Annotated in this window: 60 protein-coding genes, 1 tRNA gene and 3 pseudogenes (1 of these 64 running past the window's edge); 53 read left to right on the forward strand and 11 right to left on the reverse strand. The window is 68.6% G+C overall.

The window, feature by feature from the left end:
- The 3 genes and pseudogenes from OO54_RS24795 to OO54_RS45150 form a co-directional block, all read left to right on the forward strand.
- Nucleotides 1-1,553: RICIN domain-containing protein (locus OO54_RS24795; protein WP_033206706.1), on the forward strand; the 1,553-nt coding region annotated here is incomplete at its 5' end.
- 149 nt (nt 1,554-1,702) lie between these two features.
- A pseudogene (locus OO54_RS45145) lies at nt 1,703-1,882 on the forward strand (IS1380 family transposase); the annotation flags it as partial.
- Nucleotides 1,883-1,887: 5 nt separating this feature from the next.
- Nucleotides 1,888-2,100: a hypothetical protein gene (locus OO54_RS45150; RefSeq protein ID WP_033206707.1), complete on the forward strand. Its 213-nt coding sequence runs from the start codon at nt 1,888-1,890 to the stop codon at nt 2,098-2,100.
- On the opposite strand, the pseudogene OO54_RS43805 reads toward OO54_RS45150, so the two are convergent.
- Nucleotides 2,010-2,344, reverse strand: a pseudogene (locus OO54_RS43805) (IS3 family transposase); the annotation flags it as partial. The gene OO54_RS45150 and the pseudogene OO54_RS43805 overlap by 91 nt on opposite strands.
- On the opposite strand from OO54_RS43805, the pseudogene OO54_RS24805 reads away from it, so the two are divergent.
- Nucleotides 2,345-2,713, forward strand: a pseudogene (locus OO54_RS24805) (tyrosine-type recombinase/integrase); the annotation flags it as partial.
- Nucleotides 2,714-3,252: 539 nt separating this feature from the next.
- Here OO54_RS24805 and OO54_RS43810 read toward each other — a convergent pair.
- The 4 genes from OO54_RS43810 to OO54_RS24815 form a co-directional block, all read right to left on the reverse strand.
- Entirely contained in the window at nt 3,253-3,990 is a 738-nt protein-coding gene (locus tag OO54_RS43810) for an HNH endonuclease (RefSeq protein ID WP_106970093.1), read from the reverse strand.
- The gene (locus OO54_RS43815) at nt 3,987-5,489 is read right to left on the reverse strand and encodes an AAA family ATPase (RefSeq protein WP_078905330.1); all 1,503 of its coding nucleotides are present in this window, start codon (nt 5,487-5,489) and stop codon (nt 3,987-3,989) included. Before OO54_RS43815 ends, OO54_RS43810 begins: the two co-directional genes overlap by 4 nt.
- Before the next feature lie 580 nt (nt 5,490-6,069).
- Nucleotides 6,070-6,762: an HAD family hydrolase gene (locus OO54_RS24810; RefSeq protein ID WP_078905331.1), complete on the reverse strand. Its 693-nt coding sequence runs from the start codon at nt 6,760-6,762 to the stop codon at nt 6,070-6,072.
- Nucleotides 6,749-7,615, reverse strand: coding sequence for a GntR family transcriptional regulator (locus tag OO54_RS24815; protein WP_033206709.1), 867 nt, complete (start codon nt 7,613-7,615; stop codon nt 6,749-6,751). Before OO54_RS24815 ends, OO54_RS24810 begins: the two co-directional genes overlap by 14 nt.
- Nucleotides 7,616-7,767: 152 nt before the next feature.
- Here OO54_RS24815 and OO54_RS24820 point away from each other — a divergent pair, with 152 nt between their 5' ends.
- The 13 genes from OO54_RS24820 (at nt 7,768) to OO54_RS24870 (ending at nt 15,883) form a co-directional block, all read left to right on the forward strand.
- A complete protein-coding gene (locus tag OO54_RS24820; RefSeq protein WP_033206710.1) occupies nt 7,768-8,100 on the forward strand; it encodes an SCO3933 family regulatory protein in 333 nt (110 codons plus the stop codon).
- Between the two features lie 2 nt (nt 8,101-8,102).
- Nucleotides 8,103-9,455 (forward strand): FtsK/SpoIIIE domain-containing protein, encoded by a 1,353-nt coding sequence (locus OO54_RS24825; protein ID WP_033206712.1) that lies wholly within the window; start codon nt 8,103-8,105, stop codon nt 9,453-9,455.
- Between the two features lie 82 nt (nt 9,456-9,537).
- Complete coding sequence (locus OO54_RS24830; protein WP_033206714.1) at nt 9,538-10,227, forward strand: DUF2637 domain-containing protein; 690 nt, start codon at nt 9,538-9,540, stop codon at nt 10,225-10,227.
- A 19-nt stretch (nt 10,228-10,246) separates the two neighbouring features.
- A complete protein-coding gene (locus tag OO54_RS46465) occupies nt 10,247-10,423 on the forward strand; it encodes a hypothetical protein (RefSeq protein WP_167348151.1) in 177 nt (58 codons plus the stop codon).
- Between the two features lie 6 nt (nt 10,424-10,429).
- The gene (locus tag OO54_RS24835) at nt 10,430-10,618 is read left to right on the forward strand and encodes a mobile element transfer protein (RefSeq protein ID WP_033206716.1); all 189 of its coding nucleotides are present in this window, start codon (nt 10,430-10,432) and stop codon (nt 10,616-10,618) included.
- Between the two features lie 19 nt (nt 10,619-10,637).
- Nucleotides 10,638-10,796, forward strand: coding sequence for a hypothetical protein (locus OO54_RS45155; RefSeq protein WP_106970094.1), 159 nt, complete (start codon nt 10,638-10,640; stop codon nt 10,794-10,796).
- A gap of 12 nt (nt 10,797-10,808) precedes the next feature.
- On the forward strand, nt 10,809-11,126 hold the full coding sequence (locus tag OO54_RS24840; RefSeq protein ID WP_033206718.1) for a hypothetical protein: 318 nt from the start codon (nt 10,809-10,811) through the stop codon (nt 11,124-11,126).
- Nucleotides 11,127-11,131: 5 nt separating this feature from the next.
- Nucleotides 11,132-11,683 (forward strand): GGDEF domain-containing protein, encoded by a 552-nt coding sequence (locus OO54_RS24845; RefSeq protein WP_033206838.1) that lies wholly within the window; start codon nt 11,132-11,134, stop codon nt 11,681-11,683.
- A 95-nt stretch (nt 11,684-11,778) separates the two neighbouring features.
- Nucleotides 11,779-11,961 carry a hypothetical protein gene (locus tag OO54_RS24850; RefSeq protein WP_033206720.1) on the forward strand — a complete coding sequence of 61 codons (183 nt, stop codon included), beginning with the start codon at nt 11,779-11,781 and terminating at the stop codon, nt 11,959-11,961.
- Between the two features lie 5 nt (nt 11,962-11,966).
- Nucleotides 11,967-13,370 (forward strand): replication initiator protein RepSA, encoded by a 1,404-nt coding sequence (repSA, locus tag OO54_RS24855; protein WP_033206840.1) that lies wholly within the window; start codon nt 11,967-11,969, stop codon nt 13,368-13,370.
- An 11-nt stretch (nt 13,371-13,381) separates the two neighbouring features.
- Nucleotides 13,382-13,552, forward strand: coding sequence for a helix-turn-helix transcriptional regulator (locus tag OO54_RS24860; RefSeq protein ID WP_033206841.1), 171 nt, complete (start codon nt 13,382-13,384; stop codon nt 13,550-13,552).
- Nucleotides 13,549-14,922, forward strand: a complete 1,374-nt coding sequence (locus OO54_RS24865; protein ID WP_033206722.1) for a tyrosine-type recombinase/integrase — start codon at nt 13,549-13,551, stop codon at nt 14,920-14,922. Before OO54_RS24860 ends, OO54_RS24865 begins: the two co-directional genes overlap by 4 nt.
- A gap of 73 nt (nt 14,923-14,995) precedes the next feature.
- Entirely contained in the window at nt 14,996-15,883 is an 888-nt protein-coding gene (locus tag OO54_RS24870; protein WP_033206725.1) for a nuclease-related domain-containing protein, read from the forward strand.
- Nucleotides 15,884-16,530: 647 nt separating this feature from the next.
- Here the strand turns inward: OO54_RS24870 and OO54_RS43820 are convergent.
- Nucleotides 16,531-17,277: an HNH endonuclease gene (locus OO54_RS43820; protein WP_078905332.1), complete on the reverse strand. Its 747-nt coding sequence runs from the start codon at nt 17,275-17,277 to the stop codon at nt 16,531-16,533.
- 9 nt (nt 17,278-17,286) lie between these two features.
- Entirely contained in the window at nt 17,287-18,564 is a 1,278-nt protein-coding gene (locus OO54_RS43060; RefSeq protein WP_033206727.1) for an AAA family ATPase, read from the reverse strand.
- 470 nt (nt 18,565-19,034) lie between these two features.
- Here OO54_RS43060 and OO54_RS24880 point away from each other — a divergent pair, with 470 nt between their 5' ends.
- Entirely contained in the window at nt 19,035-19,481 is a 447-nt protein-coding gene (locus OO54_RS24880; protein ID WP_033206730.1) for a GntR family transcriptional regulator, read from the forward strand.
- 11 nt (nt 19,482-19,492) lie between these two features.
- A complete protein-coding gene (locus OO54_RS24885; protein ID WP_200146663.1) occupies nt 19,493-20,062 on the forward strand; it encodes an HD domain-containing protein in 570 nt (189 codons plus the stop codon).
- Here the strand turns inward: OO54_RS24885 and OO54_RS24890 are convergent.
- The gene (locus OO54_RS24890; RefSeq protein ID WP_033206734.1) at nt 20,050-20,523 is read right to left on the reverse strand and encodes an NUDIX hydrolase; all 474 of its coding nucleotides are present in this window, start codon (nt 20,521-20,523) and stop codon (nt 20,050-20,052) included. The two genes, OO54_RS24885 and OO54_RS24890, sit on opposite strands and share 13 nt — an antisense overlap.
- On the reverse strand, nt 20,520-21,290 hold the full coding sequence (locus tag OO54_RS24895) for a helix-turn-helix domain-containing protein (RefSeq protein WP_033206737.1): 771 nt from the start codon (nt 21,288-21,290) through the stop codon (nt 20,520-20,522). Before OO54_RS24895 ends, OO54_RS24890 begins: the two co-directional genes overlap by 4 nt.
- A gap of 713 nt (nt 21,291-22,003) precedes the next feature.
- Between OO54_RS24895 and OO54_RS24900 the strand changes: the two genes are divergently transcribed.
- The 13 genes from OO54_RS24900 to OO54_RS24960 all read left to right on the forward strand — a co-directional run bounded on the left by OO54_RS24900 (nt 22,004) and on the right by OO54_RS24960 (nt 32,537).
- The gene (locus OO54_RS24900) at nt 22,004-22,297 is read left to right on the forward strand and encodes a hypothetical protein (protein WP_033206739.1); all 294 of its coding nucleotides are present in this window, start codon (nt 22,004-22,006) and stop codon (nt 22,295-22,297) included.
- On the forward strand, nt 22,294-22,485 hold the full coding sequence (locus tag OO54_RS24905; protein ID WP_033206741.1) for a hypothetical protein: 192 nt from the start codon (nt 22,294-22,296) through the stop codon (nt 22,483-22,485). Before OO54_RS24900 ends, OO54_RS24905 begins: the two co-directional genes overlap by 4 nt.
- Nucleotides 22,482-23,507: a DUF2637 domain-containing protein gene (locus tag OO54_RS24910; RefSeq protein WP_033206743.1), complete on the forward strand. Its 1,026-nt coding sequence runs from the start codon at nt 22,482-22,484 to the stop codon at nt 23,505-23,507. Before OO54_RS24905 ends, OO54_RS24910 begins: the two co-directional genes overlap by 4 nt.
- On the forward strand, nt 23,504-24,154 hold the full coding sequence (locus OO54_RS24915; protein WP_033206746.1) for a GGDEF domain-containing protein: 651 nt from the start codon (nt 23,504-23,506) through the stop codon (nt 24,152-24,154). Before OO54_RS24910 ends, OO54_RS24915 begins: the two co-directional genes overlap by 4 nt.
- Nucleotides 24,154-24,486: a hypothetical protein gene (locus tag OO54_RS24920; protein WP_033206843.1), complete on the forward strand. Its 333-nt coding sequence runs from the start codon at nt 24,154-24,156 to the stop codon at nt 24,484-24,486. Before OO54_RS24915 ends, OO54_RS24920 begins: the two co-directional genes overlap by 1 nt.
- A 76-nt stretch (nt 24,487-24,562) precedes the next feature.
- Nucleotides 24,563-26,788, forward strand: coding sequence for a cell division protein FtsK (locus OO54_RS24925; RefSeq protein WP_033206748.1), 2,226 nt, complete (start codon nt 24,563-24,565; stop codon nt 26,786-26,788).
- A gap of 139 nt (nt 26,789-26,927) precedes the next feature.
- Nucleotides 26,928-27,179, forward strand: a complete 252-nt coding sequence (locus tag OO54_RS24930; RefSeq protein ID WP_033206751.1) for a hypothetical protein — start codon at nt 26,928-26,930, stop codon at nt 27,177-27,179.
- Nucleotides 27,180-27,202: 23 nt separating this feature from the next.
- On the forward strand, nt 27,203-27,397 hold the full coding sequence (locus tag OO54_RS24935) for a hypothetical protein (protein WP_033206753.1): 195 nt from the start codon (nt 27,203-27,205) through the stop codon (nt 27,395-27,397).
- A gap of 15 nt (nt 27,398-27,412) precedes the next feature.
- Entirely contained in the window at nt 27,413-28,021 is a 609-nt protein-coding gene (locus OO54_RS24940) for a hypothetical protein (protein ID WP_033206755.1), read from the forward strand.
- A gap of 3 nt (nt 28,022-28,024) precedes the next feature.
- A complete protein-coding gene (locus tag OO54_RS24945) occupies nt 28,025-28,483 on the forward strand; it encodes a hypothetical protein (protein WP_033206757.1) in 459 nt (152 codons plus the stop codon).
- A gap of 86 nt (nt 28,484-28,569) precedes the next feature.
- Nucleotides 28,570-30,549 carry a DUF3987 domain-containing protein gene (locus OO54_RS24950; RefSeq protein ID WP_033206759.1) on the forward strand — a complete coding sequence of 660 codons (1,980 nt, stop codon included), beginning with the start codon at nt 28,570-28,572 and terminating at the stop codon, nt 30,547-30,549.
- 330 nt (nt 30,550-30,879) lie between these two features.
- Nucleotides 30,880-31,071 carry a helix-turn-helix transcriptional regulator gene (locus OO54_RS24955; RefSeq protein WP_033206761.1) on the forward strand — a complete coding sequence of 64 codons (192 nt, stop codon included), beginning with the start codon at nt 30,880-30,882 and terminating at the stop codon, nt 31,069-31,071.
- Between the two features lie 65 nt (nt 31,072-31,136).
- Nucleotides 31,137-32,537, forward strand: a complete 1,401-nt coding sequence (locus tag OO54_RS24960) for a tyrosine-type recombinase/integrase (protein ID WP_106970099.1) — start codon at nt 31,137-31,139, stop codon at nt 32,535-32,537.
- An 81-nt stretch (nt 32,538-32,618) separates the two neighbouring features.
- Here OO54_RS24960 and OO54_RS43825 read toward each other — a convergent pair whose 3' ends face one another.
- On the reverse strand, nt 32,619-33,407 hold the full coding sequence (locus tag OO54_RS43825) for a DUF4231 domain-containing protein (protein WP_200146662.1): 789 nt from the start codon (nt 33,405-33,407) through the stop codon (nt 32,619-32,621).
- Nucleotides 33,408-33,705: 298 nt separating this feature from the next.
- Nucleotides 33,706-33,777 (reverse strand) — tRNA-Arg (locus OO54_RS24970).
- 160 nt (nt 33,778-33,937) lie between these two features.
- Between OO54_RS24970 and OO54_RS24975 the strand changes: the two genes are divergently transcribed.
- The 21 genes from OO54_RS24975 to atpA all read left to right on the forward strand — a co-directional run.
- Nucleotides 33,938-34,450, forward strand: a complete 513-nt coding sequence (locus OO54_RS24975) for a response regulator (protein WP_051787166.1) — start codon at nt 33,938-33,940, stop codon at nt 34,448-34,450.
- Nucleotides 34,451-34,774: 324 nt separating this feature from the next.
- Entirely contained in the window at nt 34,775-35,797 is a 1,023-nt protein-coding gene (gene nrtL / locus OO54_RS24980; RefSeq protein WP_033206765.1) for an ArgS-related anticodon-binding protein NrtL, read from the forward strand.
- Between the two features lie 10 nt (nt 35,798-35,807).
- The gene (gene lysA / locus OO54_RS24985; protein ID WP_033206767.1) at nt 35,808-37,199 is read left to right on the forward strand and encodes a diaminopimelate decarboxylase; all 1,392 of its coding nucleotides are present in this window, start codon (nt 35,808-35,810) and stop codon (nt 37,197-37,199) included.
- 140 nt (nt 37,200-37,339) lie between these two features.
- Nucleotides 37,340-38,632, forward strand: a complete 1,293-nt coding sequence (locus OO54_RS24990) for a homoserine dehydrogenase (RefSeq protein ID WP_033206770.1) — start codon at nt 37,340-37,342, stop codon at nt 38,630-38,632.
- A 6-nt stretch (nt 38,633-38,638) separates the two neighbouring features.
- On the forward strand, nt 38,639-39,709 hold the full coding sequence (thrC, locus tag OO54_RS24995; RefSeq protein WP_033206772.1) for a threonine synthase: 1,071 nt from the start codon (nt 38,639-38,641) through the stop codon (nt 39,707-39,709).
- 299 nt (nt 39,710-40,008) lie between these two features.
- A complete protein-coding gene (thrB, locus tag OO54_RS25000) occupies nt 40,009-40,926 on the forward strand; it encodes a homoserine kinase (protein ID WP_033206775.1) in 918 nt (305 codons plus the stop codon).
- Nucleotides 40,927-41,339: 413 nt separating this feature from the next.
- Nucleotides 41,340-43,379, forward strand: a complete 2,040-nt coding sequence (gene rho, locus OO54_RS25005) for a transcription termination factor Rho (protein WP_033206848.1) — start codon at nt 41,340-41,342, stop codon at nt 43,377-43,379.
- A 195-nt stretch (nt 43,380-43,574) separates the two neighbouring features.
- Nucleotides 43,575-44,666 carry an LCP family protein gene (locus OO54_RS25010; protein WP_033206777.1) on the forward strand — a complete coding sequence of 364 codons (1,092 nt, stop codon included), beginning with the start codon at nt 43,575-43,577 and terminating at the stop codon, nt 44,664-44,666.
- A 134-nt stretch (nt 44,667-44,800) separates the two neighbouring features.
- Complete coding sequence (gene rpmE, locus OO54_RS25015) at nt 44,801-45,022, forward strand: 50S ribosomal protein L31 (RefSeq protein ID WP_015036196.1); 222 nt, start codon at nt 44,801-44,803, stop codon at nt 45,020-45,022.
- Between the two features lie 93 nt (nt 45,023-45,115).
- Nucleotides 45,116-46,192 carry a peptide chain release factor 1 gene (gene prfA, locus OO54_RS25020; RefSeq protein WP_033206779.1) on the forward strand — a complete coding sequence of 359 codons (1,077 nt, stop codon included), beginning with the start codon at nt 45,116-45,118 and terminating at the stop codon, nt 46,190-46,192.
- A gap of 38 nt (nt 46,193-46,230) precedes the next feature.
- Entirely contained in the window at nt 46,231-47,076 is an 846-nt protein-coding gene (gene prmC / locus OO54_RS25025) for a peptide chain release factor N(5)-glutamine methyltransferase (protein ID WP_017236142.1), read from the forward strand.
- Between the two features lie 34 nt (nt 47,077-47,110).
- Nucleotides 47,111-47,758 carry an L-threonylcarbamoyladenylate synthase gene (locus tag OO54_RS25030; protein ID WP_017236141.1) on the forward strand — a complete coding sequence of 216 codons (648 nt, stop codon included), beginning with the start codon at nt 47,111-47,113 and terminating at the stop codon, nt 47,756-47,758.
- Nucleotides 47,755-48,402 carry an arsenate reductase/protein-tyrosine-phosphatase family protein gene (locus OO54_RS25035; RefSeq protein WP_017236140.1) on the forward strand — a complete coding sequence of 216 codons (648 nt, stop codon included), beginning with the start codon at nt 47,755-47,757 and terminating at the stop codon, nt 48,400-48,402. The genes OO54_RS25030 and OO54_RS25035 overlap by 4 nt, the downstream gene beginning before the upstream one ends.
- 79 nt (nt 48,403-48,481) lie before the next feature.
- Complete coding sequence (locus OO54_RS25040; protein ID WP_033206782.1) at nt 48,482-49,729, forward strand: serine hydroxymethyltransferase; 1,248 nt, start codon at nt 48,482-48,484, stop codon at nt 49,727-49,729.
- A 107-nt stretch (nt 49,730-49,836) separates the two neighbouring features.
- Entirely contained in the window at nt 49,837-51,150 is a 1,314-nt protein-coding gene (locus OO54_RS25045) for an MraY family glycosyltransferase (RefSeq protein WP_033206784.1), read from the forward strand.
- 264 nt (nt 51,151-51,414) lie between these two features.
- On the forward strand, nt 51,415-51,828 hold the full coding sequence (locus OO54_RS25050) for a Cg1360 family ATP-synthase-associated protein (RefSeq protein ID WP_033206785.1): 414 nt from the start codon (nt 51,415-51,417) through the stop codon (nt 51,826-51,828).
- 222 nt (nt 51,829-52,050) lie between these two features.
- The gene (gene atpB, locus OO54_RS25055) at nt 52,051-52,860 is read left to right on the forward strand and encodes a F0F1 ATP synthase subunit A (protein WP_033206787.1); all 810 of its coding nucleotides are present in this window, start codon (nt 52,051-52,053) and stop codon (nt 52,858-52,860) included.
- Between the two features lie 92 nt (nt 52,861-52,952).
- The gene (gene atpE, locus OO54_RS25060) at nt 52,953-53,186 is read left to right on the forward strand and encodes an ATP synthase F0 subunit C (RefSeq protein ID WP_010474382.1); all 234 of its coding nucleotides are present in this window, start codon (nt 52,953-52,955) and stop codon (nt 53,184-53,186) included.
- 38 nt (nt 53,187-53,224) lie between these two features.
- Nucleotides 53,225-53,770, forward strand: coding sequence for a F0F1 ATP synthase subunit B (locus OO54_RS25065; protein ID WP_017236137.1), 546 nt, complete (start codon nt 53,225-53,227; stop codon nt 53,768-53,770).
- Complete coding sequence (locus OO54_RS25070) at nt 53,767-54,582, forward strand: F0F1 ATP synthase subunit delta (protein WP_017236136.1); 816 nt, start codon at nt 53,767-53,769, stop codon at nt 54,580-54,582. Before OO54_RS25065 ends, OO54_RS25070 begins: the two co-directional genes overlap by 4 nt.
- 140 nt (nt 54,583-54,722) lie before the next feature.
- Nucleotides 54,723-55,985, forward strand: partial view of a F0F1 ATP synthase subunit alpha gene (atpA, locus tag OO54_RS25075; RefSeq protein WP_033206791.1) — the 5' portion only. The gene runs 336 nt beyond the window's last position; only the first 1,263 of its 1,599 coding nucleotides appear in the window; it begins with the start codon at nt 54,723-54,725; its stop codon lies off the right edge, out of view.

The raw sequence follows: 55,985 nt of genomic DNA on the forward strand, positions 1-55,985 counted from the left end.
ACCCCTTCGTCGCCGAGCTCGGCCTGCGCTCGCCGATCGACATGAAGTTCGGCCCGGACGGCGCGATGTACGTCGCCGAATGGGGCATCGGCTACTCGCCCTCCAACACCGACGACGGCATCTACCGGATCGACTACGTCGCCGGCAACCGCACTCCGCTGGTCAAGGCGAGCGCCACCCCCGACACCGGACAGGCCCCGCTGCAGGTCACCTTCTCCTCCGACGGCACCGCCGACCCGGACGCCGGCGACGTGCTCACCTACGCGTGGGACTTCGGTGACGGATCCACCGGAACCGGACCGAACCCCACGCACACCTACACCGCCAACGGCACCTACACCGCCCGCCTGACGGTCACCGACAGCGGCGGCAAGTCGGCCGGCGTGAACGTACCGATCATCGTCGGCAACACCCGCCCCACGGTCACCTTCACCACCCCGGTCAACGGCCGTGTCTTCTCCTTCGGCGACACCATCACCTACCAGATCAGCGTGACCGACCCCGAGGACGGGACCGTCGACTGCTCCAGGGTCGCGGTGACCGTCGCACTCGGCCACGACAGCCACGCCCACGACACCGGCCAGTACACCGGCTGCAGCGGGTCCATCCCCACCGGCAGCTCCGGCCACGACGCCACCGCCAACACCTATCTCGTGCTGTCGGCCGCCTACACCGACGACGACGGTCTGCAGGGCACCACGACCGTGGTCCTCCAGCCGCGCCTCAAGCAGGCCGAGTACTTCACCGCCCAGTCCGGCATCCGGGTCGTCGAGCAGAGCGGTGCCCAGAACGGCAAGCGCGTCGGTGACATCTCGGACGGCGACTGGATCTCCTTCAAGCCGCTGAACCTGACCGGCGTCGAGTCGGCCACCTTCCGGGTATCGGCCCCCTCCGACACCGGCGGCTCGATCGAACTCCGGTCCGGCTCGCCGACCGGCGCGCTGATCGCCACGAGCCCCGTCCCGTCCACCGGCGGCTGGGACAACTACGTCGACCTGACCCCCGTCGCGGTCACCGACACCGCCACAACCCAGACCGTGTACGTGGTCTTCCGGGCACCGTCGGCGGACTCCTTCGACCTGGACGCGATCACCTTCAACGCGCCCGGGACCGGGTGGACCGCCCCGGTGAGCGGCAACACCTACACCGTGACCAGCGAGCACAGCGGCAAGCGGATGGACGTGCGGAGCGGATCGACCGCCGACGGAGCGGCCGTCATCCAGTGGACGGCGAACGGCGGCACCAACCAGCAGTGGCAGCTGACCGACGCGGGCAGCGGCGCCTTCACCCTCACCGCGCAGCACAGCAACAAGTGCCTGGACCTGCTCTCCACGAACGACGCCAACGTCCAGCAGTGGACGTGCGTGGCCGGTGCGTCGGACCAGAAGTGGGAACTCCAGCCGGCCGGGCTCGGCGCCTACCGGATCGTCTCGGTCCTCAGCGGAAAATGCCTGACCATTCCCCAGGCCTCCACCGCTGGCGACATCCAGCTGACCCACGAGACCTGCAGCACCACCGCGGCCCACCAGAAGTGGAGGTTCGGCCAGGTCTAACCCCAACGCCGTTCAGTTGACCTCGCCGTTTCACCTGGCGTGAGACCGGTTGCTGGCCGGGAACGCGAAAGTGCCTTCTGAACTGGGACGATGAACCTTGCTGAGGGGTTCTGTCGGTCCAGGCGGAAGGCACTTTCCGCGTGCGGGGTATGGTTCGCGTCCCAAGCGCCATGTCTCCGCTGACGGCACGGGGAGGGGTCGGTCATGCCGGGGCACGGCTACTGGCCGATCTCGCCGATGCCACCGGGCTGACCAGCCCGTACTCCACCGCGTTGGGACCGCTTCGGCCACGCGGCACTGGCCATGACCCGGGCCGGATCGCCATCGACGGGACTTGACCCTCGTCGGCGAAGGCCTGACTGCGGCACTGGGCCCCGTGATCGCTGTGGAAAACGACGCCGGCGAGGCTGCCGCGGGTCCGTTCGGCCGTATGCAGGGCATCGATGACGAGGCCGGCCCGATCGTCTTCATGACCCGGGCGCCGCGCTTGTGGTTCACCACCTCGCCGTTCTCCCGGAGCTCGACGGTGATCCTGGGAACGCCGTAGGTGCCGTCCGAGGCCCGGTGAACCGTGCGTATCCGGGCAGCGAGCTGCGCGTCGGCGACCTGGCGGGCCGCCCTCACGGCCGCTGTTCCACGCCAGTAGGAGAAGCTGGAGCGGGCGATGCCGAGGGTGGTGCACAGCCGCTTCACGCCGTAGCGGCGCTGGTGACCGGCGACGAACTGGAAGCGGTTCACCAGCGCGTCTCCCCGGCGAAATACTTCGCCGCCTTGCGCAGGATCTCGCGTTCCTCCCGCCCGAGCTCGTCAGCCTGTGGCGAGAGAGCATCGACACCTTCGGCACCGCGGACGGTGGCCGCCTGTTCTTCAACGAGAAGGGCGGCATCGTGGGCTCCAGCAGGTACGACCGCGCCTGGCACGAGGCTCGCGAACTCGCCCTCCCGCCGGACCTGGTGGCGTCACCTTTTGCCGCCCGCCGCTACGACCTGCGGCACTCGGCTCTGTCCACCTGGCTGAACGCCGGTGTCGATCCCGCCGAGGTCGCCGAACGGGCGGGCAACAGCGTCGAGGTCCTCATGACCCGGTACGCGAAGTGTCTCCATGGGCGTCAGGCCCTCGCGAACAGGCGCATCGACGCACTTCCGGACGAATACGGCTGAGGGGCCGTCACGCTCTCAGTGAGCGTCCCGCAGATGTCCCGCCCGGGCCGGTTTCGAGGTGTCTGAAACGTCTCACCTGGTAGGCGGGTTGAGGTAAAAGTGCAGGTCACAGGCGTTTGGGCAAACGGAAGCCGGGAAGTGCAACGGCCACATGGGCCGTGTGCGTTCCGGCATCGACAAAGAAGCCCCTGACCTGCATAAATGCAGTTCAGGGGCTTCTTTGGCACTTCTCGCGAAGTGCCCCCGGCAGGATTCGAACCTGCGCACACGGCTCCGGAGGGCGCGTGTGATCCAGGCATCGCCGCTGCTCAGGGTGCTGTAAGGGCATCGGTATGGGCCCGCAGTCCACGGATAGGCCGCGTCTGGGTACCTATACCAGCAGGACCCCCGGGCCAGATCCATCCCGCTGGTGAATGTGATTGCGTAGTGATTTCCTATCATTTCAGCCTTCGTGGCACGACGTGGCTCATGGTTTTACGCGTGCATCGATCTACGCATGTCGAACCCTGGCGACAGGGCGAGAGATTTGGCCGGGAAAGTCAATTAGCCCATTTGCTCCCGAATGGAGCCCCTTCCTGCATCTCCTTGAGGGCGCTTAGCACCTCATTCTCGAAGATTATCGGAGCGCCAGGGCTATCGACCCTTCTGATCATGACGTAAAGAACATCAGCGAAAGGCTGGACCAGCAAGGACTCAAGAACCTCGCGGGCGTCATCCGTATGTCCATTCTTTATCTGTGCGGACCAGTCTCTGAGCATAGACTTACACCTTACGTATGCCTTGGCTCGCCCGCGCTCAAGAGTGGGCCGCCAGAGCCCAAATACGCGGATAGTCTCCCCGCCCTTTGGCGTTAGGCCGGTGTACTCACCCGTGGGTAGGGTCAGCGATATGTGATCGTATGGATCCTCTTTGGTGGGGTTCACAAGGAGGCACGATCCGTCAGTGCCGCAAGGGTACTGATCTCTTTTTTCATTACTATTGCAGTGCGAGCAGGCGAGGAGGTGATTTTCCCAAAGAAATGCCGAGAGTGGGTCCTTTGCTATTGGTTTGAAGTGATCAATATCCGTTCCCTGATTTTCTCCGCAATACATGCACCGTTCATATCCGGCAGCCATCGAAGAGAGCTGCCCCTTAAGATCCCTGCGAATAGTCTTGGCTGTTTTCCATGCCTTTCTTGTGATTGTCGAGTCGGCCGCACTGTTTGACAGGAGAGTCGACTTAGCGTCGAGTCTCTTCTTCAGTGAGGCCGAGATTTCTGGACGCTCAAGTGGAATCAAATTCTCCTCCCGAGGCGCCCGGCAACCTCATCCACGCGTGCTTCCAATGAGCTCGTGAGGGTTCCGCTTAGTTCCTTATATTGCCGGATCTCTGACTGGCTGGCGGTGCCGGAGAAGACTTTTCCTTCAAGGTCAACTAGCCGGATTCGCATATTTTCCGCCTCGCTCGAATAGGGAGTGTCGAGGCCGAAAAGCTCCGAAAGGATGGCATCGTCACCGCTTCCGTAAACGATCCGCTTATAGAGTCCCTCGCTGACGACTTCTGGAGCGGACTCCTCTCGCAACCCTGGCAGGCGGATCAAGCCGCCCGGATCAGCGGATTGGCAGATATAAGGGCTGTGTGTCGTGACGATGAATTGGATCTTGGGGAAATGGGACTTGAGCCATTCGCCGATTCTTTGCTGCCAGCTCACGTGTAGATGGGCATCGATCTCATCGATCAAAATTACGCCCGGAACATGCATTGCAAGACCGTTCTTGGAACGCCTTGGCCTTAGAGTCCCGTAGAATCCGTGCAACTGCCGCACGATGTCTAGGACTAGTGCGGTCACTGTCCTATAGCCATCGCTCATTTCGCGTAGCGGGAAAGCTCTTCCTGAACTCTTAACCCAAAGCCCAGAGGATCGCACTCGTGCGATGCTGTAATCGTCTGGAAGGAGTCCATCGGAAAGGAGGTCTAGGACCGTCTTGAGTAGTCGATCGACACCTTTTTCATTTTCCAGACTTCTCAGATAAAGGCCGACGAGCCATGAGACGCCTTCCCCTAGGGATGCGTCCTCATGGAAGAGCGTGGAGAATCGATCTGCGACTGAAGCGGGGTCTGTTGGGCTGATTACTCCAGATGCAGTAGTTCTAGGGTCCGGGATCTCGGATGAGAGCCTGCGGAATGGCCCGTACCCCGCCGCAAACCAGTTCTTCGTCGGGAAAACTCCCCTTTCTAGATCCTCTTCTGATTCGTCGGATCGCAACTCTTGGGCCCACTCTGCTGAAAACTTAACCATTCGCTGTCGCCCGGATCCCACGGTAACTTGGGGGGGAGGGATGGAAATGGTGACGTTTCCATGTGTGCCAGGTTTCTCGGGAAGCCCTCTCAGGTTGATATCGTCGAGGTCTCCGCGGTCAAGAAAAAGATCTGCTGAAATCCTTCCGATGGCTTCCTCGTCGAAGGAAGACCTCCACGCCGAATACCTAGGTGTGATTGCATTTGCGGTATTCGGATCTGCGGTCAGGGCCAAGGCGATACAGCGCAGAAGCGATGTCTTTCCCGATCCGTTACGGCCAGCTATTACAGTCCAGCCTGCGTGCCTTCCGCCCGGTCGCATAAAGTCCAGGTCGACGCTTCTGGTGCCTGCGAAGCCTCGAATGTTGTCGACTTTTATCCTTGAGACGTAAATCTTGACCTCCGACTCTGCTGAGTGCCTTAGAGGTGCCTCGGCGACTGTGCACTCAGCCCCATGTTGTTGCAGTGAGCGTACTGCGTAGGCGTCTTCCACGTGCATGACGACTCTCTTGGTCTAGCTAGTGTTGACCTGTGACATAGATGCCCGGTGTCCGCCGGCCAAGGTGATGGAGATGGGTGTCAGGGCAGGAGGTCCGTGGGGATGCTGCCCCGCAGATGCTGCACTTCACCCATCCCCCAACTCCCATCCCGTCTGCCGTCGACCCACACACCGTGGAGCAGGCGCGGTGCCGGGCGTCCAGGTGGAGCGCCCAACTGGACGAACGACCTGGACGCCCGGTGCCGTGTCTGCTCGGCTCTGCCTGGGTCGACGGCAGACGGGATGGGAGCCCCCACCGCCACACCCCACCGGCCGGCACACGCCCACGGACCTCCTCCATCCCGGAGCCTGAGCGCCCCCGCCGGAGGCATCGTCTTGAGCCGCACTCGCATACCGCCTCGGCCGCCCCGGGGTTCGTCACCCATCAACCCAAGCCGTCAGGCGTGCGGACGGCGGCCGGGCTGGAGCGGGGCGTAGACAGGAGCGCAGGCCCGGGCGACGGGCCGCGCGCGCCGCGCCGTGCGCGGCGGGTGCCTTGATGAGGTAGAGAAATCTGTAACAGCTCCCTCTCTGCCCTCGGTTACGCCATGGTGAGTGCGTCTGCGATGGCCTGCATGTCCTCGGTGATCACGTCAGCCTGCGCTTCGGCGAACTGGTCCGCCTTGTGTGGCTTGTTGGCGTAGCCGATCACGGTTGCTCCGGCTGCATGGGCCGCCTGGATGTCGGTGAGCGAATCGCCAATCAGCGTGCAGCTCGTAACGTCGATGTTCATCTGCTCGGCTGCCGTGATGAGCGGGAACGGGTTCGGCTTCATCAGGTGCGGCTGCTCGGAGGGGCGACCCACGATCTTCGTGACGTACTCGTCCAGGCCGTGGAGCTCCAGGAAGACCCGCACGCATTCGGCAGAGTTGTTACTCACCACGGCGACGCCCCGGCCGGCCGAACGCGCCGCCTGAAGTGCTTCCGCTGCTCCTCGCGTCGGCTGACCTGCCACCGCGACGGCCCGGACCTCGGCGGCCGTGAGAGCCTGCTCGATCTTCTGCCCCAGTTCGGTGTCTGCCTCGTGTGCGACGCGCAGGACCTCGATCGGGTCGTCCGTCTCGGCGGCCTTCGCGCCCGCAGCTTCATCCTGCCGGGAGAGAAGAGCGGTCAGCTCCTGTGCAACCTCGGGTGCCGGCAGTCCCGCGAACACGTCGCACACTGGCCCGTCGAAGTCGAAGAGGATGACGCGGGCGTTCGCCAGGGTCTCGGTGAGCAGATCAGCGTGCGTCAAGGTCGAAGTCCCTTCCGATGGTCTCCCAGACACTGTCGAACCACATCCGGGCTTGTTGGACTTGCTGGGCTCCGCCGGAGGACTCGCCGTCGTTGACCGAGTGATGGAACAGGACGGTGTCCTTGCCCACCAAGTCGTAGATCTCGATCGTCTCGCCCTGGGCGACGACCTTGTTGGGGCGGATCGGGTAGTACCCGAAGAACGCGTCCTCGTTGTTGACCACGTAGAGCTTGAAGAACTGCGTGCCGCTGTGGACGCGGACGTTGATGCTGGTCTCGGCGACCAGGCCCAGGTGCCCAAGCTCGGTGATGGCGTCCCGGATGCTGCGGGTGTATCCGACCATGATGTCGTGCATGCGGTCACGGAGCCGTTTGTCGTCAGCCCCGTCTTCCATGCGCACGGGTGCGGCCTGCGGTACGGCCATGTCTGGGACGAGTATCCGCATGGTGATGCTCGACGGTGTCAGCCTGCCGATCCGGATCTTGTCGAGTGGCTCTTGAAGCGCGCCGTGCAGGGTCTCGCTGGAGAACCCGGCGAAGTCGATCGTGACGTGGTCCTTAGCGAATGCCTGCTCGACGTACGGGCGAAGGCCCGCCGGCCGCTCTGTCCGGTTGCGGACGTAGACGCCGCTGCCCTTGCGGGAGACCACGAGCCCTTCGTCTTCGAGGTCGCGCAGCGCGCGCTGGATCGTCGCCCGCGCGAATCCGTAGCGCTCCGTCAGCTCCTTGTGGGACGGGAGCTTCTCGCCCGGCGCCAGGCGCCTGGTCCGGATGGCTGCGCCCAGGCTGCTGGCCACCTGCTCGTACGGGGCTCGGTCGTCGTCTGGGTCGAGGGGCTCGGGGACAAAGGTCATGAGTCGATCGTAGGCGACTGAGCTGGGGCCAGGACAGTCATGGCAGTCATGTCGTTGACATGGCTAGCCATCTCCTTTAACTTCGAGATGTGACCAACCGGGTTAGCCAAGTTGGTCATCTAGTCCCTTCCTGTATCTCGAAGGAGAAACTCATGCCGTCGTTCAAGGTGGACACGTCGACCGCCGTGGTGTTCGTGGCCACGGCTCCCACGCCGAAGCTCGTGAGCAAGCAGACCGGTGAGCGCGCCATGGACCGGGAGACGGGCGCCGGCCTCTCCACGGTCGGGCTGCTGATCTCGGACGAGGGAGAGGGCAACCTCTACCAGGTCACCGTCCCCGAGACCGGCCTCCCCGACGGGCTCGCCCCGGGCATGCCGGTGTCGGTGATCGGGCTGAAGGCGCGGGACTGGGAGAACACGTTCAACGGCCAGACCCGGCACGGCATTTCGTTCCGCGCCGTCGCCGTGACCCCGATGGGGGCCTGACCATGACGGACATCGCGACGTTATGGGAGGTCGGCCTCCCGCTCGCCGGAGCCGCGGGCGGTCTTGGTTACGCGAAGGCTCGTGCGCCGCGTGTGTTCTGGTCGCTGGTGGGTCTGCCGGTGGCGACCACGCGGTTCGCGGTGACGTACCGGTCGACGATGGACGTGTGCGGGCTGACGGTGCAGCCCTCCCGCTTCCGGGCGTTCGTGGTCCGTAACCTGGCCCGCCGCCCCGACGTCCAGCCCGTGCCGCCGAAGGTCCGCCGCTTCCGGGTCACCTCGACCGGCCTGCGGGTCACGCTGCGGCTCCCCGCCGGTCTGGAACCGGCTGACGTGATGGCGGCCTCCGAGCGGCTGCGGCACGCCTGGGGCGTCCACTCCGTCAACCTCATCGAGACCAAGCCCGGGTTCGTCGAGCTGCGCATGACCGGCTACGACGTCCTCCGGAAGGTCCGGATGCCCCGCCGCCGGGTTCCCTCCGGCCCGATGACCGTGCCGGTCGCGCTGCGGGAGAACGGCACCGCGTTCGTCCGGGACTACCTGAAGGTCCCGCACGCGCTGACCCTCGGCGCGAACCAGTCGGGCAAGTCGATGTACCAGCGGAACCTGGTCGCCGGGCTGGCCCGGCTGCCGGTGGCCCTGGTCGGTATCGACTGCAAGCGCGGGGTGGAACAGCGCGGCTACGCGCCGCGCCTCTCTGCCCTCGCGATCACCCCCGAGGAGGCGGACGGCCTGCTGGAGGTGCTGGTCGGGGAGATGGAAGAGCGTTTCGACCTGCTCAGCGAACACGGGGTCGGTGACATCTGGGCCCTGCCCGACGAGATGCGGCCGGCCCCGGTGGTGGTCCTGGTCGACGAGGTCGCCGAGCTGTTCCTCGTCGCGACGAGGAAGGACGAGGAACGCCGGGACCGGATGGTCACCCAGCTGATCCGGCTGGGGCAGATGGCCCGTGCGGCGGGCATGTTCCTGGAGGTGTGCGGGCAGCGGTTCGGCTCCGACCTCGGCAAGGGCGCCACCGCCCTGCGAGCCCAGTTGACCGGCAGGGTCGTGCACCGGGTCAACGACAAGCAGACCGCCGAAATGGGCGTCGGCGACATCGCCCCGGACGCCGTGGTCACCGTGCTGACCATCCCGCCGGACCGGCCCGGCGTCGCGGTCGCCGGGGACACCTCCGGCGGCTGGTCCCGCATCCGCACCCCCGCCCTCACCGCCGCCGAAGCCGCGGCGATCTGCGCCGAGTACGCGCACCTGACCCCGGACCTTCCCGCGCTCGCGGACTACCGCCCGGTCGTCCCGGCCTCCGGCGTCGCTGCGGAGCCGGTACCGCTCGTGAAGCCGAGTCCGGCCACCGCCTAGCGCACCTCCCCCTTTCTCGGTCGGCGTGACCGTCTCACGCCAGGTCCCTACCCGACCCATGCCCGAAAGGAGGTGACCCCTCATGTCCCGCAACCTCCGCCTCGACGCCGTCCTGATCCAGGCCGTGATCGCCGGTGCACTGTCCTTCGCCCACCTGCACGACCTGGCGGCCGCAGCCGGTCAGGACGGCTGGAAGGCGTGGGCCTATCCGGTCTCCGTCGACCTGCTCCTGGTCGCCGCCTGGCGCCGGATGCGCGCCAACAGTGCCAACCGCGATGCCTGGCTGTGGTTCGCCATCGCCCTCATCGCCTCGCTGGGCGCCAACGTGGCCACCGCCGGACTCCTCGACATGAACCATGTCCCCGACTGGCTGCGCATCCTCGTCGCTGGATGGCCCGCCCTCGCCTTCCTCGGCGGCACCCTCCTCGCCCACGCACCCCACCCCACACCCGAACCCGACCCCACCTTCATGCCGGAGCCCGACCCTGCGGTCGACCTCATCGTCGAACGTGCCCCGGAACCGGCACCCGAGCTCCCGCCGGCCGAACCACCCATGGACGTTCAGGCGGAACCTGCCCCGCAGGAAGAGCAGCCCGCGCCTGCTCCCTCGGTACCTGCCGTGGCGGTGCCGCCCGCTCTCCTGGCCCACGCCCAGAAGATCGCGGACGCCCACCGGGCCCAGACCGGTGCCCCGATCGACGCGGAGACCCTCCGCACCCGCCACGGCATGCCCGCCGCCCTGGCGGACTCCATCGCGCTCCAGCTCGCCTGACCCCAAGAGGAGACCGCTCATGCGTCCGTCCATCCGCTCCGCCCTCGAACGCTCTGCGGAGCTGACCCGCAGCAATCAGTTCGTGGAAGCCGTCGCCCTTGCGGAGGCCGCGTTCAACCGGGCCACCGATGACGAACTCTCCGAAATCCGGCAGTGGCTCAACGACCACACGAACGACTTCGTCGGAAAGGTCTGACCGGCCATGCGACCGAACCGCTTCCACCACGTGACCCGGATCGGCCCGATGCAGATCGGCACCCACCGCGACGGCCGGGGCCGGACCAAGCACACCGCCGTGTGCACGGCCCCCGGCTGCGACTTCTCCGCCGACTACCACACCCGCGCCGCCGCCGAACTCGCCGCCCGCACCCACCGCTGCAACCCCCGCTGACCCGAAGGAGAACCGCGTCATGGACGTCCCGCTCTGGCTCGCCCTGATCGTCGTCGGCGGCCTCGGCATCAAACTCATCCGCCCGCCCTGGTGGCTCGTCGCCGTCCTCCTCCTCGGCGGCTACCTCCTCGCCGACAGCCTCCTCGCCCCGCTCATCGACACCACGATCACCAAGTAGGGAGACCCCGTCATGCTCCGACCGCACGTCCCGGTCAACCCGCTCCCGACCGGCCACACCATCCCCCTCCTCAAGCCCACCACGGCCGCCAACATCGAGCCCACCACCCCCACCGTCCCGGCCCCGGCGCCGGTCGCCCCGGCCCGTACCTCGGTCCAGCTCACCCCCGGCAGCGCGCTCGCCCTCGCCGCCGGCGGTGGCGCGGTCGTCCTGGTCGTCGGCGCCGTCCTGGTCTCGATGCTCCTCACCGTCGCCATCACGGGCGTCTCGATCGCGGTCGTGGCGGTCGTGCTGCGGCTGCTCGTCCGCGACATGCAGAAGGGCCGGTGACCGACATGGACACCCAGACCCTCGCCGCCGCCGGGTTACCGGCCCTGGGCTGGGCCCTGCACGGCGGACTGCTCCTGCGCCGTCTGGCCACCGCCCGCCGCGACCCCCTCACCGGCCTCCACACCCGCGCCGGATGGACCACCCGCGCCGAACACCTCATCGCCAAGCACCCGAACGCGCTCGTGGTCCTGGTCGACCTGGACGACTTCAAGGCCGTCAACGACACCCACGGCCACGCCGCCGGCGACACCGTCCTCACCACCACCGCCCAGCGGCTGAACGACTGGTGCGGACGCCACGGGATCGCCGCCCGCCTCGGCGGAGACGAGTTCGCCGCCATCGTCGCCGACCCCGCCCACACCGCCGGCCTCTTCGCGCTGCGGGCCGCACTTGCGGAGCCGGTCACGCACAACCGGCGAACCCTGCGGGTCTCCGCCTCCGTCGGCCACTGCCACCGCGACCAGCTCCCGGTCCCGCTCCTGACCGACGCCCTGTCCGCCGCCGACGCGTCGATGTACGCGGACAAGGGTCACGGCAGGCGCAACAACACACGCTGAGCGGCCCCCGGGACGGCCTCGGTCGCCAAACTTCCGCCGCCCCGGGCGCCTTCAACCCACTCCAGATCCAACGGACCCGAAAGGGAGCACTCATCATGTCCCAGACCACCCTGCCCGCGCGCGTCTGCCGCGACTGCGACGGCTTCGCCACCGTCCACATCACCACCGGCACCCTCACCGCCGACGGGCAGCGCCGCACCCTCCCCGCCACCTGCCTGGCCTGCCAGGGCACCGGCACCCGCACCGCCCCGGCCTCCCTCGCCCGCGCGGGGAAGTGACCGTCTTGACCGACGCCGCCCTCCAGGCGGGCCTGGACCCGGCCACCCTGAGCGACCTGCTCCGGATGGCCGGGTCTCCCGGCTTCGACCGCCTCACCGAACAACTCCGCCGCACCGGCGGCTGCACCGCCCCCATCCGCCTCACCGGCGGCACCAAGACCCTCGACCCGGCCACCAAGACCGTCCTCCATGCCTACAACACCGACGCCGAACCCGGCGGTGTCCTGCGCGTCGCCTGCGGCAACCGGCGGGCCTCCCGCTGCCCCTCCTGCGCCTGGACCTACGCCGGAGACACCTACCACCTCATCCGTGCCGGACTCGTCGGCAACCCCGACAAGGGAACCCCGGAGACCATCCGGGACCACCCCCGGGTCTTCGCCACCCTGACCGCCCCGTCCTTCGGCCCGGTCCACAACCGGCCCGGCGATCGCCCCTGCCGCTGCGGCACCCGCCACCCCGAAGACGCTCCGGAGCTCGGCACCCCGCTCGAACCATCTGCGTACGACTACGCCGGGGCGGTGCTGTGGAACAACCACGCCTCGGAGCTGTGGCGGTACTTCACGATCTACCTCCGCCGCGAGATCGCCGCCCGCGCCGGCCTCACCCAGAAAGCCGCCCGCGAACAGTCCCGCGTCTCCTTCGGCAAGGTCGCCGAGTACCAAAAGCGCGGCGCCGTCCACTTCCACGCCGTCATCCGCTTCGACGGCCCCCAAGGGCCCCACACCCCGCCCCCGGCCTGGGCCACCCTCGACCTCCTCACCAACGCCATCCACGCCGCCGCCACCCGCGCCCAGGTCACCGTCCCCGCCGCCCCCGCGCACGGCGTCGACCAGGACCTCACGCTCACCTGGGGCACCCAGCTCGACGTCCAGCCCATCGGCGCCTTCGGCCACGGCGAAGAACTCACCGAACAGGCCGTCGCCGCCTACGTCGCCAAGTACGCCACCAAAGCCGCCGAAACGACCGGCTCCGTCGACCATCGCGTCGGCAACAAGGAAGCCCTCGTCCTCCTCGACGTCCCCGACCACCCCCGGCGCCTGATGGAAGCCTGCATGGACCTCGACGCCGCCTACCCGGACCGGCGCCTCCGGGCCTGGGCGCACATGCTCGGCTTCCGCGGCCACTTCTCCACCAAATCCCGCGCCTACTCCACCACCCTCGGCGCCTTACGCCAGGTCCGCGCCGACTACCGCGCCCACCAGCAACGCACCGCCCTCGGCCTGCCCGACCCCGACGAACACCCAGAGTCCACCCTCCTCGTCGTCGCCCACTGGTCCTACGCCGGCCACGGCACCACCCCGGGCGAGTCCTGGCTCGCCGCCAACATCCGCCGCGACCTCCAGCACAACCGCGAACACGCCCGAGAACTCCGCGCCGAACTCGAAGTCCAGGGGGATGAACTGCTGTGAAGGATGAGCTGATGACCGTGCCGCAGATCCTCGCTGCTCTGGGTGGGGTCTCGCGACGCACCTTCTACCGCTGGCGGGAGTTGGGGCATGCGCCGGCCGCGTTCAAGCTCCCCAACGGAGAGCTTCGAGTGTGGCGGAGTGACTTCGACACCTGGCTCCGCGGACTGGAGACGGCCGCGTGAAGTCACTCGATGTGAAGGTCTGGAGCGTCCGTAAACGGGACACCAAAACGCCCTCGTACGGGGTCCGCTGGTCTGTGGCGGGCAACGTCTCCTCCGAGTCGTTCCGTACCAAGGCGCTCGCAGATCACTACCGCACGAAGCTCATGCGAGCGATGCGGGACGGCGAAGAGTTCGATACGGAGTCCGGCCTCCCTGCCTCGATGGAGGAGAAGAAGTCCGCCATATCGTGGTACGAATTCGCCCTCAGGTACCTGGCGATGAAGTGGCCTCATGCCGCCCCCAATACGCGAGACGGCATCAACGAATCGCTGACCAGCGTCACTGTGGAACTCCTTGGCGACCGCCCCGGACGGCCGGCTGATGAGTTGATCCGTAGAGCGCTGCGGAACTGGGCTTTCGTGCTTCCGGGGCCTGCCGAGCGGGAAGCGCCGGACGAGGTGAAGAACATCCTGCACTGGGTGTCCAAGGCGTCTCGGCCGCTCGCTGATCTTGCCGAGCCCGCAACGGCTCGTGCGGTGCTGGATGCCTTGAAGATCAAGCTCGACGGGACGGCGGCCGCTGCGGAAACCGTGCGGCGTAAGCGGCGCACCCTCGTGAATGCAGCGAACTACGCGGTGGACCTGGGAGAGCTCCGGGAGAATCCGATCACGGCCGTTCGCTGGCAAAAGCCGAAGGTGTCCAACCAGGTCGACCCCCGCGTCGTCGCCAACCCGGAGCAGGCTCGTAATCTCCTGACGGCTGTTTCCTACATCGGCGGGTACCGGCGGGCTCGCGGTCGTCGTCTCGTCGGCTTCTTCGCCGCAATGTACTTCGGAGGCCTTCGCCCGGCAGAGGCCGTGGGCCTGGCCGAGACGGATCTCGTCCTTCCTGAGCAAGGGTGGGGATCGGCCCTTCTGCATCGCACGCGACCGTCAGCCGGCAAGCAGTGGACTGATTCGGGGGAGACCCATGACGACCGTGGGCTGAAGAACCGGCCGACCGAGGACGTCCGGCGGGTGCCCATTCCGCCGCATCTGGTCGCCGTTCTTCGTGAGCATCTGACCGTCTTCGGCACTGCGGACGACGGTCGGCTGTTCTTCAGCGAGAAGGGCAGGGTGGTCCCCTCCTCGACCTACTACCGCGTCTGGCAGGAGGCCCGGCTCCTCGCGCTTCCGCCGGCGGTCGCTGCCTCGCCTCTCGCGAGTCGGCCTTACGACCTCCGCCACTCGGCGCTGTCGACCTGGCTCAATGCCGGTGTCGACCCGACCGAGGTGGCCGAGCGCGCCGGTAACAGCGTGGAGGTCCTGCTGACCCGTTACGCGAAGTGCCTCGACGGGCGCCAGGACGTCGCCAACCGGCGTATCGAGGACCTCCTGCGCGAATACGAGTGAGCACCCTGCACCCCCCTTGAGGCTCCGGGCATCTTGTCCGGGGCCTCTCTCGTTTTGAGCCCCAGCCGCTGCGATGCTTCGAGCCGGGAGCGGACGAGGGGGACTTGTGGAGCTGAAGGTCACGCGCTGGAAGCGGTACGGACATGATCGCCTGTACGCGAATCTGCCCGATGGCACTGCGGTCGGTTGGGCAGACGTGAGGACGGGGGACATCACCGTCCTGGCCGCTGAGTATCGCGACGACGTGATCGCCGTGCTGACGCACCACTTACAGGACGTCCGCGAGTCGGTGTCATCGCAGGAAGCATCCGCGGCTGACGATCGCCCGACGCTGCCGCCTCTGCTGCCGGCCGACGACCTGTCCACGAACCGTCCCGGAGAGGCCATCCGTGACCTGCTCGGCAGATCCGGCCCGGGGTTCATTGAGCGAGTCGTCTCACAGCTCCTGCGGCGCCCCACCGAGTGGGACTCGTGGCGGAAGGGACTGGCGGGGGAGAAGCGGGTGGGAGCCGAGCTGAACCGCTTGGCGCGTCACGGATGGCGGGTTCTGCATGCCATTCCCTTGGCCAACCGCGTGGACGTCGATCACTTACTGATCGGGCCTGGAGGGGTGTTCAGCATCAATACGAAGCACCACCACAACAAGGCGGTATGGGTCGGCGACGATGCCGTGAAGGTCAATCACGGAAAGCCGGCGCTTTACGTGCGCAAGAGCCGGGCTGAGGCCAAGCGCGTGGTCCGGGTGCTTGAGCACTACTGCGGCTTTCCCGTACCGGTCGAGCCGGTCCTCGTCTTCGTCGGTGTCACGGATCTCAAGGTGGTCGCCACGCAGCTCGACGTCCGGGTGTACCAGGAGCGCCAAGTAGCGGCTCTGGCGCCGCTCTCAGGGGCACTGACGGCTGAGCAGGTCGAGCAGGTGTACAGCGTCGCTCGCCATCGTCAGGCATGGAGTCAGGCGTGAGCCGTGCCCTTCAACGTGCCCGCCGGCGCTGTCCTCTCCCGGACCCCACCTGCGGCGATTCCCCAAGATCCCGTCCACGCCTCGTCCACGGACCTCGACATACGGCGGCTCAGAGCGGCACACGCCTGCACATACAACAAGACCCCGGTCTCAGCGTTTCCGCTGATCACGGGGTCTGTGTGGCACTTCTGCGAAGTGCCCCCGGCAGGATTCGAACCTGCGCACACGGCTCCGGAGGGCATGGCGCGAAGAGAGCCGGTATGACCTCTGACCTGCGCGGGAGCTGCAGGGCCCTAATGCGTCAGGCGATCTCACTCGCCACTCACTCGCAAGCACGGTTGGGGCATCCGCTAGCACGGCGGGCCGTCGAGGCGAAGGGGGTAGCTTCTGGCCGCACTATTTGGACGCATCCACCGGCATACGATGCCGACCCCAGCGCGCCCTGCTTCCGGCTGTCCGATCAACCCTTCACGGACTTTCGTAGGTGTTCGTGCGGTGGTTCCGCGTGGGTGTGTGGATGCAGGCGAACGATTGCGTCCCCCGCGATCAAGAAAGTGCCCACCGCATGGCCGCCCTTCTTCTCGAAACGCGAGCCGGCATTTGAGCGGCCATCTGAGCGAGTATCAGCTCTCCAGGGAGACTACTTCTTAGCGCGCAACAGGGAGCTGAGACCGAAAGGACTCGGTAGCAAATCTTCGCCATGCTGATTGATGCTCTGACCTCATCACGGAGAATCTCTCCTCTGACCTGCCTTCACGGAATGCGAACCAACCCGATATTCCGTATTCGTCTTCTCGGACCTCCCGAACGAGCTTCTGGAGTGAATTACGATCAGCTTTCGCTTCAAGCAAGACGTCGACCGCTTCGTAATAGCGGGTGACTACACGGCGACGCCCCTCAACAACGGCCTCATGGTTTACGCAGGAGAAGACATCGACCGTCGCATCACCTTTCGGGTCGAAATCATCATCCAGGAACCGAGCGGAAAGGTAGCCATTTTTCGTATCCAGGATCAGATGGGCCCATGGATCTTCTCTAGTGGGATCTATGAGTAGCGGGTTTCCCGCGGCGTCGACAGGAAATCTCGCCGACTTCCTTCGATTGCATTCAGGGCAGATCATGATGAAGTTCTTCCAGGTGAGCGCCAGGGTGTAATCGACCGCGATGGGGGTGAAGTGGTCGACATCTGCAGACCTGGAATCACAGCAGTACACACAACGCTGACGCAGTCCGTTCATCGCCTTGAGTGCTTCAATTACGGGGCGGCTCTTTGCCGACCTTCGATATCGATCCCATTCCTTTCGGGCGGACTCCTTGTCGAGCAATCCTTTTCGTCGAACCGCAAGCTCGCAGCGAGCCTGAATATCGATTTGAATGCGGTGAATCCGCCTCATTCTTCGACATCACTCCGATTCGACAAAAAGGGAGAGCTGCTCCAGCTCATCTGACTCTTGAAGGGTGATCTTTCCGGCGATCTGCTTTGCTCTCAGTCGAGAGTGCCTCACATTTGCGGCCACAGCCTTTGGTGACCGCGTATGGCTCATCCCGAAGGCCGGTGTGAGAAGAATCTGGTCGGGCTTGCCTGCGACGATCCTCATGAAATCAGGTTCGTCCAATTGGAACGGCGGCCCACCCCCCGGCTGAGGCATGTGATAGATGCGCCCCCGATCAGCCGCCTGACACACAAGAGGGCTATGGGTTGTAACTATGAACTGCACGTGGGGAAAATGCCTTTTGAGCCAGAATCCGATCTCGCGTTGCCATGCTGGGTGGAGGTGAGAATCCACTTCATCGATGATGACAACACCAGGCCGGTCGATATAGATCGTGCCGTCCTCTGCGCGCTTGGTCAGGTCAGTGGATCCGTACACGTCGACCATGTGGCGGAAGATATCGATTAGCATGGCCAGAGCGGAGCGATATCCTTCGCTCATATCAGATAGTGGCATCCTTCGACCGGCCATATCCTTCAACCAAATGCCTTCTGAATTTACCTCGCTGACCGCCATTCCTTGGCGAAGGAAGTTGTCATTGAGAAGTTCCAGGAGGCTTTCGAGTGCCGCCTTTTCTGACTCCTGCTGTTCAAGCTTTTTGTAGTTGAGCTGCTTGACCCATTGCTCACATTCAGCGAGGGTCGCATCCTCCTTGAAAAGGGTAGCGAAGCGTGGGACTCGACCCGGAATTACCATGAGGCGTTGGGCGTCCGGCGAACTACCGTAGAGGCGCCTGAAGGGCCCATACCCGAGCGCGAACCACCCTTGAGTGCCTGGGGACCAAGGGCCGTTAAACGCACCCTTCTTCTTGTTTCGGTAAACATCCACGGAGGAGATGCCCCAGGCGCCTGCCTCGCGGGAGAACCCAATCTCAGCCCAAAACGTATTCTGGACCGGCGATCCACCTTTGGCAGTTCTGTCATATTCCTTGAATGGCTTCACCTCCACAGAGATGGAGCCTGCGGGATGCCCCTCAGTCACCCATCCCCTGGTGTCCGCCAGCAGCACACGAGAATCGTCAGGCCCGAGAAGCGCCATGCAAATCGACTTCAGCAGCGCGGTCTTGCCCGAGCCGTTATCGCCGGTAATAACTGCCCAACCGCTATGCTCACCATCATGGCCGCTGAAATCAAGATCAGCGTTCTCGAATCCCTTGATGTTATTTAGGACTACTCTCTCGATGTACACGGCCGTCCTTAAAGGGTCAGCCACGCCGCTTCTGGCCACGGACGCGGATCTGCGAGCAGCATAGAGACCTACTGAGGGTCAGGGCAGTAGGTCACCAGGGCCGGAGGTGGCAGAGCATGGAGTCCTCAGGCGCCACGCGTTCACATGGCGAGGTTCGGGCTCGCCATCTACGAAGTACGGCCGCGCTCAGTCTCCTGCGGTGCTGCGAGGCGACGTAGCCGACCCGAGCGGCGGGCCGGCGCCGAACCGACCTTAAGGTGCTGGCGCCTGAGCTGAAGCGGGGCATAGAGGCAGCCGCAGGTCCTGGGCTTCCCACCAGACGCGCCCGACCGCGGGACCGCTCCCGGCAAGGTGGAGGCTCGATCGCCACGGTTGGAGCTTAAGGGCCGGCACCGACATTTTCAGTGGAGCCGCATCATCGCGTCTGTCCGAGCATGCGACCCTCAGTGGAGACTGAGAAGGGAGTCAATGTGACGGAGGCGAGCCCTCGCGGAACGTACCTGGTCATCGCAACGTCGATTCGCACGGAGATCGAAAGGGGAGCGATCGCCGATGTCCTACCGTCCGAGGCCGCTCTAATGCGATCGCGGAACGTCTCGCGCAACACCGTCCGGCGGGCCCTGAAAGTTCTAGAGTCCGAGGGGGTTGTGGAGTCCTCACCCGGTGTTGGTTGGCGAGTCCGGACTGAGGCTGCCCGTCGACCGCTCATTGATCGGATGATGGACGTCATCGCGGAGGACTCTCTAGGTGTGAGCGACGCTTACCCGTCCGAGTCAAAGCTCTGCGAACGCTTCGGAGCGTCTCGCACGGCAGTGCGGCGTGCTCTCGCCCAGATGGAGGGGAACGGCGTGCTCGAAACCGTTCACGGCAAGGGGCGCACCGTTCGCGCCCTCCCGCCCTCGCCCCAGCAGCCGTAGCCTTGGCGCTCATGGGGCTTACTGAGTGGGCGTACTCGCTCTCCGAATCGATGTTGTCCGAGCCGCTGCCGCGTCGTTGGGCGCACTCCCTCGGCGTGGCCAAGCGGGCTCGGTCTCTGAGCCCGATCCTCGGCGCCGACGCCGAGCTGCTGGAGGCCGCGGCCGTTCTGCACGACGTCGGGTACTCGCCGGCCATTGCAACCACAGGCTTCCACCCGCTCGACGGGGCCCGGTTCCTTCGGGACCAGGAGGGCGCCGACGAGCGGGTGGTGCGGCTCGTGGCGCATCACTCCTGTGCGCTCCTGGAAGCCGAGGAGCGTGGGCTCCGACATGAGCTTGAGACTGAGTTCGAGCTTGAGCGGCCCGAGTTGGTGGACGCGCTGATCGTCTCCGACATGACGACGACGCCCGACGGTGCGCACACCACCCCGGTCGCCCGGCTGGACGAGATCGTGCAGCGGTACGGGCCGGACACCATCGTGGGGCGGTTCATTCAGCGCGCGGCGCCCGAGATCTACGCCGCCAACGAGCGGGTGGAGCGCCGGATGGCCAGCGCCACGGCCGGCGCTCAGCCGAGGTAGGGCTCCCGCCGCGACTCGTCCAGGCCGTGCCGGATGCGCAGCCTCATGGACGGGTGGATGTCCAGGTCATCGAGGTCCGCTGGGTTCACCCAGCGGACCTCCTTTGATTCGCTGCTGGTGCGGAGGGATCCGCCGACCGGATGGGCCCGGAAGCAGATGGAGAACTGCTGGCGGACCTCTCCGTCGTCGTACGCCAGGACGTGGTCCGGGTCCGTGTAGAGGCCGACGATGTTGTCCACCTCCACCTCGATCCCCGTCTCCTCCCTGACCTCCCGGACCGCGGTGTCGCCGATTCGTTCGCCGATGTCGTGGCCTCCGCCCGGGAGGGCCCACAGGTCGTTGTCGGTCTTGTGGATGAGGAGGAGTCGCCCCTCGTCGTCGCGTACGACGACCGTCACGGATGGCACCACCGAGTTGGCCTTTGGGGCGGCGGGGTCGCGGAAGTAGTCGATACGGCTCATGCGTCTGAGCCTCCCAAATCAGTGGGTGAGGTGATGGGGCGGGCGCTCTCCCAGACCCGCTCGATGCTCTCGGCGTAGGCGTCGAAGAGCTCGCCGCCGGCCACCCGCTGGATGTGCAGCACCGGCGCCATGTACGCGCCGACACCGTACAGGTGCCCGTTCGCGAGCATCTGGTCATCCGCGCGATAGAGGGAGTTGTAGAGCGTGGTGGAGTGGAGGCGGAACTCCACGCCGGGGAGTCCGAAGAGTGGCGCATAGTTGACCAGGGCATTTCGGATCTTGCCTGCCATGGCCCCGCCGATCCCCTCGTCGGCTCCGCGCACCGCCACCGCAGCTGAGTTGGGGTCGCCGAGCATGAACCGTACCGGGATGCCAGCGGCCGACTTCTCCTTGACGACTTGGTGGAAAGCCGCGTCCTCAGTGAGCCAGAACCCTGAGTAGACCAGGACGTCGAAGGACCGCTGAGCGCCGGCGTAGAGCTGCGTCCAGAGCCGGTTCGGCACGACCGAGCGGTGGGGGTAGAGCTTGATCAGCTCGGCGTTGCCCGCCTCGGTGACCTCTGCGGACGTCCGTTCCTCGGGCCATAAGTAAGACATCTCGCGTTGGAGGAGCGAGGCCGTCGCGTACTTGAATCGACGGTACGGCTGGCGCTTGGGGCCGTTGATCCAGCGCTCCACTGTCTTCGCCGACACCCCGAGCCGCTCGGCGACCTGATCGAGCGTCATGCCGCTCTCGATGATGGCGCCGCGCAGTCGTTCGTTGGCCATGCCGCACTCTCCCACCCGCGGGACGACTTGGGACGACTTCACCGTAGCCAAGTCGTCCCGAAGCCGTACATGTGTGGAGTCCAGCGTCTGCCCTGATCAGGCCAAGCTTGAGACATCGAGCGGGGCGGGTTCACGAACTCCTTGAAAACCAAGGGACTTGACGACCCCAACCCGCCTCTCCATGATGAGGAACAGGTGATACATGTACCTCATCGGGCTTCGGCCCGAAGAGAGGTGCTGTCTGCAAGCACAGGGCGGGGACGCTGCAATCCCGCTAAAGGCCAGGTGGAACAGGGTTTCGGCCCGTACTGGCGAGGTGGCCCGGCGACCGCGAGCAACGGCCGGAGGGTGGGGACACAGGTCCCCCTTGCAGTGCTTCATCCGATCCGACCGACCCGAGGGGGTCTCCATGCATCGACGAAGACTTTGGGCGACGCCCGTGCTCGACCGGCACGGCGGCCACGCCTACCGCGTCCCCTGATCCGCAGCTTCGGCGCACCGGGATGGCCGGTGATTCGCGGACGTCAGGTCACCTGCGCAGTGGTTGCTGCGACCGGTTGCCTCCCTCGCCCGTCCGGGCCCCGCACAGGGTGCCGTACGGGCGAGGCAGGGGGAGCCGGAGAAATTCCGACCCCGCCGCGCTGGGGTGGCTGCCTCTCACCACGGACCGAAGCCACCCAGCGCCCCTTCGACAAGTTCAGGAGCGATCAGCCATGCGTACATTCATCGGCGGCCATCAGGCCATCAGCGCCAACGACTTCGTGGAACTCGCCCTCGGCACCCCGGTGGAGCTGTGGCTCGGGGTGGAGGGCGAGAGCGAGGAGGAGCGCGCGGCCCGTCTGGACGCGGCGCGGGACATCCTCGCGGACAACCCGAACCTGCCGGACGAGGTGAGCCGAGTCGCCGCCGAGGCGATCGAGGCGTTCGCGCCGGAGCTGTTCAACGTCATCCCGCTGGTACGGCCGGCGGCCCGCCGCTCCCGTTCCCGGAAGGGAGCGGCGGCATGAGCGCCCGGATGCACTGGGGCCCGGAGCTGGGTCTCGTCTGGCTCGGCTCGCTGATCGCGCTGGGTAGCGCCGCGGGCGCTGTTGCGGCCCATCAGGCGTGGCTGTTCGCCGCGGCGGTTCTCGGGTTCCTCATTCAGCACATCGGCTGGGCGGTTCGGAACCGGAAGCTCTTCGGCGGTGCGCGATGACGACCGCGATCACCAACGAGCGGTCGGCGGTGCCGCCGCTGACCCGGCCCGAGATGGGCCTCGCCGGTATCGGCGCGCTCGCCGCCGCCGGCGTCGGAGCCCTCGGGCTCATCTCCTCCTTCGACGCCGTGTCGGCCGCCGCGCTGCGGTGGGGCTTCGGCGAGCCGTGGATGCTGCCGGTCGGCATCGACGTGGCCATTCCGGTGTTCACGGTGGCCAACCTCCTGCTGATCCGGATGGACATGGCCCTCGCGTGGGTACGGTTCGTGCCCTGGGTCCTCACCCTGATCACCTGCGGCCTGAACGTGGCCGCCGGGCACGGCATGTGGGCCAAGCTCGCCCACGGCACGATGCCGCTGCTGTGGGTGGTGTTCTCCGAGATCGGCGCCCACATCTACGCCGTACGGATCGGGGCCGCGACCGGCCGCCGGATGGACAAGATCCGGGCCTCGCGATGGCTGCTCGCCTTCCCCTCCACGTTCTCGCTGTGGCGTCGGATGACGCTGTGGGAGATCACCTCCTACGCTGACGCGCTCTCCCGCGAGAAGGAGCGGCAGCTCGCCCGCGCCGACCTTCGCGAAACCTACGGCTGGCGGTGGCGGTCGAGGACCCCGCGCCGCGAACGCGTCCTCCTGAGGCTCGGGGAGCTTGCCCCCGACGGGGCCGTGGAGGAGCCGGAGCAGGAACCCGCCGTGCCGCCCGTGCCACCGCCGGCCGAGGAGTCGGACGAGCGAAAGCCACGCAAGCGCACCACCCGCCAGAAACCCAAGGGGGCGAAGCCGCCGCGTTCGGCGTCGGAGCTGCTGGCCGAGGCCCGCGAGCTGACCGCCGACTGGCCGCTGGCAGGGATCAACGCCGAGGCGATCCGGACCGCCCTGCACTGCTCGGCAGCCAACTCCCGCGTACTGCGAGACGAGTTGCTCGCCGAGCGGGCCAGCCGCCCGGATCTCCACTCCGTCGAGGCGAACGACGGCAGCGACACGGACGAGTCCACCGAGACGGCCGAGGAGGTCGCCGCATGAACACCCTCGCCACGATCCTCGCCGCGACCGGCCCGCTCGCGGCCGGATGGTCCGGCCACGTGCTGTGGCTGCGCCGTCGGCTCCGCACCGCCCGTCGTGACCCGCTCACCGGACTGCGGACCCGCGAGGGCTTCACCCGCCGCGCCACCGCGCTCCTGCGCGATGACAGGGCGGTGGTCGTCCTCGCGGACGTCGACCACTTCAAGCAGATCAACGACCGCCACGGCCACGCGGTCGGCGACGCCCTCTTGAAGGCCACCGCCGACCGGCTCGCCCACTACGTCGGCCCGAACGGTGTCGCCGGACGCCTCGGCGGCGACGAATTCGCGGCCGTCGTCCTGGATACCGATGGCACGGTCGCGGACCTGCTCGCCGTCCTTCACGGGGTACTGGCCCGCCCCGCCGACAAGGCCGACCCGCACGTGGCCACCACGGTGTCCCTCGGCTGGGTCCGCGCCGTCGACTTCCCCGGCGAAGACCTCTCCGCGCTCCTCAGCCGCGCCGATGAGGCCATGTACGCGGCCAAGCAGAGCCGCGCCGGGATCAAGGGGGCCCGGCTGGGTCGGCTGCTCTCGGCGGTCACCGGCCGCCGGTCGGGACGCCGAGGTGCTCCGGCCGGGGCACCGGCTGTGGGGGTGGCGGCGTGATGCCGGGCCCGCTCGTCGCCGCCGACCTCTTCCACACCGTGATGGAGGCCGCACAGCACCGCTGCCAGTGCGCTGGCGCATGCGGACAGCCCCACACGAAGGGCGAGGGGCGCTGCACCCGCGAGCACGGCCGCCACGCGGGCAAGCACAGCGGCCCGATCCGCCTCATGGCCGCCGCGGCCGACCCGCTCACCACCGAGCTCGCCGCCGCGGCCCTGCCCCCGAGCGAGCTGCGCGCCTGGTGCCCGCCCTGCTTCACCGCCGCCCGCCGAGCCGCCCAGCGCGCCACCGCGGCGCCCGGCGACGACCAGGGCGGCCTGTTCGACCTGTGAGCAACGGGGTCCGGTCACGACCGACCAAAGCAGCGGCCGGACCCCGCCATCCCTCTCAAGAGAAGGAAGAGTCTCAGTGAAGCACCCCGATGACGAGAACGACTTCTTCGACCGACTCGAAGCCGACATGGCCGCCACCGGGTCGCCCGACTCCGGGGCCGACGTGGTCGACCTCGACAAGGCCCGATCCGCCCGCACCGAGTCGGCCAACTCCACCGCCGACGCGTCGCCCGACTCCCACACGAACGGGTCGGCCGACGAGTCGGGCGACCCGTCGGCCCGCCGGTTGGTCGACGGCCCGGCACTCGCCGGACCCGGCTACCTCGGCCGACTCGCGGGCGCCAAACGGCGACGGATCGTCCCCGCGTGGCTGCGGTCGACGGCCGAACTCAAGACGGCCGCCCGCTGGGTCGCCAGCCACTACACCCACCTCGCCGGGTACCACGCGCTCCGCTCCCCGGTCTACGCCGGGCGCCTCGCGCTCCAGGCCCCGCGCGGGGCCGCGAAGTTCGTCGGTGGCACGATGCGCTGGGTCGCCGACCGCGAGGGCGAACCCGTCCGGCTCGCCGCCGTCCGGCGCGAGGACGCGGCGGAGTACCTCAAGCTGTCGCGGCAGCGCGACGGCCGGGTCCGGCTGCGGACCCTGGTCGCCACCCTCGCCGCACTGGTCGGCATGGGCGCCGCGCTCGCCCTCTACGTCCTCGCGCCCGGCTGGCTCCAGGTCGTCTCGGTCGGCGCGCTGCTGCTCGCCCTCGGGTCGGCCGGCGGCCAGGCAGACGCCCCGGTCATCAACCGGGCGGTGGAGATCACCAAGGCGCCCAAGCTCACCAGCGACATCGTCCTGCGAGCGCTGGGGGCGCTCGGCATCCCGGCGATCAACCAGGCGCAGGGCAAGGGCCGGGACGGCTTCACCTTCACCGCCCCGATCACCCGCGACGGGCCCGGCTGGCGCGCGGAGGGAGACCTCCCGTACGGCGTCACCGTCACGGACGTGATCGAGCGCCGCGACAAGCTCGCGTCCGGCCTGCGCCGCCCGCTGGGCTGCGTCTGGCCCGAGGCCGTACCGGAGGAGCACACCGGGCACTTGGTCCTCTGGGTCGGCGACCAGGACATGTCGACCGCGCGGAAGCCCGTGTGGCCGCTGCTCAAGAGCGGGGCCACGGACCTGTTCAAGCCGGTCGCCTTCGGCACCGACCAGCGCGGCCGCTGGGTGGAGATGACGCTCATGTACATCGCGGCCGTCATCGGCGCGATCCCCCGCATGGGCAAGACGTTCCTCCTGCGCCTGCTGCTCCTGATCGCCGCCCTCGACCCGCGGGCCGAGCTGCACACCTACGACCTCAAGGGAACCGGCGACCTCGACCCGGTCGGCGAGCGCGTCTCGCACCGCCACCGCGCCGGGGACGACGACGAGGACATCGAGTACGCCCTCGCCGACCTGCGGGAACTGCGGGACGAGCTGCGGCGCCGGGCGAAGATGATCCGCTCCCTGCCCCGGGACATCTGCCCGGAGTCGAAGGTCACCAGCGAACTGGCGAACATGAAGAACCTGGGGCTCCACCCGATCGTCGTCGGCGTGGACGAGTGCCAGGTCTGGTTCGAGCACCCCAAGCACGGCGCGGAGTTCGAGGAGATCTGCACCGACCTGGTCAAGCGCGGACCGGCCACCGGCATCGTGCTGCTGCTCGCCACCCAGCGCCCCGACGCCAAGGCCCTGCCGACCGGCATCAGCGCGAATGCGTCGGCCCGGTTCTGCCTGAAGGTCATGGGCCAGCTGGAGAACGACATGGTCCTCGGCACGTCCAGCTACAAGCGAGGCGTGCGGGCCACGATGTTCTCCTGGAAGGACAAGGGCATCCACTACTTCGTCGGCGAAGGCGCGGACGCCCGGATCGTCTCCTCCGTCTACGTCGACGCCCCCACCGCCGAGACCATCGGCCTGCGGGCGCGCAAGCTCCGCGAACAGGCCGGCACCCTCTCCGGCCACGCACTGGGGGAGTCGTTCGAGACCGGCGAGACCAGCGCGTACGACCTGCTGCGCGACATCCTCGCCGTCGTCCCCGCCGAAGAGCCCAAGGTCTGGTCCGAAGTCGTCGTGGCCCGGCTCGCCGAGCTGCGCCCCGACGTCTACGGAGGCTGGGACCCCGAGGGACTGGCCGCCGCCCTCAAGCCCCACGGCATCTCCACCACCCAGGTGTGGGGCAAGACCGAGAGCGGCAAGGGCGCCAACCGGCGTGGCATCGAGCGCTCCCGTATCTCCGCCGCCATCACGGACCGTGACGGGAATCGGGATGCGAGCTGACGCGGATCGCCGCTAGGCCTAGCAGCAAGCCCCGCTAGGTCTAGCGGCACCGCTAGCACCCCATACCGCATCTGATCAGCACGCTAGTTCCTAGCGGGCTGACCTGCGCATACCCGGAAAACCGCCGGAGAGGCCCCCGATGACCCCCTTCCTCGCCGCTAGCGCACTCTTGCTCACCGTCACACTCGGTTACGCCGCCCTGTGTGCGGCCTCGCCGTTCGGCAACTGCCGTAAGTGCAACGGACTCGGCTTCGCCCTCACGACGGACCGCAAGGGCAAGCCCAAGCGCGGCAAGACCTGCCGCCGCTGCAAGGGCCACGGCATCCGCATCCGCGTCGGCCGACACCTGTTCAACATCGCCGCCCGCGTCCACCGCGACGGCACCCGCTGACCCCGCAACGACAGGAGCCTGACATGAACTTCGAGATCTCCGCCGTCCTGCTCTTCGGCGCAGCGTCCGCCTTCGCCGTCAAGAGCAAGTCCTCCGGGGCCGGCGCCGCCATCGTGCTCTTCCTCTTCGGGTTCTTCGCCGCCGGGACCGGCGCGTACGAGCCGATCGCCAACCTTGTCCAGTCCTCCGCCACGGCCCTCTCCGACCTCGCCAACTAGCCGAAGGAGCCCGCGATGAACGAGCCGATCACCGCCCCGCACTGGCTCACCACGGCCATGCCGAAGGTGGCCCCCGCCCTCGCCACGTCCACGGTCCTGGTCCTCGGCCGGATCTGGAACGCCAACGGCGCCGAACACTCCGTCGGCAACGCCATCCTGATGGTCGTCCTCGCCGCCGGAGCGGCCACGGCCGGCGCCTTCGCCGCGGCTGGCCACCGCGGGGACAGCACCCTCGCCGGAACCGCGTTCGCGACCTCCGGCGGCCTCGCCTTCGCCGGGGTCGCCGGATACGCCGACGGACTGTCCCTGCCGCTGCTGCTGTGGGTGCTCGCCACCGCCGTCGCCTACGGCCTCGCCGCACGCTACTGGCGCACCGCCCGCCGTGAGACCACCGCCTACGAGCGCCGCACCGTCGAGCGGCGCGAGGACCACGCCCACATCGAGCGCGTGGAAGCCCTGCGCGCCGGAGCCCAGATCGAAGTCGCCCGGACCGGCGCCCTCTACGCCGAGCAGCTCGCCACCGCCCTCCTCACGCGTGCGGCCCTGCCCGGCTTCGACCCGCAGGCCCTCACCCGCGCCGGACTGCCCGAACTCCCCGCCACCGAGAACACCAAGGAGCACTGACCCATGTTCGAGATCCGCGTCATCTGCGACCCCGACGACACCGACCGGGTAACTGCCGCGCTCGGCGGTGCCTTCGCCACCGGCGCCGTACGCCAGTACGCCACCCGAGACGGCAAGCGCGAGCGCCTCTACCTCACCGCCGACCTCCGGGCCGAGCGGTGGCCGACGCCCGAGGAGGCCTACGCCCTCGCCCCGAGCATCATCAGCGAGGTCGGCTGGACCGCCGGCGCCGCGGCCGACAAGCCGTTCGGCAAGGGTCTTGGCCGCGAGTTCTGGCTCCGCAAGGCCGCGCTCCTGGACCGCATCGCGCTGGGCGACGAGAGCGAGCGCGTACGCAGTGACGCGGCGGAGATGGCCACCGAGGCGGCCCGTCGGCTCATGGACACCGACGACACCGCGGTCATCTGCGACCCCCGCGCGTACGTCCGTCAGCAGTACGAGCGGTGGCTCAAGCAGAAGTAGCTGTGCCCGGGGCGGTCGCCTCTCACCACAAGACCGCGACCGCCCCGGCTCTCCGTCCCTTCGACAGAAACAGGAGAACCCTCAGCATGACACCTGAGCCCGCCCATGGGCAGTACGCCCCTGTGGTGCCGCTGCACAGTGCGCCCGGTGGTGTGGAGCGGATGGCACCGCACGACCGGGAGGCCGAACAGGCCGTCGTCGGCGCGCTCATGCTCGCGCCCGGCGTCATCGGCGACGTGAACGGCTCGATGGACCCGGCCGACCACTACGTGCCCGCCCACGAGACGATCCACCGCGCGATCCTCGCCCTGCACGCGCAGGGCCAGCCCGTCGACCCGATCACCCTCGGGCACCACCTGGAGCAGACCGGCGAACTCGTCCGCGCGGGCGGCCGGCCTTACCTCCACACCCTGATCCAGGCCGTGCCCTCCACGGCCAACGCCACCTACTACGCCGAGATCGTCCACGACCTTGCCCGGCGCCGCCGGAGCATCGAGGTCGGCACCCGCATCGTCCAGGCCGGCATGTCGGCCGAGGCCACCGAGGACGACCTCCGCGAGGCCCTCGCGCTCGGCGCCGCGACCGTCCCGGCCGCGTGGCCGGAGCCGATCCCGCTGGACCGGCAGCCGAAGCTACCGCCGTTCCCCGTCCATGCCTTCCCCGGCTGGGTCTCGGACTTCGTCGTCGCGCTCGCCGAGGAGACCCAGACCCCGGTGGATCTCGCGGGTGCCCTCGCCCTTTCCGTCCTCGCGACCGCGGCCGGCGGCCGGGCCGTTGTCCAGGTGCGCGGGCGGTGGCGTGAGCCCACGAACCTCTTCGTCGTCGTCGCCCTCGGTCCGGCCAACCGCAAGTCCGCCGTCTTCGCCGCCATGACCGCCCCGCTCTACGAGGCGGAGAACACGCTCGTGGAGGGCTCCAACCTCACGATCGTGGAGGCCGAGGTCACCGCCCGCATGGCCCGCGAAGCCGCCGACAAGGCCGCCGCTCAAGCCGCCAAGGCGGAGGGCCCCGAGCGGGACAACCTGGTGGCCGAAGCCATCGGCCTCGCCCAGACCGCCGAGTCCCTGACCGTGCCGCCGCGCCCGCGGCTCCTCGCCGACGACGCCACCCCCGAGACCGTCACCACCCTCCTCGCCGAACAGGGCGGCCGACTCGCGGTCATGTCCGCCGAGGGCGGCATCTTCGACATCATCGCCGGGAGGTACTCCGGCGTCCCCAACATGGAGGTCTTCCTCAAGGGCCACGCCGGCGACCGGCTGCGCGTCGACCGCCGGACCCGCCAGGAGTTCATCGAGGCCCCCGCGCTCACCATGGGCCTCGCCGTCCAGCCCAGCGTCCTGGAGGACATCGGCAAGAACCGCGGCTTCGACGGCCGCGGTCTGCTCGCTCGCTTCCTCTACTGCCTGCCGGAATCCCTGGTCGGCTACCGGAAGATCGACCCGGACCCCGTCCCGCCCGCCGTTGGTGCGACGTACGAGCGGAACGTCTTCGCCCTCACGCTCAAGCTCGCGGACTGGACCGACCCCCTCGTGGTGCAGGTGAGCCCCGAAGCCGATGTCGCCCTCAAGGCGTACGGCGAGCGCCTGGAGCCGCAGCTCCGCACCAAGGGCGGGCGTCTCGGGCACATCGGGAAGTGGGCCGGGAAGCTCGTGGGTGCTGCGGCCCGCATCGCCGGTCTGCTCCACCTCGCCGTGCACATCGACGGCGGTACCAATGCCCCGATTAGTGCCGCCACGATGGGCGCGGCGATTGAACTGGCCGACTACTTCACCGCCCACGCCCTGACCGTCTTTGACCTCATGGGCGCCGACGCCACCCTGGCTCGCGCCCGGAGCTTGCTGTCCGTCCTGGAGGACAACGGCTGGGAGAGCGTCACCCGCCGGGACCTCTTCGCCAAGCTCTCCCGCTCCGAGTTCCCCACCATCGCCGAACTGGAGCCGGCCGCCGCCGTCTTGGAGGAGCACGGCTACCTCCGCAGCGAGACCCCGCCCCGCACCGGCAAACGGGGTCGCCCGCCAGCGCCCCGGTACCTGATTCATCCGAGCGTCCGCGAGCCCAAGGCGTGAGCCTCCCCACTCGCCTTCGCGTGGGACTCCCGCCGCACAAACCGCAGAATCCGCAGAAACTTCCGGGCGGCCGTGCCCACCTGCGGAAACGGCTCGTCGGCCCGACAGCCGCAAAAATCAGCGAAACCGCCGCACAAATCCCGTCGCCGGTCACGCGACGCCCGGCCCTCGGTACCACCGTCCATTTCTGCGGCGATTCTCGCGATTTTTGCGGCAGCCACCCGAGCACTCCCAACGCCGCAGGTCAGACCCCGGATTCGCAGGTTTCTGCGGATTCTGCGGTTTGTGCGGCGCCCCGCCCTGTCTTAGGTAGCCAGTCGAGGAGGACCCGTGTCCGCGACGCGTGACGAGATGCTCACGATCCCTCAGGTCGTGAAGGAGATCGGAGTGCCCCGAGCCACCTTCTACCGGTGGCGTCAGCTCAAGAAGGGCCCGAAGGCCATCAAGCTCCCGAACGGCGCGGTCCGCATCCGCCGCTCGGACCTGGAGCGCTGGATCGAGACCCTGGAGGAAGCCGCGTGACCTACCGCAAGACCAGCACCACCCCGGGCGCCCGCAACAGCGGGCGCCCGCCCGTCTCCGGGGACATGACCCTCTCCACGGACGTACGGGTCTGGAAGGTCAACCAGGTACGGAGCAAGAAGGCCCCGTATCAGATCCGCTGGACGGTCGCTGGAAAGGTGAAGGCCGCCAGCTTCGCCACTGTGGCGCTCGCGGAGAGCCGCCGGTCCGAGCTGTGGCAGGCGATGCGGAAGGGCGAAGCGTTCGACGTGGCCTCCGGCCTGCCGGAGTCGGAACTCCGGGCGGCTGCTGCGAAGGAGAACGAGAAGCCCGATCCGTCGTGGTGGGACTTCAGCCGCGAGTACATGGCGAGCCGGTGGCGTACGGCGGCGGCGAAGACCCGTGAGGGGCTGGCCGACAGCCTGGCCACGGTGGCGCTCGCGATGGTGGAGGGCGGCAAGAAGGCGCCCACGCCGGAGGAGACGCGGCTTGCGATGCGATGGGCAGTGGTACCGGCGCACCAGGACGAGGAGCCGCCGCCGGAACTCGTGGCGGCGTGCACGTGGCTCCGGACCCGATCGCTGGCGCTCTCGGCTCTCACCGACCCCAAGGTGGTGCGGGACGTCCAGTACCGGCTGTCGTTCAAGCTGGACGACGCCCCGGTAGCGGGGGAGACCTATAAGCGCCGGCGCCGCGGCTTCAACACGGCCATGGAGTACGCCATCGAGTGCGGGTATCTGGAGGAGAACCCGCTCGCGGGAGTGAAGCGCGCGGGGTCTACCAAGGGCGACGTCGTGGACCCCCGGGTCCTGGTCAACGCCGTCCAGGGCGAGCAGCTCCTCACGGCGGTCTCTTACGTGGGCTCCGTCCACCGGAACCGCGGGCGGCGACTCGTCGCCTTCTTTGCCTGCCAGATATACGCGGCGATGCGGCCGGCCGAGGCGGTGGCACTCAGGAAAAAGGACTGCTACCTCCCCGAGAAGGGATGGGGGACGCTCACCCTCAAGGAAACCCGGCCGGTGTCCGGCAAGCGGTGGACGGACTCGGGGCAGCGCCACGACAAGCGCGGGCTCAAGTCCCGGGAGCCCAAGGCGGACCGGCCGGTCCCGATTCCCCCGACGTTGGTCGCCATGCTTCGCGCGCACATAGCGGAGTTCGGCACGGCGAAGGACGGCCGGCTCTTCGCTAACGAGCGCGGCGCCGTACTCGGGACGTCCAGCTACTGGAGGGTCTGGCAAGAAGCCCGACCGATCGCCCTCCCACCAGACAAGGTGGAGTCCCCCCTTGCTCATAGGCCGTACGACCTGCGGCATACCTGCATCACGAACTGGCTGAATGCTGGTGTCCCCGTTGCCGAGGTGGCCCGTCGAGCGGGTAACTCGCCCGAGGTCATCCATCGCCGCTACGAGGGTTGCATCGACGGTCACGAGGAGCTGAACAACAAGAAGATCGAAAACGCGATGGGCTGGGGTCGCAGCATGGAGTGAAGGCTGGCAGCGGGGCGAGGCGCTGTGGAGTTGTCCCTCACGCAGCGCCTTGCCAGCTCGGAAGGGAGAGCGTCAATCCACTCAGACAGTCTGTGGCCGCTGCTGAGGTGTCGCCTCTGGTGGTTGCTCCAACTGCAATTCCTTCTTGCGTTGTTCCTCGCGGATGCGCTCGACTTCCTCCGCGAAGGTTGCTGTTGCCTGGTCGTTGGGAAGGTCTCTGTAGCGCCTAATCTTCAGGGCATATGCCTGCAGTTCGAGGTCGATCGAATCCGCTGTCTGCTGGAGGTTGAGGCTACGTTCGCGGAACTTGAAGTACGCGATGATTCCAGCCGACATGCTCACGAGGGCACTGAGGCCGACGGCGATCCAGCTCCAAATCCCCTGTTCGGCAGCTGCGGTGGTGCTCACCGAAGTGAGAATCGAACCAATGATCACCGTGAGCTGGAAGAGGTTGTGTCTACTCCGATACCTCTCCGCGCTGCGCCGGAACTCATCACGGATCGCTGGGATGGATTCGTAGTACTCCGGGAAAGCCCCAGAGACGTTTGTCGCTCCGGTGTCCCGCGCTTGCAGGTGGCGTCTCTCCGCCTCCAGCTGGCGTATCTCCATCTCCGCCTTGTTGATCTTGACGCGGTTGGAGTTCCACCACTGAGTAGAGAAGAGGATGGACCCTAGGGTCGCGGCGCCCACAAGCACGTTGAAAAAGGTTTGGTTGTTGTGTTTGTCGTTGGTCCAGTCAACTAGCGTGTTGAGCAGTACCAATCCGCTGATCGCGAGTGGGTTTCCGGCGAGCAACCAGAGAAGCGTGAAGCGTCGGGTGAACCGATGCTCAGTGAGGCTGGCCTCGAGCTCGATGATCTTCTGGTCCACTTCCAGAGTGGTGGACGCTGGTGCCACGGATCCCCCCGCCTGTTCGGACGGCGCCGGCGGTGCGACCGTCGACGCTTTGCGTCAGGCTAGCTAGATCGACATGACTGTGAGGGGTGAGCTGAAGATTCGGCTCTGGCCTCGCTCAGCGGGCCGGGCTCGCGCCCTAGTGCTCACTCGCCACTCACTCGCGATCAGTGACACACAACGACAGAGACCCGGACTCAGTGGGACTGAGTCCGGGTCTCTGTGTTTGGCACTCTTGCTGGTCAGCGGGTTGATCACGCTGTCCGAGCTGGAGTGCCCCCGGCAGGATTCGAACCTGCGCACACGGCTCCGGAGGCCGTTGCTCTATCCCCTGAGCTACGGGGGCGTTCACCGTGTTTGGCGGCGACGGGTAGAACCCTACCAGCTTGGGGGGCGTGCCTGTGAACAGGGATTTCCGGGGTGTCATGGAGGGTGGGGTCCCTCGCACGGGTCAGAAGTGGGTAAAACCCGGACGCAGGTGTGGGGGGCGGCCTACTCTCGTTCGTGTGTCAGGCGTGTCCGGTCGGGTGCTCGTTGTCGATGACAACAAGGTGATCCGGCAGTTGATCAGGGTCAATCTCGAACTCGAGGGGTTCGAGGTCGTGACCGCGGCCGATGGTGCCGAGTGTCTGGATGTCGTGCATCGGGTTTGTCCTGATGTCGTCACCCTGGACGTCGTCATGCCCCGCTTGGACGGGATCAAGACCGCGGAGCGGCTGCGGGCGGACCCGCGGACCAGTCATCTGCCGGTGGCGATCATCAGTGCCTGCGGTGAGCACGAGGCCGCCGGTGGGGCCGCGTCCGGTGTCGACGCCTTTCTCGCCAAGCCCTTCGAACCTTCCGAGCTCGTGCGTGTCGTACGCCAGTTGATGCACCGTGAGCGGCGGGAGCAGCGGCGTGAGGCGACCGGGCCGGACGGGGGAGAGGAGCCGGCCGCAGCCGCTGACGTACGGCAGGGCACGGACGAGCGACCCCAGAGACAGGACGCGTCCGTTCGGCTCGACCCGACTGCGCGGTAGGACCCGTCCGTACGGCACGACATGCCCGTACGGCAGGACACGCACATGCGGCATCACGCGCACATGCGGCATCACGCGCACATGCGGCAGGCTGGCAGGGCGGTAGGACGTAGGGCGGTAAGTCGGTACGGGGAGGGTGCGGCGGTACGCGCGCCGCGGGCATCGGGCGTCGTGTTTCCGGTGCCGTGAGGCCTGCGGAGAGTGTGCCGGTATGCCCGCTCGGGCTCCTGCGGGCGGCGTGTCGTGAGGCTGGTCGTGGACGGGGGTGCCCGTATGGCGAAACCGGTTCGCGTGGGGACCCCCCTCCTCCCCTAGGGTGGCGGTGTGACCCCCGCGGAACTCTCTCTGACCGTGCTGCACGCCGTGCGACGTGCGGTCGACGATGGTGTGCTCCGGGTCGAGGTGCCGTCGCGGGTGAAGGTCGAGAGGGCCAGGCCGGGCGGGGCGGGGGAGTACGCCAGCAATGTGGCGTTGACGTTGGCGCGGCCGGCCGGGCGGAGTGCGCTCGAGGTCGCGGGGATCATCGGGGAGAGGCTCCGGGACGTACCGGGGCTGGACGGTGTGGAGATCACCGGCCCGGGGTTCTTGAACTTCACTCTTCAGAGCGATGCCGGGCGTGAGGTCGTACGGGCGGTCGCCGACGCAGGAGTCGCGTACGGGCATGGCACGGCGCTCGCCGGGACCGAGGTGCGCTTCGCGGAGGTCGCCGAGGAGCGGGCGGAGATCGTCGTCGAGACGGTCGTGCGGCTCCTGAGGAGTCAGGGAGCCCGCGCCGCGGTCGACGGATGGGACGAGTCGTCGTACGCGGGGTCCGGGGCGCGCGAGACGTCCTCCCACCCCACCCCCCGCGAGCGCATCCACGTCCGTCCCGCCCCCTGTGACGTGGACCGGCTCGGGGTCGATGCCGCGCGGTGGGGGCTGTTGCGGGCGGCGCCCGGGGATCGGGCGTTGGAGGGGGAGGGGCTGTTGGTGCAGCACGAGCGGAACGGGTTGTTTCGGGTGCGGTACGCGTACTCGAGGGTGCGGAGGCTGGTCGTCAACGGAGAGCAGCTCGGTGTCGCCCCGGTGTACGAGACGCCTGTGGAGGCGGCCGAACTGATCGGCGTGCTGGGGGACCACCCCGTCGTCCTGCTCGCTGCGGCACGTCATCGGGCGCCTGACCGGGTGGCCCGGCATCTGGAGGCGGTGGCGGACGCGCTGCTCGCGTTCCAGCACACCGTGCTGCCGCTCGGTGACGAGAAACCCTCGGCCGCCCATCGTTCCCGGCTCGCGCTCGCCGAAGCCGCCGGGACGGTGCTCGCCGGTGGCCTCTCCGTGCTCGGCATCAGCGCACCCGATCGGATTTGAAAGAGCAGACATGAGCCGTTCCGCCCACCCCGCAGGCCCCCGCCACGCCGACGTCCTCCCCGAGGGCCATTACTCCGCGCCGCCCGCCGACCTCAATGTGCTCGACCCGAAGGTGTGGTCGAGGACCGTCACGAGGGACGAGCGGGGGGTCGCCACCGTCGGCGGCATCGGCGTCGACGCGCTCGCCGAGGAGTTCGGCACGCCTGCCTACTTCCTCGACGAGTCCGACTTCCGGGCCCGCTGCCGTGCTTGGGCGGAGGCGTTCGGCAAGGACGCCGACGTCTTCTACGCCGGAAAGGCGTTCCTCTCCCGGGCCGTCGTGCGGTGGCTCAAGGAGGAGGGGCTGAACCTGGACGTGTGCTCCGGTGGCGAGCTGACCACGGCCCTCTCCGCCGGGATGCCCGCCGAGCGCATCGCCTTCCACGGGAACAACAAGAGCGAGGAGGAGATCCGTACGGCCGTCGAGGTCGGCGTCGGGCGGATCGTCCTCGACTCCTTCCAGGAGATCGTCCGGGTCGCGCACATCGCCCAGTCCCTGGGCAAGCGGCAGCGGGTGCAGATCCGGGTGACCGTCGGCGTCGAGGCGCACACGCACGAGTTCATCGCCACCGCGCACGAGGACCAGAAGTTCGGCATCGCGCTGGCCGGCGGGCAGGCCGCCGAGGCCGTGCGGCGGGCGCTGAAGCTGGACGGTCTGGAGCTCATCGGCATTCACTCGCACATCGGCTCGCAGATCTTCGACATGGCCGGGTTCGAGGTCTCCGCGCGCCGGGTCGTCGGGCTGCTGGCCGAGGTCCGTGACGAGCACGGCGTCGAGCTGCCGGAGATCGACCTCGGTGGCGGCCTCGGCATCGCGTACACGTCCGACGACGACCCGCGCGAGCCGCACGAGATCGCCAAGGCGCTGAACGAGATCGTGGGGAGGGAGTGCGAGGCCGCGGGGCTCGCGACGCCCCGGATCTCCGTGGAGCCCGGGCGCGCGATCGTGGGGCCGACGGCGTTCACGCTCTACCGGGTCGGCACGATCAAGCCACTCGAGGGCCTGCGGACGTACGTGAGCGTCGACGGCGGCATGTCGGACAACATCCGCACCGCGCTGTACGACGCCGAGTACAGCGTCAGTCTCGTCTCGCGGACCAGTGAGGCCGAGCCGATGCTCGCCCGTGTGGTCGGCAAGCACTGCGAGAGCGGCGACATCGTCGTACGGGACGCCTTCCTGCCCTCCGACGTGGCGCCCGGCGACCTGATCGCCGTGCCGGCCACCGGCGCGTACTGCCGCTCCATGGCCAGCAACTACAACCACGCGCTCCGGCCGCCCGTCGTCGCCGTCCGCGACGGCGAGGCGCGGGTGATCGTCCGGCGTGAGACGGAGGAAGATCTCCTGCGCCTCGACGTGGGCTGACGAAATAGTCGCGTGGTGAAATAGTCGAGTGATGAAATCGATGTCTCAGGATCCGGACGAGGGGCGGAAACCCCCGTCCGGTGAGTGAGACTGGTTCCCACCGTAGAGATACGCAACAGAAGTACGAGAAACGAGGTCGGATGATGCGTACGCGTCCGCTGAAGGTGGCGCTGCTGGGCTGTGGAGTGGTCGGCTCAGAGGTGGCGCGCATCATGACGACGCACGCCGACGACCTCGCCGCGCGCATCGGCGCCCCGGTCGAGCTCGCCGGCGTGGCGGTCCGCCGCCCGGACAAGGTCCGCGAGGGCATCCCCGCGGAACTGATCACCACCGACGCCACCGCCCTGGTCAAACGCGGCGACATCGACGTCATCATCGAGGTCATCGGCGGAGTCGAGCCGGCCCGCACCCTGATCACCACCGCCTTCGAGCACGGCGCGTCCGTCGTCTCGGCCAACAAGGCGCTGCTGGCCCAGGACGGCGCGACCCTCTACGCGGCCGCCGAGCAGCACGGGCAGGACCTCTACTACGAGGCCGCCGTCGCCGGCGCGATCCCGCTGATCCGGCCGCTGCGCGAGTCCCTCGCCGGCGACAAGATCAACCGGGTGATGGGCATCGTCAACGGCACCACGAACTTCATCCTCGACAAGATGGACACCTCGGGTGCCGGCTACTCCGAGGCGCTCGACGAGGCCACCGCCCTCGGGTACGCGGAGGCCGACCCGACCGCCGACGTCGAGGGCTTCGACGCCGCCGCCAAGGCCGCCATCCTCGCCGGCATCGCGTTCCACACGCGCGTGCGCCTCGACGACGTCTACCGCGAGGGCATGACCGAGGTCACCGCCGCCGACTTCGCCTCGGCCAAGCAGATGGGCTGCACCATCAAGCTGCTCGCGATCTGCGAGCGGGCCGCCGACGGCGGGTCTGTCACCGCGCGCGTGCACCCCGCGATGATCCCGCTCAGCCACCCGCTGGCCTCCGTCCGCGAGGCGTACAACGCGGTCTTCGTCGAGGCCGACGCCGCCGGGCAGCTCATGTTCTACGGCCCCGGCGCAGGCGGTGCTCCGACCGCCTCGGCCGTCCTCGGCGACCTCGTCGCCGTGTGCCGCAACAAGCTCAACGGGGCCAACGGCCCCGGCGAGTCCGCGTACACCCAGCTGCCCGTGAGCTCCATGGGCGAGGTCGTCACGCGGTACCACATCAGCCTCGACGTGGCCGACAAGCCGGGCGTCCTCGCCCAGGTCGCGACGGTCTTCGCCGAGCACGGCGTATCCATCGATACGGTGCGCCAGCAGGGCAAGGACGGCGAGGCCTCCCTCGTCGTCGTCACCCACCGCGCGCCCGACGCCGCCCTCTCCGGGACCGTCGAGGCGCTGCGCAAGCTCGACACCGTGCGCGGTGTCGCCAGCATCATGCGTGTTGAAGGGGAGTAAGGACCCATGACCCACAAGGGCACCCACCAGTGGCGCGGCATCATCGAGGAGTACCGGGACCGCCTTCCGGTCACGGACACGACGCCGGTCGTCACGCTCCGTGAGGGCGGCACGCCGCTCGTCCCCGCCCAGGTGCTCTCCGAGCGCACGGGCTGCGAGGTGCACCTCAAGGTCGAGGGCGCCAACCCCACCGGCTCCTTCAAGGACCGGGGCATGACCATGGCCATCTCCAAGGCCAAGGAGGAGGGGGCGCGGGCCGTCATCTGCGCCTCCACCGGCAACACCTCCGCCTCGGCCGCGGCCTACGCGGTGCGCGCCGGCATGGTGTCGGCCGTCCTCGTGCCCCAGGGCAAGATCGCGCTCGGCAAGATGGGCCAGGCCCTCGTGCACGGCGCGAAGATCCTCCAGGTCGACGGCAACTTCGACGACTGTCTGACGCTGGCCCGCAGCCTCTCCGAGAACTACCCGGTGGCGCTGGTCAATTCGGTCAACCCGGTCCGCATCGAGGGCCAGAAGACCGCCGCGTTCGAGATCGTCGACATGCTCGGCGACGCCCCCGACATCCATGTGCTCCCCGTGGGCAACGCCGGCAACATCACGGCGTACTGGAAGGGGTACCGCGAGTACGCCGAGGACGGCCTCGCGACGCACCGGCCGCGCATGTGGGGCTTCCAGGCCTCCGGTTCCGCGCCGCTCGTGCGCGGCGAGGTCGTCAAGGACCCGTCGACGATCGCCACCGCGATCCGCATCGGCAACCCGGCCTCGTGGGACTACGCGATCGCCGCGCGCGACGAGTCGGGCGGCTTCATTGACGAGGTGACGGACCGTGAGATCCTGCAGGCGTACCGCCTGTTGGCCGCTCAGGAGGGCGTCTTTGTCGAGCCCGCCTCGGCCGCGTCGGTCGCCGGTCTGCTGAAGGCCGCCGCGCAGGGCAAGGTCGACCCCGGCCAGCGGATCGTCTGCACCGTCACCGGAAACGGCCTGAAGGACCCCGACTGGGCCGTCGCCGGCGCACCGCAGCCGGTCACCGTCCCGGTCGACGCCGTGGCCGCCGCCGAGCGCCTCGGTCTGGCCTGATCTCACCCCCCTGCGCGGGGAAAGCCCTGATCGATACCCGATCAGGAACGTACATAGGCGCACAGGTTGGCTCGCGACACGCATCGTGCGCCTCCTGTGCGCCCTATGTCGCCACAGAACCTTCCTTCGATAGGCTGTACCGAACCCGCCCCGCCGCATATGCGCGGTGTCGTTGCCGTTGTCGCCTCCGTGGCCGAAACGGCCCCCGGGTCTCCGAGTACTTCGCCTGCCGTACTCGTTGTGCGAAGCCCCTGCTGTTCGAAATGCCTGTTGCCGCAACCAAGGAGAGTCATCGAGCGATGGCCGGTCCAGCGTTCCGCGCCGCCGCCGTACGGGTGCGCGTCCCCGCCACCAGCGCCAACCTCGGCCCGGGCTTCGATGCCTTCGGCCTGTCGCTGGGTCTGTACGACGACGTCGTCGTCCGGGTCGCCGACTCCGGGCTGCACGTCGACATCGCCGGCGAGGGCGCCGACACGCTCCCGCGCGACGAGAGCCACCTGCTCGTACGCTCCCTGCGCACGGCCTTCGACCTGCTCGGCGGACAGCCGCGCGGCCTCGAGGTCGTCTGCGCCAACCGCATCCCGCACGGCCGCGGCCTCGGCTCCTCCTCCGCGGCGATCTGCGCCGGCATCGTCGCCGCCCGCGCCGTGACCATAGGCGGGGACGCCAGGCTCGACGAGGCCGCCCTCCTGGAGCTGGCCACCGAGATCGAGGGGCACCCCGACAACGTCGCCGCCTGTCTGCTCGGCGGATTCACGCTCGCCTGGACCGAGTCCGGTGCCGCGCGGGCGATCAGGATGGATCCCTCGGATTCCATCGTTCCGGTGGTTTTCGTCCCCGGAAAGCCCGTACTCACCGAGACCGCCCGCGGACTCCTGCCGCGCACCGTCCCGCACGTGGACGCCGCGGCCAACGCCGGGCGCGCCGCCCTCCTCGTCGAGGCCCTGACCCGCCGCCCCGAGCTGCTGCTCTCGGCCACCGAGGACCGGCTGCACCAGGAGTACCGGGCTCCCGCGATGCCGGAGAGCATCGCCCTGGTGAACCGGCTGCGGGCGGACGGCGTCCCCGCGGTCATCTCCGGCGCGGGCCCCACGGTCCTCGCGCTGGCCGAGCACGGGACAGCCGACAAGGTCGCCCGACTGGCGGGCGAGGGCTGGGCCGCGAACCGGCTCGACCTCGACGCGTCCGGAGCGGTCGTACTGCCGCTGGCGCCCTAGGCGCGGCGGGGGGCGCCGGGCAGCGCCCCCCCGCAGTGCTCCGGACACGAGATTGCCGGTGAGGGAGAGGGGGAATGTTTGTCGGAGCCGGTAGTGTTAACCTCAAGTCAGCACCCGGCGCCTTTGTGGCGCGGTGCTGAGTGTCCCCATCAGGGACCACCGATTCTTCCGGGAGCCTCCCCAACTGCCTGAGCAGTTTCGAGCACGCTCCGGAACCGGCACGACACCCCTCGCTCTTCCGCAGTGAGGGCCGAGCAGGGGGCGCTCGGGCCGGACCCCAGCACGTTTTCTCTCCGCCGTACCCGGCGGGACCACCGCCCCGGACACGGTCCACCCAACACGGGACCGCTGCCGGACAGCACAACCGGTCGCCGAGCCAGATGGCCGACGTCCGCTCCAGGGAAGGACCCTTCGTGAGCGACACCACCGATCTGATGGGCGTGACTGCCGACAACAGTGTCGACACCGCCGCGCCCGCCGCAGGTGCTGCCACCGGCGGCACCGCACGGCGCCGCCGCTCCGGCACCGGCCTCGACGGCATGGTCCTGGCCGAGCTGCAGCAGGTCGCGTCCGGCCTCGGCATCAGGGGCACCGCGCGGATGCGCAAGAGCCAGCTGATCGAGGTCATCAAGGAGGCGCAGGCAGGCGGAGGCTCCGCCGCCCCCGCCAAGGCCGCGGACGCCGCCGAGACCAAGCCGAAGCGCCGTGCCACCTCCAAGGCCCGCACGGTCGAGGCCGCCGCCGAGGCCGTCGAGCCCAAGGCGGAGAAGGCCGAGAAGGCCGTCGCCCAGCAGCAGATCGACATTCCGGGGCAGCCGGCCTCCGAGGACCAGCCGGCCGGTGAGCGCCGCCGTCGCCGTGCCACCGCCCCCGCCGGTTCGCCGGAGGGCGAGGCCAAGGCCGAGGCAGCCCAGGTCGTCAAGACCGAGGTCCGCACCGAGACCAAGACCGACACGCAGTCCGAGGCCGCCGTGGACGGCGCCGAGGGCCGCGGTCGTCGTGACCGCGGGGAGCGCGGCGACCGCCGCGACCGCCGCGACCGTCAGCGCGACCGCGCCAAGGGCGACGACCAGCAGGGCGGTGGCCAGGGCGGCCAGCGCCAGCGTCAGGGCGGCCAGGGCCAGGGCCAGGGCCAGGGTCAGGGCCAGCAGGTCCAGGGCCAGGGCCAGCAGGGCGGCCAGCAGGCCGGTCCGCAGGACGACTACGACGACGAGGCCGGCGGTCGCCGCGGGCGTCGGGGCCGCTACCGCGACCGTCGTGGCCGTCGTGGCCGTGACGACTTCCAGGCCGGCGAGCCGCAGGTCGCGGACGACGACGTCCTGATCCCCGTCGCGGGCATCCTCGACATCCTCGACAACTACGCGTTCATCCGGACCTCCGGCTACCTGCCCGGCCCGAACGACGTGTACGTCTCCCTCGCCCAGGTCCGCAAGAACGGCCTGCGCAAGGGCGACCACGTCACCGGCGCCGTGCGGCAGCCGAAGGAGGGCGAGCGCCGCGAGAAGTTCAACGCGCTGGTCCGCCTGGACTCCGCGAACGGCATGGCCGCCGACTCCGGCCGCGGCCGCCCGGAGTTCAACAAGCTGACCCCGCTCTACCCGCAGGACCGGCTCCGTCTGGAGACCGACCCGGGCGTGCTGACCACGCGGATCATCGACCTCGTGTCGCCGATCGGCAAGGGCCAGCGCGGTCTGATCGTGGCCCCGCCGAAGACCGGCAAGACCATGATCATGCAGGCGATCGCGAACGCGATCACGCACAACAACCCCGAGTGCCACCTGATGGTCGTCCTGGTCGACGAGCGTCCGGAAGAGGTCACCGACATGCAGCGGTCGGTCAAGGGCGAGGTCATCTCCTCGACCTTCGACCGTCCGGCCGAGGACCACACCACCGTCGCCGAGCTGGCCATCGAGCGCGCCAAGCGTCTCGTGGAGCTGGGTCACGACGTGGTCGTCCTGCTCGACTCGATCACCCGCCTGGGCCGCGCGTACAACCTCGCGGCGCCTGCCTCCGGCCGCATCCTGTCCGGTGGTGTCGACTCGACCGCGCTCTACCCGCCGAAGCGCTTCTTCGGTGCGGCGCGCAACATCGAGGACGGCGGCTCGCTGACCATCCTGGCCACCGCGCTGGTCGACACCGGCTCGCGGATGGACGAGGTGATCTTCGAGGAGTTCAAGGGCACCGGCAACATGGAGCTCAAGCTCGACCGGAAGCTCGCCGACAAGCGCATCTTCCCGGCGGTGGACGTCGACGCGTCCGGCACCCGCAAGGAGGAGATCCTGCTGGGCGCCGACGAGCTCGCCGTCACCTGGAAGCTGCGTCGTGTGCTGCACGCGCTCGACCAGCAGCAGGCGATCGAGCTGCTGCTCGACAAGATGAAGCAGACGAAGTCGAACGGGGAGTTCCTGCTCCAGATCCAGAAGACGACCCCCGGAGCGAGCAACAACGACTGACGCGAGAGCTGCGTCACACGACGACACCCGGGCCCCGCGTCCGTAACCCCGTCGTGACCTGCGTAAACCACCGCGCCCACCGTGCCCCGCACGGTGGGCGCGGTGCGTCGCTCATCGAAACCTCACAGGGAGCCGTGCAACCCTTTCGGGTGCTGCGCCGTCACAGAAGGTGAAGCGAGGGCCCGAGGGGAGACGATGACCGAGACGAACGACAGCGGCCGCGTACGCGGCGGCGGCGGCCGACGCCGCAAGCCGGCCGCCAAGCGCCGCAAGGCGCCGATCCTGATAGCCGGGGCCGCCGTGGTCCTCGTGCTCGGCGGCGCCGGTCTCGGTTACGCGTACCTCAAGCTCGACGGCAACATCCAGGGCGTCGACATCAGCGCCCAGCTGGGCGCCGAACGCCCCGAGAACGTCGACAACGGCTCCATGGACATCCTCGTCCTCGGCTCCGACTCCCGCTCCGGCGACAACGCCGCCTACGGCAAGGACGAGGGCGGCGCCCGCTCCGACACCGCGATGGTCGTCCACGTCTACGAGGGCCACAAGAAGGCGAGCGTCGTCTCCATACCCCGCGACACCCTCGTCGACCGCCCGGCGTGCACCGACGGCCAGGGCGGCACCGCCGCCGGCGAGCGGCGGGCCATGTTCAACACCGCGTACGAGGTCGGCGGCCCCGCCTGCGCCGTCAAGACCGTCGAGGCGATGTCCGGCATCCGCATGGACCACTACATCGAGGTCGACTTCACCGGCTTCAGGAAGCTCATCGACGAACTCGGCGGCGTGGAGATCACCACCACGCAGGCCATCAAGGACGACAAGAGCCACCTCGACCTCGCCCCCGGCACCCACACCCTCGACGGCGAGCAGTCCCTCGGCCTCGTCCGCACCCGCAAGAGCGTCGGCGACGGCAGCGACCTCGGCCGCATCCAGCTCCAGCAGGCCTTCATGAAGGCCTTCATCGACCAGGTCAAGGACGTCGGGGTGTTCACCAACCCGGCGAAGCTCCTCGACCTCGCCGACGCCGCCACCAAGGCCATCACCCCGGACTCCGAACTCGATTCCGTGCAGGAGCTGATGGGCTTCGCCAAGGGCCTCTCCGGCATCGGCGCCCAGAACGTCCACATGATCACCCTGCCCGTCGAGTACGACCCCCGGGACCCCAACCGCGTGGTCCCGCTGGAGGCCGAGTCCCGGCAGGTCTGGACGGCGCTCAAGGGCGACCTGCCGATCCCCGCGTCGGCGACGAAGGACGCCGCCACCGGCAAGGCCGACGGGGTCGTGAAGTAACCCGGGAATACCTCCGGACCGACCCCCGTTTTGGGAGATACGGCCGGTCCTGGCAGACTGGTACGTCGGCCCCGGTTCACGCTTGCCGCAACCCGCGACGGCGACCCGGAGCCCTCCCGAAACTAGGAGACACCTTGAAGCGCGAGATCCACCCCGAGTACGTCGAGACCCAGGTCAGCTGCACCTGTGGCGCGTCGTTCACCACCCGTAGCACCCTGACCGAGGGCACCATCCGTGCCGAGGTCTGCTCCGAGTGCCACCCGTTCTACACGGGCAAGCAGAAGATCCTCGACACCGGCGGCCGCGTCGCCCGCTTCGAGGCCCGCTTCGGCAAGGCCGCCGGCTCCGCCAAGTAGCGAGCCCCTGCGCCGGTCCACGGTCGCCCCGCGCGGGTGGCCGGGACCGGCGCTTTGCCGTCCCGTAGAACTGACGAAAACCAGGAGCCCCCGATGTTCGAGGCGGTCGAGGAACTGGTCGGCGAGCACGCCGACCTGGAGACGAAGCTCGCGGACCCCTCGGTCCACGCCGACCAGGCGAACGCGCGCAAGCTGAACAAGCGCTACGCCGAGCTGACCCCGATCGTCGCCACCTACCGGGCCTGGAAGCAGACCGGTGACGACATCGAGACGGCCCGCGAGTTCGCCCACGACGACCCGGACTTCGCCGCCGAGGTCAAGCAGCTGGAGAAGGACCGCGAGGAGCTCACCGACAAGCTCCGCCTGCTCCTCGTCCCGCGCGACCCGAGCGACGACAAGGACGTCATCCTGGAGATCAAGGCCGGCGCCGGTGGCGACGAGTCCGCGCTCTTCGCCGGCGACCTGCTCCGCATGTACCTCCGGTACGCCGAGCGCGTCGGCTGGAAGACCGAGATCATCGACGCCACCGAGTCCGAGCTCGGCGGCTACAAGGACGTCCAGGTCGCCGTGAAGACCAAGGGCGGCAACGGCGCCACCGAGCCCGGCCAGGGCGTGTGGGCCCGCCTCAAGTACGAGGGCGGGGTGCACCGCGTGCAGCGCGTGCCCGCCACCGAGTCCGCCGGCCGCATCCACACCTCCGCCGCCGGCGTGCTCGTCACGCCCGAGGCCGAGGAGGTCGAGGTCGAGGTGCACGCCAACGACCTGCGCATCGACGTCTACCGTTCGTCGGGCCCCGGCGGCCAGTCCGTCAACACCACCGACTCCGCCGTCCGCATCACCCACCTGCCGACCGGCATCGTCGCCTCCTGCCAGAACGAGAAGAGCCAGCTCCAGAACAAGGAGCAGGCCATGCGCATCCTGCGCTCGCGGCTGCTCGCCGCCGCCCAGGAGGAGGCCGAGTCGAAGGCCGCCGACGCCCGCCGCAGCCAGGTCCGCACGGTCGACCGGTCCGAGAAGATCCGCACGTACAACTTCCCGGAGAACCGGATCTCGGACCACCGCGTCGGTTTCAAGGCGTACAACCTGGACCAGGTCCTCGACGGCGACCTGGACTCCATGATCCAGGCCTGCGTCGACGCCGACTCCGCCGCCAAGCTCGCCGCGGCGTAAGTTCCGTAAGCCCCACCCCCGCACCACGGAGGACCAGCGTGAACCTGCTGCTTGCCGAGGTGGCCCAGGCCACCCAGCGGCTGGCCGACGCCGGCGTTCCCTCACCGCGTTTCGACGCCGAGGAGCTCGCCGCGTTCGTGCACGGCGTCAAGCGGGGGGAGCTGCACAACGTCAAGGACGCGGACTTCGACGCCCGCTACTGGGAGGCGGTCGCCCGCCGCGAGGCCCGCGAACCGCTCCAGCACATCACCGGCCGGGCGTTCTTCCGCTACCTGGAGCTCCAGGTGGGCCCCGGCGTCTTCGTGCCCCGCCCCGAGACCGAGTCGGTCGTCGGCTGGGCCATAGACGCCGTACGCGCCATGGACGTCGTCGAACCGCTCATCGTCGACCTGTGCACCGGCTCCGGCGCGATCGCCCTCGCCATGGCCCAGGAGGTGCCGCGCTCGCGGGTGCACGCCGTCGAGCTCTCCGACGACGCCCTCGTCTGGACCCGCAAGAACGCCGAGGGCTCCCGCGTCACCGTCCACCAGGGCGACGCGCTCGGCGCCCTCCCGGACCTGGACGGCCAGGTCGACCTGGTCATCTCCAACCCGCCGTACATCCCGCTCACCGAGTGGGAGTACGTGGCACCCGAGGCCCGCGACCACGACCCGGAGATGGCCCTCTTCTCCGGCGAGGACGGCCTCGACACCATCCGCGGCATCGAGCGCACCGCCCACCGGCTGCTGCGCCCCGGTGGCCTCGTCGTCATCGAGCACGCGGACACCCAGGGCGGGCAGGTGCCGTGGATCTTCAACGAAGAGGCCGGCTGGGCCGACGCCGCCGACCACCCGGACCTGAACAACCGGCCGCGCTTCGCGACCGCCCGCAAGGCAATGCCATGACCAAGCAGCACGCGAACGAGGAGGCCGGGAACTGATGGCACGGCGATACGACTGCAACGAGGCGACCGACCGCGTGACCGGTCTGCGCGAAGCCGCGTCCGCCGTCCGCCGGGGCGAGCTGGTCGTGCTGCCCACCGACACCGTGTACGGGATCGGGGCGGACGCCTTCAGCAGCGAGGCCGTCGCGGACCTGCTCGCCGCCAAGGGCCGGGGCCGCAACATGCCCACGCCCGTGCTCATCGGCTCCCCGAACACCCTCCACGGCCTGGTCACCGACTTCTCCGAGCAGGCCTGGGAACTCGTCGACGCCTTCTGGCCGGGCGCGCTCACCCTCGTCGCCAAGCACCAGCCGTCCCTCCAGTGGGACCTCGGCGACACCCGCGGGACCGTCGCCATCCGCATGCCGCTGCACCCGGTCGCCATCGAGCTGCTCACCGAGGTCGGCCCCATGGCCGTCTCCTCGGCCAACCTCACCGGCCACCCGTCCCCCGAGGACTGCGACGCGGCCCAGCAGATGCTCGGCGACTCCGTCTCCGTCTACCTCGACGGCGGCAAGACGCCCGGCATCGTCCCCTCGTCCATCGTCGACGTCACGGGCAAGGTGCCGGTGCTGCTGCGCGAGGGCGCACTGTCCCCGGAGGAGCTCCGGAAGGTCGTACCCGACCTCGAGGTGGCCAGTTGACCGCCCCTGAGGGGCGTGGCATAGCGGGGTTCGACGACAGCAGCACCTTCCGCATCCTCCACGTCAGCACCGGCAACGTCTGCCGCTCGCCGATCACCGAGCGGCTGACCCGCCACGCCCTGAGCGACCGCCTCGGCGATCCCCTCGGCGGCGGCCTGATAGTGGAGAGCGCCGGCACCTGGGGCCACGAGGGCGCCCCCATGGAGGCCAACGCCGAGCTGGTCCTCGCCGACTTCGGCGCCGACTACAGCGGCTTCGTGGGACGCGAGCTCCTCGACGAGCACGTCATCCGCGCCGACCTCGTCCTCACGGCGACCCGCGACCACCGGGCCCAGGTCATCTCCATGGGCCACTCGGCCGGACTGCGCACCTTCACCCTGAAGGAGTTCACCCGCCTGGTCCGCGCCATCGACCCGGCCACCCTGCCGGACGCCCACGACGAGGGCATGGTCGAACGCGCCAGGGCCCTGGTCCGCGCCGCCGCGGCTCTACGCGGGTGGCTCCTGGCCCCCTCCGTCGACGCCGACGAGGTCAACGACCCCTACGGCGCCCCCATCACCTTCTTCCGCTCCATCGGCGACGAGATCAACCAGGCCCTCGACCCGGTCGTCACGGCCCTCACCGGAGTCTCGGCGAAGCGCTGAGGGCGCGGGCTTCGACGGGCGGGGCGGGGTGGGGGTGCCTACATTGGTGCTGACACCCCTGCACCGTCCGGAGTCAGCCATGTCCGTCACCGCGCCCCCCGATGAGGATCTCGACGTCCTGCGCCGGCAGGACCCGGAGATCGCCGACGTGCTGCTGGGGGAGGTGCGGCGGCAGGCGGACAGTCTGCAGCTGATCGCGGCGGAGAACTTCACGTCGCCGGCGGTGCTGGCGGCGCTGGGGTCGCCGCTCGCCAACAAGTACGCCGAGGGGTATCCGGGGGCCCGTCACCACGGCGGCTGCGAGTACGTCGACGCGGCGGAGCGGATCGCCGTGGAACGGGCCACCGCGCTCTTCGGAGCCGACCACGCGAACGTCCAGGCCCACTCGGGCTCCTCGGCCGTCCTGGCGGCGTACGCGGCCCTCCTGAGGCCCGGTGACACGGTCCTGGCGATGGGGCTCGACCACGGCGGGCACCTCACGCACGGTTCGCCCGCCAACTTCTCCGGCCGCTGGTTCGACTTCGTGCCGTACGGCGTCGACGCCGAGACCGGGCTCGTCGACTACGAGCAGGTCGCCGCGCTCGCCCGCCACCACCGCCCCAAGGCGATCGTCTGCGGCTCGATCTCGTACCCCCGCCACCTCGACTACGAGGTCTTCCGCGAGATCGCCGACGAGGTCGGCGCCTACCTCATCGCCGACGCGGCGCACCCGATCGGCCTGGTCGCCGGGGGAGCGGCCCCCAGCCCCGTCCCGTACGCCGACGTCGTCTGCGCGACCACCCACAAGGTGCTGCGCGGCCCGCGCGGCGGCCTGATCCTGTGCGGGGAGGAGCTGGCGGGGCGGATCGACCGCGCGGTGTTCCCGTTCACCCAGGGCGGCGCCCAGATGCACACGATCGCGGCGAAGGCGGTGGCCTTCGGCGAGGCGTCCACCCCGGCGTTCACCGCGTACGCCCATCAGGTGGTGGAACACGCGAAGGTGCTCGCCGCCGCGCTCGCCGCCGAGGGCTTCGCGCTGACGACCGGCGGCACGGACACCCACCTGATCACCGCCGACCCCTCCCCGCTCGGCATCGACGGACGCACGGCCCGGGCCCGGCTCGCCGCCGCCGGCATGGTGCTCGACACCTGTGCCCTGCCCTACGGCGAGGGCCGCGGGATCCGGCTCGGCACGGCCGCCGTCACCACGCAGGGGATGGGCGCCCCGGAGATGGCCAGGATCGCCGCGCTGTTCACCGTGGCCCTGCGGGATGACGCCGCGGAGACGGCCAGGGTACGGGCGGAAGTACGTGAGCTGACCGGCCGATTTCCCCCGTATGGACGCTGACCGGGGGCCGTCCGCAACCGTTCGGGTGGCCCCGATGTCTCAGACCACATGGACGGCACGGCTAGGGTGTGGGGCTGAGATGGCCAGCGATTCCTGTGGGGCAGCCCGTGCGTGATTACCTGCTGACGCTCTGTGTCACGGCCGCGGTGACCTATCTGCTCACCGGTCCGGTGCGGAAGTTCGCCATCGCGACCGGGGCGATGCCGGAGATCCGCGCCCGCGACGTACACCGAGAACCGACTCCGCGGCTCGGTGGCATCGCCATGTTCTTCGGGCTGTGCGCGGGACTCCTCGTCGCCGCGCACCTGCAGAACCTCGGCAGCGTCTTCGAGCTGTCCAACGAGCCCCGCGCGCTGCTGTCCGGCGCCGCGCTGATCTGGCTGATCGGCGTCCTCGACGACAAGTTCGAGCTGGACGCGCTGATCAAGCTGGGCGCGCAGATGATCTCCGCCGGCGTGATGGTCGCGCAGGGTCTGACGATCCTGTGGCTGCCGATCCCGGGCATCGGCACGGTCGCCCTCACCCCCTGGCAGGGCACGCTCCTCACGGTGGCCCTGGTCGTCCTCACCATCAACGCGGTGAACTTCGTCGACGGCCTCGACGGTCTCGCCGCCGGCATGGTCTGCATCGCCGCCGCGGCCTTCTTCCTGTACGCGTACCGCCTCTGGTACGGCTACACGATCGAGGCGGCCGCCCCCGCGACGCTCTTCGCCGCCATCCTCATGGGCATGTGCCTGGGCTTCCTGCCGCACAACATGCACCCGGCGCGGATCTTCATGGGCGACTCGGGTTCGATGCTGATCGGCCTGATCCTGGCGGCCTCGGCGATCTCGATCACCGGGCAGGTCGACCCCGACGTGCTGAAGCTGTTCGAGGGCTCGACCCGCGAGGCCACGCACGCCGCCCTGCCCGTCTTCATCCCGCTCGTGCTGCCGCTGACGATCATCGCGATCCCGATGGCGGACCTGATCCTCGCGATCGTGCGCCGTACGTGGAAGGGCCAGTCGCCGTTCGCCGCCGACCGCGGCCACCTGCACCACCGGCTCCTGGAGATCGGGCACTCGCACAGCCGGGCGGTGCTGATCATGTACTTCTGGTCGGCCCTGATCGCCTTCGGGACGCTGGCCTACTCGGTGCACTCGACCTCGATGTGGATCGTCCTCGGCGTCGTCGCGCTGAGCGCCATCGGCCTCGTGCTGCTCCTGCTGCCGCGGTTCTCCCCGCGCGCGCCCCGCTGGGCGGAATCCGTCGTGCCGCCCCGCTACCGCCGGCGCAAGCGGATTTCCGTGCCCGAGCCCGTCGTGGAGGTCCCGGAGGTCGAGGAGGAGCGGATTCCGGTGCCCGCGGGGATCAACGGCGCCACCGCCATCGGCAACCGCGCGCGCTTCCCCGACCGGCGGAAGGCCGGAACGCCGAGTTGACGAAAGCCGCATTCGCGGCCATTACCAGACGGAATGCCCCCGTGTCGCGCACACACGCGCGCCATCACACTCATGTGTGACGGTTGGCACACCTTATGGGTAAAGACCTATTCAAATAGTTTGTGATACCGTTCACGAGACCCGGCGACAGTGCCGAAAGACCGTAGTGCGACGGTCTGTTGGCCCCGAGACCCACCTCGGACCGGGCTTACGCTCGTCCATGACGACACCATCGCCCCCTCCATCAAAAGCGGAGACACCGCCATGCCGTCCAACGACGCACGCACCCTGCTGCACACCGCCGTACCCACCGCTGCCGTCGGCGTCATCGCCACGGTCGTCAGTGGGGTGGTCGCCGGTGGCAAGGGTGCGCTCGGCGCCGTCGCCGGCACCCTGGTCGTGATCCTCTTCATGGGTGTGGGACTCGTGGTGCTCCAGCGGACGGCTAAGTCGCTGCCGCAGCTTTTCCAGGCCATGGGGCTCATGCTCTACACAGCCCAACTGCTGCTGCTCTTCATCTTCCTGGCCTTGTTCAAGGACACGACGCTGTTCGACTTCAAGGCCTTCGCCTTCACCCTTCTGGCGACGACCGTGGTGTGGGTCGCCGCGCAGGCACGCGCCTACATGAAGGCCAAGATCATGTATGTCGAGCCCGAGAAGTCGGGGTCGAAGCAGTGAAGGGTAGGGCCGGGATAAAGCCGCGTTCGGCTTCCTGCTATCGTCCGGTGCCAACTGCGGCACTGCGGGCGCGGGCATCCGAGACGCCTGTCCCAGCGCGAGGCTCGATGCCGAACCGCCGCCCCCTTATCCGTAAGACCAGTCCAGTGCCGACCCGCGGCTGCGTGCCGCGCCGACACAACGAGGTTGCCGTACCTATGCGCCACGCTGAAGGAGCCCGCGGTGAGTGCTGACCAGACGCTTGCCTTCGACCCGGATTGCCACATCTTCACCGGATGTGGCTTCCCGGCGCCGGGCCTGCACACGTTCATGTACGAGCCCATCTTCTCCGTGGGTGGCTTCGACTTCACCAAGCCGATGCTGCTCGCCATCCTGGGTTCGCTCGTGGTCGTCGGGTTCTTCTGGGCCGCCTTCAACAAGCCCAAGCTGATCCCCGGCAAGATGCAGATGGTCGGCGAGGCCGGTTACGACTTCGTGCGCCGCGGCATCGTCTACGAGATCATCGGCAAGAAGGACGGCGAGAAGTACGTCCCGCTGATGGTGTCGTTGTTCTTCTTCGTGTGGATGCTCAACCTCTGGTCGATCATCCCGCTGGCCCAGTTCCCGGTCACCTCGCTGATCGCCTTCCCGGCCGCACTCGCGCTGATCGTCTACGTGCTCTGGGTCTCGCTGACCTTCAAGAAGCACGGCTTCGTCGGCGGCTGGAAGAACATCGTCGGTTACGACAAGTCGCTCGGCCCGATCCTGCCGCTCGTCGTCGTCCTCGAGTTCTTCTCGAACCTGCTCATCCGGCCCTTCACGCACGCGGTCCGACTGTTCGCGAACATGTTCGCCGGTCACCTGCTCATCGTGATGTTCTCGCTTGCCACCTGGTACCTCATGAACGGCCTGGGCTTCGTCTACGCCGGCGCCTCGTTCGTGATGGTCCTCGTGATGACCGCCTTCGAGCTCTTCATCCAGGCCGTCCAGGCGTACGTCTTCGTCCTCCTGGCCTGCAGCTACGTCCAGGGCGCGCTCTCCGAGCACCACTGAGTCCGGCCCTGACCGGCAGCACCACCCCCCAAACCAACAGTCGTCCGGTGGCCAACCCCCACCGGGTCCTTGAAAGAGAAGGAAGAACCGGCATGTCCGCTCTCGAGACTCTCGCCGCCGTCAACGGAAACGTCGCCTCCATCGGCTACGGCCTCGCGGCCATCGGCCCCGGCGTCGGCGTCGGCATCATCTTCGGTAACGGCACCCAGGCCCTCGCCCGTCAGCCCGAGGCGGCCGGCCTGATCCGTACCAACCAGATCATGGGTTTCGCGTTCTGTGAGGCGCTCGCCCTCATCGGCATCGTCATGGGCTTCGTCTACAAGTAAGCCGGACCGACAGCCCAACTTTTACGGAAGGCACTGATGTGAACGCTCTGCTTCTTGCGGCAGCGGCGGAGGAGCAGCCTCCGCTCATCCCGCATCTCGACGAGCTCGTCATCGGCCTGATCGCCTTCGTCATCGTCTTCGGTTTCCTCGCCAAGAAGCTCCTCCCGAACATCAACAAGGTTCTGGAAGAGCGCCGCGAGGCCATCGAGGGTGGCATCGAGAAGGCCGAGTCGGCCCAGATCGAGGCTCAGAGTGTGCTGGAGCAGTACAAGGCCCAGCTCGCCGAGGCCCGCCACGAGGCCGCGCGTCTTCGCCAGGAGGCGACGGAGCAGGGCACCGCGATCATCCAGGAGATGAAGGCGGAGGGCCAGCGCCAGCGCGAGGAGATCATCGCGGCCGGCCACACGCAGATCGAGGCCGACCGCAAGGCCGCGTCCGCGTCGCTGCGTCAGGACGTGGGCAAGCTCGCCACCGACCTGGCCGGCAAGCTGGTCGGCGAGTCCCTCGAGGACGTCGCCCGCCAGAGCCGCACGATCGACCGCTTCCTCGAAGAGCTCGAGGAGAAGGCCGAGGCCGTCCGATGAACGGAGCGAGCCGCGAGGCACTGGCCGCCGCCCGTGAGTCCCTCGACGCGCTGACCGACAACACGTCGGCCGACGCGACGAAGCTCGCGGACGAGCTGGCCGCCGTCACCACGCTGCTCGACCGCGAGGTGTCGCTGCGCCGGGTCCTGACCGACCCCGCACAGTCGGGTGAGGCCAAGGCCGAGCTCGCGCAGCGACTCCTGAGCGGTCAGGTGGGCGGCGCGACCGTCGACCTGGTCTCGGGCATGGTGCGTTCCCGCTGGTCGCGTTCGCGTGACCTGGTCGACGCGACCGAGGAACTGGCGAACATCGCCGACCTCACCGCGGCGCAGAAGGCGGGCGCGCTCGACAGCGTCGAGGACGAGCTGTTCCGCTTCGGCCGGATCGTGTCCTCCAGCAACGAGCTCCGCTCCGCGCTGACGGACAAGGCCGCCACGGCCACCGCCAAGGGCGAGCTGCTCCGCAGCCTGCTCGGCGGCAAGGCCCACGCGTCGACCGAGCGCCTGGTCGTCCGTCTGGTGACCCAGCCCCGGGGACGTAGCCTGGAAGCGGGACTCGAGTCCCTGTCCAAGCTCGCCGCGGCGCGCCGGGACCGGATGGTCGCCGTCGTCACCTCGGCGGTGCCGCTGTCCGACCAGCAGAAGCAGCGCCTCGGTGCCGTCCTGGCCAAGCTGTACGGCCGCCAGATGCACCTGAACCTGGACGTGGACCCCGCGGTCCTCGGCGGGATCACCGTGCAGGTCGGCGACGAGGTCATCAACGGCTCCATCGCCGAGCGCCTCGACGAGGCGACCCGCCGACTGGCCGGCTGACGGCAGCCACCGCAGCACACAGCTACACAGCATCACCAGCGGCCCGGTTGGGCCGTGCAGAGATTGCAGAAGATTCCTGGGGGTCGGCCCCCAGACCCCTTAAGAAACTTCGGGCCCAACAAGGAGAGCAGGGAACCCAGATGGCGGAGCTCACGATCCGGCCGGAGGAGATCCGGGACGCACTGGAGAACTTCGTCCAGTCGTACCAGCCGGACGCGGCCTCGCGCGAGGAGGTCGGCACGGTCAGCCTGGCCGGTGACGGTATCGCGAAGGTCGAGGGTCTTCCCTCGGCCATGGCGAACGAGCTGCTGAAGTTCGAGGACGGGACCCTCGGTCTCGCCCTGAACCTCGAAGAGCGCGAGATCGGCGCGATCGTCCTCGGCGAGTTCAGCGGCATCGAGGAGGGTCAGTCGGTGCAGCGCACCGGCGAGGTCCTCTCCGTCGGTGTCGGTGAGGGCTACCTGGGTCGCGTCGTCGACCCGCTCGGTAACCCGATCGACGGTCTCGGCGAGATCGCGACCGAGGGCCGCCGCGCCCTCGAGCTGCAGGCCCCGGGCGTTATGGCCCGTAAGTCGGTGCACGAGCCGATGGAGACCGGCTACAAGGCCGTCGACGCCATGACGCCGGTCGGCCGCGGCCAGCGTCAGCTGATCATCGGCGACCGCCAGACCGGCAAGACCGCGCTGTGCATCGACACGATCATCAACCAGCGCGACAACTGGCGCTCGGGCGACGTGAACAAGCAGGTCCGCTGCATCTACGTCGCCGTCGGCCAGAAGGGCTCGACCATCGCGTCCGTTCGCGGCGCCCTGGAAGAGGCCGGTGCGCTCGAGTACACGACGATCGTCGCCGCCCCGGCGTCCGACCCGGCCGGCTTCAAGTACCTGGCGCCGTACACCGGTTCCGCCATCGGTCAGCACTGGATGTACCAGGGCAAGCACGTCCTGATCGTCTTCGACGACCTGTCGAAGCAGGCCGACGCCTACCGCGCCGTGTCGCTGCTGCTGCGCCGCCCGCCGGGCCGTGAGGCCTACCCGGGTGACGTCTTCTACCTGCACTCGCGTCTCCTCGAGCGCTGCGCGAAGCTCTCGGACGAGCTCGGTGCCGGTTCGATGACCGGTCTGCCGATCGTCGAGACCAAGGCGAACGACGTGTCGGCGTTCATCCCGACCAACGTCATCTCCATCACCGACGGCCAGTGCTTCCTGGAGTCCGACCTGTTCAACGCCGGCCAGCGTCCGGCCCTGAACGTCGGTATCTCGGTCTCCCGTGTCGGTGGCTCCGCCCAGCACAAGGCGATGAAGCAGATCTCCGGTCGCCTCCGTGTCGACCTGGCCCAGTTCCGTGAGCTCGAGGCGTTCGCCGCCTTCGGTTCCGACCTGGACGCCGCGTCGAAGGCGCAG

This window comes from Streptomyces wedmorensis (genome assembly GCF_000716445.1).
GTDB lineage: Bacteria > Actinomycetota > Actinomycetes > Streptomycetales > Streptomycetaceae > Streptomyces > Streptomyces wedmorensis.

Excerpts from the sequence above, each read along its gene's own strand:
- OO54_RS24890 (WP_033206734.1), bottom strand. The coding sequence starts at position 20,523 with ATGAGCCGTATCGACTACTTCCGCGACCCCGCCGCCCCAAAGGCCAAC.
- OO54_RS24850 (WP_033206720.1), top strand. The coding sequence starts at position 11,779 with ATGTCCCAGACCACCCTGCCCGCGCGCGTCTGCCGCGACTGCGACGGC.
- OO54_RS43820 (WP_078905332.1), bottom strand. The coding sequence starts at position 17,277 with ATGAGGCGGATTCACCGCATTCAAATCGATATTCAGGCTCGCTGCGAG.
- OO54_RS24990 (WP_033206770.1), top strand. The coding sequence starts at position 37,340 with ATGATGCGTACGCGTCCGCTGAAGGTGGCGCTGCTGGGCTGTGGAGTG.
- OO54_RS24905 (WP_033206741.1), top strand. The coding sequence starts at position 22,294 with ATGAGCGCCCGGATGCACTGGGGCCCGGAGCTGGGTCTCGTCTGGCTC.
- OO54_RS25030 (WP_017236141.1), top strand. The coding sequence starts at position 47,111 with ATGGCACGGCGATACGACTGCAACGAGGCGACCGACCGCGTGACCGGT.
- thrC (WP_033206772.1), top strand. The coding sequence starts at position 38,639 with ATGACCCACAAGGGCACCCACCAGTGGCGCGGCATCATCGAGGAGTAC.
- OO54_RS24950 (WP_033206759.1), top strand. The coding sequence starts at position 28,570 with ATGACACCTGAGCCCGCCCATGGGCAGTACGCCCCTGTGGTGCCGCTG.
- OO54_RS24860 (WP_033206841.1), top strand. The coding sequence starts at position 13,382 with ATGACCGTGCCGCAGATCCTCGCTGCTCTGGGTGGGGTCTCGCGACGC.
- prfA (WP_033206779.1), top strand. The coding sequence starts at position 45,116 with ATGTTCGAGGCGGTCGAGGAACTGGTCGGCGAGCACGCCGACCTGGAG.
- OO54_RS24895 (WP_033206737.1), bottom strand. The coding sequence starts at position 21,290 with ATGGCCAACGAACGACTGCGCGGCGCCATCATCGAGAGCGGCATGACG.
- OO54_RS24945 (WP_033206757.1), top strand. The coding sequence starts at position 28,025 with ATGTTCGAGATCCGCGTCATCTGCGACCCCGACGACACCGACCGGGTA.
- OO54_RS24820 (WP_033206710.1), top strand. The coding sequence starts at position 7,768 with ATGCCGTCGTTCAAGGTGGACACGTCGACCGCCGTGGTGTTCGTGGCC.
- OO54_RS24910 (WP_033206743.1), top strand. The coding sequence starts at position 22,482 with ATGACGACCGCGATCACCAACGAGCGGTCGGCGGTGCCGCCGCTGACC.
- OO54_RS24930 (WP_033206751.1), top strand. The coding sequence starts at position 26,928 with ATGACCCCCTTCCTCGCCGCTAGCGCACTCTTGCTCACCGTCACACTC.
- OO54_RS25070 (WP_017236136.1), top strand. The coding sequence starts at position 53,767 with ATGAACGGAGCGAGCCGCGAGGCACTGGCCGCCGCCCGTGAGTCCCTC.
- OO54_RS24960 (WP_106970099.1), top strand. The coding sequence starts at position 31,137 with ATGACCCTCTCCACGGACGTACGGGTCTGGAAGGTCAACCAGGTACGG.
- OO54_RS25050 (WP_033206785.1), top strand. The coding sequence starts at position 51,415 with ATGCCGTCCAACGACGCACGCACCCTGCTGCACACCGCCGTACCCACC.
- OO54_RS24840 (WP_033206718.1), top strand. The coding sequence starts at position 10,809 with ATGCTCCGACCGCACGTCCCGGTCAACCCGCTCCCGACCGGCCACACC.
- OO54_RS24845 (WP_033206838.1), top strand. The coding sequence starts at position 11,132 with ATGGACACCCAGACCCTCGCCGCCGCCGGGTTACCGGCCCTGGGCTGG.
- OO54_RS24870 (WP_033206725.1), top strand. The coding sequence starts at position 14,996 with ATGCTTCGAGCCGGGAGCGGACGAGGGGGACTTGTGGAGCTGAAGGTC.
- OO54_RS24835 (WP_033206716.1), top strand. The coding sequence starts at position 10,430 with ATGCGACCGAACCGCTTCCACCACGTGACCCGGATCGGCCCGATGCAG.
- OO54_RS25040 (WP_033206782.1), top strand. The coding sequence starts at position 48,482 with ATGTCCGTCACCGCGCCCCCCGATGAGGATCTCGACGTCCTGCGCCGG.
- OO54_RS24815 (WP_033206709.1), bottom strand. The coding sequence starts at position 7,615 with ATGACCTTTGTCCCCGAGCCCCTCGACCCAGACGACGACCGAGCCCCG.
- OO54_RS43815 (WP_078905330.1), bottom strand. The coding sequence starts at position 5,489 with ATGCACGTGGAAGACGCCTACGCAGTACGCTCACTGCAACAACATGGG.
- OO54_RS24830 (WP_033206714.1), top strand. The coding sequence starts at position 9,538 with ATGTCCCGCAACCTCCGCCTCGACGCCGTCCTGATCCAGGCCGTGATC.
- thrB (WP_033206775.1), top strand. The coding sequence starts at position 40,009 with ATGGCCGGTCCAGCGTTCCGCGCCGCCGCCGTACGGGTGCGCGTCCCC.
- OO54_RS24900 (WP_033206739.1), top strand. The coding sequence starts at position 22,004 with ATGCGTACATTCATCGGCGGCCATCAGGCCATCAGCGCCAACGACTTC.
- atpE (WP_010474382.1), top strand. The coding sequence starts at position 52,953 with ATGTCCGCTCTCGAGACTCTCGCCGCCGTCAACGGAAACGTCGCCTCC.
- OO54_RS25010 (WP_033206777.1), top strand. The coding sequence starts at position 43,575 with ATGACCGAGACGAACGACAGCGGCCGCGTACGCGGCGGCGGCGGCCGA.
- OO54_RS24935 (WP_033206753.1), top strand. The coding sequence starts at position 27,203 with ATGAACTTCGAGATCTCCGCCGTCCTGCTCTTCGGCGCAGCGTCCGCC.
- OO54_RS24940 (WP_033206755.1), top strand. The coding sequence starts at position 27,413 with ATGAACGAGCCGATCACCGCCCCGCACTGGCTCACCACGGCCATGCCG.
- OO54_RS24885 (WP_200146663.1), top strand. The coding sequence starts at position 19,493 with ATGGGGCTTACTGAGTGGGCGTACTCGCTCTCCGAATCGATGTTGTCC.
- OO54_RS24915 (WP_033206746.1), top strand. The coding sequence starts at position 23,504 with ATGAACACCCTCGCCACGATCCTCGCCGCGACCGGCCCGCTCGCGGCC.
- OO54_RS24825 (WP_033206712.1), top strand. The coding sequence starts at position 8,103 with ATGACGGACATCGCGACGTTATGGGAGGTCGGCCTCCCGCTCGCCGGA.
- OO54_RS45155 (WP_106970094.1), top strand. The coding sequence starts at position 10,638 with ATGGACGTCCCGCTCTGGCTCGCCCTGATCGTCGTCGGCGGCCTCGGC.
- lysA (WP_033206767.1), top strand. The coding sequence starts at position 35,808 with ATGAGCCGTTCCGCCCACCCCGCAGGCCCCCGCCACGCCGACGTCCTC.
- OO54_RS46465 (WP_167348151.1), top strand. The coding sequence starts at position 10,247 with ATGCGTCCGTCCATCCGCTCCGCCCTCGAACGCTCTGCGGAGCTGACC.
- OO54_RS24920 (WP_033206843.1), top strand. The coding sequence starts at position 24,154 with ATGCCGGGCCCGCTCGTCGCCGCCGACCTCTTCCACACCGTGATGGAG.